Annotated in this window: 55 protein-coding genes and 3 tRNA genes (1 of these 58 running past the window's edge); 19 read left to right on the top strand and 39 right to left on the bottom strand. The window is 46.3% G+C overall.

The genetic code is table 11. The features are described from left to right. A protein-coding gene (locus tag P0M11_RS12360) for an ABC transporter ATP-binding protein (RefSeq protein WP_275625955.1) crosses the window boundary here: on the bottom strand, positions 1 to 1,733 show its 5' portion. 52 nt of this gene lie to the left of the window's left edge; only the first 1,733 of its 1,785 coding nucleotides appear in the window; it begins with the start codon at positions 1,731 to 1,733; its stop codon lies beyond the left edge, outside the window. Positions 1,734 to 1,851: 118 nt separating this feature from the next. Between P0M11_RS12360 and P0M11_RS12355 the strand changes: the two genes are divergently transcribed. Further along, positions 1,852 to 2,505: a CoA transferase subunit B gene (locus P0M11_RS12355; protein WP_275625954.1), complete on the top strand. Its 654-nt coding sequence runs from the start codon at positions 1,852 to 1,854 to the stop codon at positions 2,503 to 2,505. A 99-nt stretch (positions 2,506 to 2,604) separates the two neighbouring features. Then, positions 2,605 to 2,976, top strand: a complete 372-nt coding sequence (locus tag P0M11_RS12350) for a cupin domain-containing protein (protein WP_158064432.1) — start codon at positions 2,605 to 2,607, stop codon at positions 2,974 to 2,976. On the opposite strand, the gene P0M11_RS12345 is transcribed toward P0M11_RS12350, so the two are convergent. Next, complete coding sequence (locus tag P0M11_RS12345) at positions 2,973 to 3,746, bottom strand: exodeoxyribonuclease III (protein WP_275625953.1); 774 nt, start codon at positions 3,744 to 3,746, stop codon at positions 2,973 to 2,975. The two genes, P0M11_RS12350 and P0M11_RS12345, sit on opposite strands and share 4 nt — an antisense overlap. 256 nt (positions 3,747 to 4,002) lie before the next feature. On the opposite strand from P0M11_RS12345, the gene cphA reads away from it, so the two are divergent. The 5 genes from cphA to P0M11_RS12320 all read left to right on the top strand — a co-directional run bounded on the left by cphA (position 4,003) and on the right by P0M11_RS12320 (position 8,951). Beyond that, complete coding sequence (gene cphA / locus P0M11_RS12340; protein WP_275625952.1) at positions 4,003 to 6,261, top strand: cyanophycin synthetase; 2,259 nt, start codon at positions 4,003 to 4,005, stop codon at positions 6,259 to 6,261. A 190-nt stretch (positions 6,262 to 6,451) separates the two neighbouring features. Then, on the top strand, positions 6,452 to 6,769 hold the full coding sequence (locus P0M11_RS12335; RefSeq protein WP_275625951.1) for a Type 1 glutamine amidotransferase-like domain-containing protein: 318 nt from the start codon (positions 6,452 to 6,454) through the stop codon (positions 6,767 to 6,769). A 32-nt stretch (positions 6,770 to 6,801) separates the two neighbouring features. Further along, the gene (locus tag P0M11_RS12330) at positions 6,802 to 7,125 is read left to right on the top strand and encodes a hypothetical protein (RefSeq protein ID WP_275625950.1); all 324 of its coding nucleotides are present in this window, start codon (positions 6,802 to 6,804) and stop codon (positions 7,123 to 7,125) included. 191 nt (positions 7,126 to 7,316) lie between these two features. After that, positions 7,317 to 8,447: a cytochrome c peroxidase gene (locus P0M11_RS12325; protein ID WP_275625949.1), complete on the top strand. Its 1,131-nt coding sequence runs from the start codon at positions 7,317 to 7,319 to the stop codon at positions 8,445 to 8,447. Between the two features lie 15 nt (positions 8,448 to 8,462). Then, positions 8,463 to 8,951 (top strand): DUF4920 domain-containing protein, encoded by a 489-nt coding sequence (locus P0M11_RS12320; protein WP_158064427.1) that lies wholly within the window; start codon positions 8,463 to 8,465, stop codon positions 8,949 to 8,951. Positions 8,952 to 9,127: 176 nt separating this feature from the next. Here P0M11_RS12320 and P0M11_RS12315 read toward each other — a convergent pair whose 3' ends face one another. Then, complete coding sequence (locus tag P0M11_RS12315) at positions 9,128 to 9,904, bottom strand: TSUP family transporter (protein WP_275625948.1); 777 nt, start codon at positions 9,902 to 9,904, stop codon at positions 9,128 to 9,130. A 96-nt stretch (positions 9,905 to 10,000) separates the two neighbouring features. Then, positions 10,001 to 12,157 (bottom strand): outer membrane beta-barrel family protein, encoded by a 2,157-nt coding sequence (locus tag P0M11_RS12310; RefSeq protein ID WP_275625947.1) that lies wholly within the window; start codon positions 12,155 to 12,157, stop codon positions 10,001 to 10,003. A gap of 207 nt (positions 12,158 to 12,364) precedes the next feature. Here P0M11_RS12310 and P0M11_RS12305 point away from each other — a divergent pair, with 207 nt between their 5' ends. Then, positions 12,365 to 12,928, top strand: coding sequence for a dihydrofolate reductase family protein (locus tag P0M11_RS12305; RefSeq protein ID WP_275625946.1), 564 nt, complete (start codon positions 12,365 to 12,367; stop codon positions 12,926 to 12,928). Here P0M11_RS12305 and pncA read toward each other — a convergent pair. After that, the gene (gene pncA, locus P0M11_RS12300; protein ID WP_275625945.1) at positions 12,912 to 13,517 is read right to left on the bottom strand and encodes a bifunctional nicotinamidase/pyrazinamidase; all 606 of its coding nucleotides are present in this window, start codon (positions 13,515 to 13,517) and stop codon (positions 12,912 to 12,914) included. The genes P0M11_RS12305 and pncA overlap by 17 nt on opposite strands. A gap of 122 nt (positions 13,518 to 13,639) precedes the next feature. On the opposite strand from pncA, the gene P0M11_RS12295 reads away from it, so the two are divergent. The 4 genes from P0M11_RS12295 (at position 13,640) to P0M11_RS12280 (ending at position 15,123) form a co-directional block, all read left to right on the top strand. Beyond that, complete coding sequence (locus tag P0M11_RS12295; RefSeq protein ID WP_275625944.1) at positions 13,640 to 14,176, top strand: YfiT family bacillithiol transferase; 537 nt, start codon at positions 13,640 to 13,642, stop codon at positions 14,174 to 14,176. Further along, positions 14,176 to 14,634, top strand: coding sequence for a DUF1569 domain-containing protein (locus P0M11_RS12290; protein ID WP_275625943.1), 459 nt, complete (start codon positions 14,176 to 14,178; stop codon positions 14,632 to 14,634). Before P0M11_RS12295 ends, P0M11_RS12290 begins: the two co-directional genes overlap by 1 nt. Further along, positions 14,631 to 15,011: a bacillithiol system redox-active protein YtxJ gene (ytxJ, locus tag P0M11_RS12285; RefSeq protein ID WP_275625942.1), complete on the top strand. Its 381-nt coding sequence runs from the start codon at positions 14,631 to 14,633 to the stop codon at positions 15,009 to 15,011. Before P0M11_RS12290 ends, ytxJ begins: the two co-directional genes overlap by 4 nt. A 38-nt stretch (positions 15,012 to 15,049) precedes the next feature. Continuing rightward, positions 15,050 to 15,123, top strand: a tRNA-Ala gene (locus P0M11_RS12280). A gap of 316 nt (positions 15,124 to 15,439) precedes the next feature. Here the strand turns inward: P0M11_RS12280 and P0M11_RS12275 are convergent. From P0M11_RS12275 to P0M11_RS12265, 3 genes are all read right to left on the bottom strand, one after another. Then, positions 15,440 to 15,521, bottom strand: a tRNA-Leu gene (locus P0M11_RS12275). A gap of 190 nt (positions 15,522 to 15,711) precedes the next feature. After that, the gene (locus P0M11_RS12270) at positions 15,712 to 16,212 is read right to left on the bottom strand and encodes a peptidylprolyl isomerase (RefSeq protein ID WP_275625941.1); all 501 of its coding nucleotides are present in this window, start codon (positions 16,210 to 16,212) and stop codon (positions 15,712 to 15,714) included. A gap of 181 nt (positions 16,213 to 16,393) precedes the next feature. Further along, positions 16,394 to 18,517, bottom strand: a complete 2,124-nt coding sequence (locus tag P0M11_RS12265) for a type IA DNA topoisomerase (RefSeq protein WP_275625940.1) — start codon at positions 18,515 to 18,517, stop codon at positions 16,394 to 16,396. 217 nt (positions 18,518 to 18,734) lie between these two features. Between P0M11_RS12265 and katG the strand changes: the two genes are divergently transcribed. From katG to P0M11_RS12245, 4 genes are all read left to right on the top strand, one after another. Beyond that, entirely contained in the window at positions 18,735 to 21,062 is a 2,328-nt protein-coding gene (katG, locus tag P0M11_RS12260; RefSeq protein ID WP_275625939.1) for a catalase/peroxidase HPI, read from the top strand. Between the two features lie 176 nt (positions 21,063 to 21,238). Next, positions 21,239 to 21,871 (top strand): NAD(P)H-dependent oxidoreductase, encoded by a 633-nt coding sequence (locus P0M11_RS12255; protein WP_275625938.1) that lies wholly within the window; start codon positions 21,239 to 21,241, stop codon positions 21,869 to 21,871. 15 nt (positions 21,872 to 21,886) lie between these two features. Beyond that, complete coding sequence (locus P0M11_RS12250; RefSeq protein ID WP_275625937.1) at positions 21,887 to 22,327, top strand: MarR family transcriptional regulator; 441 nt, start codon at positions 21,887 to 21,889, stop codon at positions 22,325 to 22,327. Next, positions 22,324 to 22,749, top strand: a complete 426-nt coding sequence (locus tag P0M11_RS12245; protein WP_275625936.1) for an organic hydroperoxide resistance protein — start codon at positions 22,324 to 22,326, stop codon at positions 22,747 to 22,749. Before P0M11_RS12250 ends, P0M11_RS12245 begins: the two co-directional genes overlap by 4 nt. A gap of 272 nt (positions 22,750 to 23,021) precedes the next feature. Here the strand turns inward: P0M11_RS12245 and P0M11_RS12240 are convergent, their stop codons facing one another. The 12 genes from P0M11_RS12240 to P0M11_RS12185 all read right to left on the bottom strand — a co-directional run bounded on the left by P0M11_RS12240 (position 23,022) and on the right by P0M11_RS12185 (position 33,727). Further along, complete coding sequence (locus tag P0M11_RS12240) at positions 23,022 to 24,551, bottom strand: SulP family inorganic anion transporter (RefSeq protein ID WP_275625935.1); 1,530 nt, start codon at positions 24,549 to 24,551, stop codon at positions 23,022 to 23,024. A 76-nt stretch (positions 24,552 to 24,627) separates the two neighbouring features. Beyond that, complete coding sequence (locus tag P0M11_RS12235; protein ID WP_275625934.1) at positions 24,628 to 25,230, bottom strand: TlpA disulfide reductase family protein; 603 nt, start codon at positions 25,228 to 25,230, stop codon at positions 24,628 to 24,630. Between the two features lie 63 nt (positions 25,231 to 25,293). Further along, complete coding sequence (gene trxA / locus P0M11_RS12230) at positions 25,294 to 25,590, bottom strand: thioredoxin (protein ID WP_158064411.1); 297 nt, start codon at positions 25,588 to 25,590, stop codon at positions 25,294 to 25,296. 16 nt (positions 25,591 to 25,606) lie between these two features. Beyond that, positions 25,607 to 25,843 (bottom strand): hypothetical protein, encoded by a 237-nt coding sequence (locus P0M11_RS12225; RefSeq protein ID WP_275625933.1) that lies wholly within the window; start codon positions 25,841 to 25,843, stop codon positions 25,607 to 25,609. A 5-nt stretch (positions 25,844 to 25,848) separates the two neighbouring features. Further along, a complete protein-coding gene (locus P0M11_RS12220; RefSeq protein ID WP_275625932.1) occupies positions 25,849 to 27,240 on the bottom strand; it encodes an MBL fold metallo-hydrolase in 1,392 nt (463 codons plus the stop codon). A gap of 131 nt (positions 27,241 to 27,371) precedes the next feature. Then, positions 27,372 to 28,253, bottom strand: coding sequence for a helix-turn-helix domain-containing protein (locus P0M11_RS12215; protein WP_275625931.1), 882 nt, complete (start codon positions 28,251 to 28,253; stop codon positions 27,372 to 27,374). Positions 28,254 to 28,314: 61 nt separating this feature from the next. Further along, positions 28,315 to 29,445, bottom strand: coding sequence for an alanine racemase (locus P0M11_RS12210; protein WP_275625930.1), 1,131 nt, complete (start codon positions 29,443 to 29,445; stop codon positions 28,315 to 28,317). Further along, positions 29,445 to 29,888: a GNAT family N-acetyltransferase gene (locus P0M11_RS12205; RefSeq protein ID WP_275625929.1), complete on the bottom strand. Its 444-nt coding sequence runs from the start codon at positions 29,886 to 29,888 to the stop codon at positions 29,445 to 29,447. The genes P0M11_RS12210 and P0M11_RS12205 overlap by 1 nt, the downstream gene beginning before the upstream one ends. Before the next feature lie 9 nt (positions 29,889 to 29,897). Beyond that, complete coding sequence (locus P0M11_RS12200) at positions 29,898 to 30,800, bottom strand: universal stress protein (RefSeq protein ID WP_275625928.1); 903 nt, start codon at positions 30,798 to 30,800, stop codon at positions 29,898 to 29,900. Positions 30,801 to 30,976: 176 nt separating this feature from the next. Further along, positions 30,977 to 31,828: a GLPGLI family protein gene (locus P0M11_RS12195; RefSeq protein ID WP_275625927.1), complete on the bottom strand. Its 852-nt coding sequence runs from the start codon at positions 31,826 to 31,828 to the stop codon at positions 30,977 to 30,979. A gap of 83 nt (positions 31,829 to 31,911) precedes the next feature. Next, positions 31,912 to 32,565, bottom strand: a complete 654-nt coding sequence (locus P0M11_RS12190; RefSeq protein WP_275625926.1) for a DNA alkylation repair protein — start codon at positions 32,563 to 32,565, stop codon at positions 31,912 to 31,914. A 103-nt stretch (positions 32,566 to 32,668) separates the two neighbouring features. Further along, positions 32,669 to 33,727, bottom strand: a complete 1,059-nt coding sequence (locus tag P0M11_RS12185) for a hypothetical protein (RefSeq protein WP_275625925.1) — start codon at positions 33,725 to 33,727, stop codon at positions 32,669 to 32,671. An 839-nt stretch (positions 33,728 to 34,566) separates the two neighbouring features. Here P0M11_RS12185 and P0M11_RS12180 point away from each other — a divergent pair. Next, on the top strand, positions 34,567 to 36,651 hold the full coding sequence (locus P0M11_RS12180) for a T9SS type B sorting domain-containing protein (RefSeq protein WP_275625924.1): 2,085 nt from the start codon (positions 34,567 to 34,569) through the stop codon (positions 36,649 to 36,651). A gap of 321 nt (positions 36,652 to 36,972) precedes the next feature. On the opposite strand, the gene P0M11_RS12175 is transcribed toward P0M11_RS12180, so the two are convergent. From P0M11_RS12175 to P0M11_RS12150, 6 genes are all read right to left on the bottom strand, one after another. Continuing rightward, positions 36,973 to 37,734, bottom strand: coding sequence for an META domain-containing protein (locus P0M11_RS12175; RefSeq protein ID WP_275625923.1), 762 nt, complete (start codon positions 37,732 to 37,734; stop codon positions 36,973 to 36,975). 71 nt (positions 37,735 to 37,805) lie between these two features. Continuing rightward, positions 37,806 to 38,195: a hydroxyisourate hydrolase gene (uraH, locus tag P0M11_RS12170; protein ID WP_275625996.1), complete on the bottom strand. Its 390-nt coding sequence runs from the start codon at positions 38,193 to 38,195 to the stop codon at positions 37,806 to 37,808. 25 nt (positions 38,196 to 38,220) lie between these two features. Then, on the bottom strand, positions 38,221 to 38,742 hold the full coding sequence (locus P0M11_RS12165; protein WP_275625922.1) for a heme-binding protein: 522 nt from the start codon (positions 38,740 to 38,742) through the stop codon (positions 38,221 to 38,223). 65 nt (positions 38,743 to 38,807) lie between these two features. After that, positions 38,808 to 39,377 carry a Crp/Fnr family transcriptional regulator gene (locus P0M11_RS12160; protein WP_275625921.1) on the bottom strand — a complete coding sequence of 190 codons (570 nt, stop codon included), beginning with the start codon at positions 39,375 to 39,377 and terminating at the stop codon, positions 38,808 to 38,810. Between the two features lie 73 nt (positions 39,378 to 39,450). Next, on the bottom strand, positions 39,451 to 41,763 hold the full coding sequence (locus P0M11_RS12155) for a DUF2357 domain-containing protein (RefSeq protein WP_275625920.1): 2,313 nt from the start codon (positions 41,761 to 41,763) through the stop codon (positions 39,451 to 39,453). Positions 41,764 to 41,766: 3 nt separating this feature from the next. After that, positions 41,767 to 43,608, bottom strand: coding sequence for a DUF3578 domain-containing protein (locus P0M11_RS12150; protein WP_275625995.1), 1,842 nt, complete (start codon positions 43,606 to 43,608; stop codon positions 41,767 to 41,769). 202 nt (positions 43,609 to 43,810) lie between these two features. Here P0M11_RS12150 and P0M11_RS12145 point away from each other — a divergent pair, with 202 nt between their 5' ends. Next, positions 43,811 to 44,581 (top strand): glycosyltransferase, encoded by a 771-nt coding sequence (locus tag P0M11_RS12145; RefSeq protein ID WP_275625919.1) that lies wholly within the window; start codon positions 43,811 to 43,813, stop codon positions 44,579 to 44,581. A 27-nt stretch (positions 44,582 to 44,608) separates the two neighbouring features. On the opposite strand, the gene P0M11_RS12140 is transcribed toward P0M11_RS12145, so the two are convergent. The 13 genes from P0M11_RS12140 to P0M11_RS12080 form a co-directional block, all read right to left on the bottom strand. Then, positions 44,609 to 45,349 (bottom strand): DUF4184 family protein, encoded by a 741-nt coding sequence (locus P0M11_RS12140; RefSeq protein ID WP_275625918.1) that lies wholly within the window; start codon positions 45,347 to 45,349, stop codon positions 44,609 to 44,611. 74 nt (positions 45,350 to 45,423) lie between these two features. Next, entirely contained in the window at positions 45,424 to 45,651 is a 228-nt protein-coding gene (locus tag P0M11_RS12135) for a helix-turn-helix transcriptional regulator (RefSeq protein ID WP_275625917.1), read from the bottom strand. Between the two features lie 3 nt (positions 45,652 to 45,654). Continuing rightward, positions 45,655 to 46,191 (bottom strand): DUF2975 domain-containing protein, encoded by a 537-nt coding sequence (locus P0M11_RS12130; protein ID WP_275625916.1) that lies wholly within the window; start codon positions 46,189 to 46,191, stop codon positions 45,655 to 45,657. Positions 46,192 to 46,378: 187 nt separating this feature from the next. Continuing rightward, complete coding sequence (locus P0M11_RS12125; RefSeq protein WP_275625915.1) at positions 46,379 to 46,579, bottom strand: hypothetical protein; 201 nt, start codon at positions 46,577 to 46,579, stop codon at positions 46,379 to 46,381. 36 nt (positions 46,580 to 46,615) lie between these two features. Further along, the gene (locus P0M11_RS12120) at positions 46,616 to 46,978 is read right to left on the bottom strand and encodes a response regulator (protein ID WP_158064351.1); all 363 of its coding nucleotides are present in this window, start codon (positions 46,976 to 46,978) and stop codon (positions 46,616 to 46,618) included. A gap of 12 nt (positions 46,979 to 46,990) precedes the next feature. Further along, positions 46,991 to 47,557, bottom strand: coding sequence for a chemotaxis protein CheB (locus P0M11_RS12115; protein ID WP_275625914.1), 567 nt, complete (start codon positions 47,555 to 47,557; stop codon positions 46,991 to 46,993). After that, positions 47,544 to 48,377 carry a protein-glutamate O-methyltransferase CheR gene (locus tag P0M11_RS12110; RefSeq protein WP_275625913.1) on the bottom strand — a complete coding sequence of 278 codons (834 nt, stop codon included), beginning with the start codon at positions 48,375 to 48,377 and terminating at the stop codon, positions 47,544 to 47,546. The genes P0M11_RS12115 and P0M11_RS12110 overlap by 14 nt, the downstream gene beginning before the upstream one ends. After that, a complete protein-coding gene (locus tag P0M11_RS12105; RefSeq protein ID WP_158064348.1) occupies positions 48,378 to 48,752 on the bottom strand; it encodes a response regulator in 375 nt (124 codons plus the stop codon). Positions 48,753 to 48,761: 9 nt separating this feature from the next. Next, a complete protein-coding gene (locus tag P0M11_RS12100; RefSeq protein ID WP_275625912.1) occupies positions 48,762 to 52,340 on the bottom strand; it encodes a response regulator in 3,579 nt (1,192 codons plus the stop codon). Next, on the bottom strand, positions 52,330 to 53,475 hold the full coding sequence (locus tag P0M11_RS12095; protein ID WP_275625911.1) for a hybrid sensor histidine kinase/response regulator: 1,146 nt from the start codon (positions 53,473 to 53,475) through the stop codon (positions 52,330 to 52,332). The genes P0M11_RS12100 and P0M11_RS12095 overlap by 11 nt, the downstream gene beginning before the upstream one ends. A 151-nt stretch (positions 53,476 to 53,626) precedes the next feature. Next, a complete protein-coding gene (gene prmC, locus P0M11_RS12090) occupies positions 53,627 to 54,514 on the bottom strand; it encodes a peptide chain release factor N(5)-glutamine methyltransferase (protein WP_275625910.1) in 888 nt (295 codons plus the stop codon). Continuing rightward, a complete protein-coding gene (gene yaaA, locus P0M11_RS12085) occupies positions 54,514 to 55,272 on the bottom strand; it encodes a peroxide stress protein YaaA (RefSeq protein ID WP_275625909.1) in 759 nt (252 codons plus the stop codon). Before yaaA ends, prmC begins: the two co-directional genes overlap by 1 nt. Positions 55,273 to 55,293: 21 nt before the next feature. Further along, the gene (locus tag P0M11_RS12080) at positions 55,294 to 55,905 is read right to left on the bottom strand and encodes an L-threonylcarbamoyladenylate synthase (protein ID WP_158064343.1); all 612 of its coding nucleotides are present in this window, start codon (positions 55,903 to 55,905) and stop codon (positions 55,294 to 55,296) included. An 87-nt stretch (positions 55,906 to 55,992) separates the two neighbouring features. Between P0M11_RS12080 and P0M11_RS12075 the strand changes: the two genes are divergently transcribed. Then, a tRNA-Met gene (locus tag P0M11_RS12075) sits at positions 55,993 to 56,065 on the top strand. Positions 56,066 to 56,630 lie beyond the last annotated feature (565 nt).

Raw genomic sequence — 56,630 nt, 5'->3', positions numbered from 1 at the left:
TCGGATATGAGGTCCAGGTGTGAGCCGGTCTCGATCACATTACCGCGTTCCAGCACATAGATCCGGTCGGCATGCATAATGGTACTTAACCGGTGGGCAATAAGGACCGTAATCTGGTCTTTTTCACGCGAAATATCTCTGATGGTGGCTGTAATTTCCTCTTCGGTAATGCTGTCCAGGGCAGAAGTGGCTTCATCAAAAATAAGTAGATGAGGTTTCCTCAATAATGCTCGGGCAATGGCAATCCGTTGTTTCTCGCCGCCACTAAGTTTCAATCCCCCTTCGCCAATTACGGTTTCAATCCCGTTTTCTGCACGCTGCAGAAGTCCGGTACAGCTTGCCTTCTTCAATGCCAGGTTCAGATCTTCCTCTGTAGCTTCGGGATTCACAAACAATAAGTTTTCGCGGATGGTGCCTGCAAAAAGCTGCGTGTCCTGGGTTACGAAACCAATCTGATTCCGCAGTTCATCGAAGTCAAAGGCTTTGCCGTCTATCCGGTTGTACAGGATATTGCCTTCTTTCGGGCGGTAAAGGCCGACAAGGAGTTTTACCAGTGTGCTCTTTCCCGAACCACTGGGACCCACAAATGCAATGGTTTCGCCGCTTTTAACCCGAAATGAGATCCCGTTCAGTGCCTTATAATGTGCAGTCTGATGCTGAAATGAGACACTCTGGAATTCAAGATCCTCAATTGCCCCTATATGCTCCGGATGCAGTGGTTTTTCTTCCGCAGGTTTCTCCATGAGTCTGTCGAAGTTGTGGAGTGAAGCCTGGGCTTCGCGGTAGGAGATGATGATATTGCCGATTTCCTGCATAGGTCCGAAAATAAAAAAGCCGTAGAACATCAGTGAGAGGTATTGTCCCGGTGTCACAATGTCGCGGAAAATCAGGAACAGCAGCGTGAAAGTGATCATTTGCTGCAGGAAGTTCACCATGGTTCCCTGAATGAAACTTAAGGAGCGTATCCTTTTTACTTTTTTCAGTTCAAGTCCGAGTATCTTATACGTATTGCTGTTCAGACGCTTCACTTCCTGTCCTGTAAGACCCAGACTTTTAACGATTTCAATATTCCGCAGGCTTTCTGTGGTACTGCCCGCCAAACTCGTGGTTTCGCCCACAATTGTTTTCTGGATATTCTTAATCCTTTTGCTGAGCAGATTGGTGACAAATGCAATCAGGAAAATCCCCACCGTATACACCGGCATAATGGACCAGTGCAGCTGTATGGCGTAAATGGAAACGAAAATGATGCTTACCAGAATCCCGAAAAATACATTGATGAAACTGGTGATGAATTTTACTGTGTCCTCCCGTACTTTGGTCAGGATGGATAAGGTTTCACCGCTCCGCTGGTCTTCGAATTCCTGATAGGGCAGTGCCATGGAATGCTGCAGACCGTCAGTGAAAATCTTCGCTCCATATTTTTGGGTGATCACGCTTACCGTATAATCCTGCAGTGCTTTGGCGATCCGGCTCACCATTGCTGTGCCGATAAGCAGGCCCAGGAAGTAAAATACACCGTTATACACCGCACTTCCGTACAGATACTCGTTCAGTGTTCTGGGTAGGGTGCCTTCCGCATCGAAAGTATGCGGATGGGTAACAAGTTCATCCAGGATATTACCGGTGATGGCCGGCGCGAACAGGGAAAAGACCTGGTTTACGGTAGTTAGCAGCAGCGACAGCGCAATAAGCCATTTATGAGGTTTGAGATAATGGAAGAGGGTTTTCATTCAGGATAATCGTATCTGCAAAAATACTCATAAATCTGCTGAATATATCACCAACTAAATCTGCCGGAATTTCCGTATTATTTCCAAATTGAGTAAATTGCCCTGAAAAAGTAGAAGCATGCTCACAAAAGAACAAATCGCGCAGAGAATATCAAAAGAAGTTAAAGACGGTTATTATGTAAACCTGGGAATCGGGATTCCGACACTGGTGGCTAATTATGTACCTGAAGATATTTCTGTGGAGTTTCAGAGTGAGAACGGTGTTCTCGGGATGGGCCCCTTTCCGTTTGAGGGTGAGGAAGATGCGGACCTTATCAATGCAGGAAAGCAAACGATTACTACGCTGCCGGGTGCATCCTTCTTTGATTCCGCATTCAGTTTCGGTATGATTCGCAGCCAAAAAGTAGACCTTACCATTCTGGGCGCAATGGAAGTGGCCGAGAACGGAGATATTGCCAACTGGAAGATACCGGGTAAAATGGTAAAGGGTATGGGCGGTGCCATGGATTTGGTGGCTTCGGCCGAAAATATCATTGTAGCCATGATGCATGTAAATAAAGCAGGTGAGAGCAAAATTTTGAAAAAATGTACACTTCCTTTAACCGGCGTGGGCTGTGTGAAGAAGGTGGTAACGGAACTGGCGGTCATGGACATTACACCAAACGGATTCAAACTGCTGGAGTGTGCTCCGGGCGTGAGTGTGGAAGATATTGTGAAAGCAACCGAAGCAGATCTGATTATTGAAGGAGAAATTCCTGAAATGCAGTTTTAAGTCCACACTGATCATACAGGAAGATCCTTTTCATTATTTGAGAAGGATTTTTTTGTTAAATTTGGTTGTGCTGGTAATTAAGCCTGCTATGCTGTTAAAATGAAAAAATATACTATTCAGAAGTCCCCATTTGTAGTTCCCACTACAGACGGTAAACTCATAGAAGAGATTTGGGGTCACTCTACCGGCCACCCGGAAATCTCCATTGCCCATATGCTGGCACCGCCACACTGGAGTGAGCCACACCAGACACCGGATTTTGATGAATATACTTACATTATAAAAGGAAAGAAGCAGTTTGAAATCAATGGGGAAATTCTTGTTCTGGAAGCCGGACAAAGCATCCGGATAGAGAAGGGTGCCCGTATACGCTACAGCAATCCATTTGATGACGAATGCGAATACCTGGCCGTCTGTCTTCCTGCTTTTTCAATGGATTTGGTGAATAGGGAAGAAAACGAGGCAAACTAGTTTTGCCCTGCGTTTAATTCCACCATCACCGGACAATGATCGGAATGTCTTACTTCTTTTAAAATTACTGCACGGGTAAGTCTTTCCTTCATACCGTAGGTAACGAAATTGTAGTCCAAACGCCAGCCTTTGTTACGCTCGCGGGAATTCTGCCTGTAGCTCCACCACGAATAATTATCAGGCTGGTCATTAAAGAACCGGAAACTGTCGATGAGTTCGCATTCATCAATAAAGCGTGTTAACCATTCCCGCTCGACAGGCAGAAACCCCGAAACGTTCTTAAGGCCCGTAGGATTATGGATATCAATTTCCTTATGACAGATATTGAAGTCGCCGGAAATAATAAGATTTGGAATTGATTTCTTAAGTTCCTTTATATATTCCAGAAAATCATCACAGAATTCCAGTTTAAAACCCAAACGGTCTGCATTGGATGCCGACGGCACATAGACGGAGATAACGGAAAAATCTTCAAAATCAGCACGGATAATCCGACCCTCATTATCGTAGTGTTCAATTCCACAGCCATATTCCACGTGCATAGGTTTCACTTTGGATGCAATGCCCACACCGGAATATCCTTTTCGCTGCGCACAGTGCCAATAGCTGTGATAACCCAGTTTTTCCAGACTTTCAATATCAATCTGGTCATTGCCGGCTTTGCTTTCCTGGATGCAGATAATATCCGGATCAGCAACTTTAAGCCAGCCCAGAAAATCTTTTGTAAAAGCCGCACGGATCCCGTTTACATTGTAAGAGATAATTTTCATGCCTGCAAAAATACTGAAGAATAGCCATTCCAACTATATAAATTCAAGTTGTAAAGTAAGGATTAACCAATTTTTTATAAACCTCGGCTGGCACTTCATTTGATGCGTTTCAGCCATACTTACGAACTTTTCCAAGTTAAGGGACTGCGTTAATGCTGCGATCCTTAGTAAATTATGATCCTACGGCATATTCGCAGTTTTTTGTATACCCGGCAATTTTTTCTGGGGGTCCGTTTAACCTACATATCCTGGTCTAATGAATATTACTAGAAATTCTTTACCTGAGAATACTGAAGATCTTTCATCCGGTGTCTATCGGTCTACTGCAAATTCGGAACTTAATCATTATCAGCCGGGAAGCACATTGGCACGCCTGCGAAACACTGACGGTCTCGGACCCAGTACCCTCTCTATAATCATGGAGGCTGAAAAACGTGGAATTCCGTGGAGACGGATGGATGGCTGTTCAAAGATAATGTTGGGTTATGGCAAGAATCAGCAAATCATCCGGGCCACAATCACCGGAAAGACTTCCTGTATTGGTGTGGAACTCGCCGATAATAAGCAGGAAACAAAAAACGTGCTTAAGCAGGCCGGAATACCGGTACCGGAAGGATATGTTTGCAGTGAAGAGGGAGAACTTCTTAATGCTCTTTCGGAGCTCCAGTTTCCTCTGGTTATTAAACCGCTGATTGCCAATCATGGCAGAGGGGTATCTGTAAATATTACGAACGAAGTAAATGCGCTACAGGCATTTAGAAATGCGCTGAAAATATGCTCCAGGGTTATTGTGGAACGATACATCAGAGGACATGACCACCGGCTTCTTCTGGTGAACGGAAAACTGGTTGCAGCAGCACACCGGATTCCGGCTCATATTGTGGGCGATGGAAAGTCGACTGTACATCAACTTTTAACTAAATTGAACGGCAATCCTGAACGAGGCGAGGGTCACGAGGCGGTGTTGACCAAAGTCAGCGTCAATTGTGATACTGAAAATCTTTTGAAGCAACAGGGTTATGGTTTTGATGCAGTAGTTCCGGGGGGGCAGACTGTTTTCCTGAAATCAACAGCCAATCTGAGTACTGGCGGCATAGCGGCCGACGTAACCGATGAGGTACATGCTGAAAACCGGTTCCTGGCCGAGCGTGTAGCAGCACTTATGAACCTTGATATCTGCGGAATTGACGTGATTGCGCCCAGCCTTGCTGTTCCACTTTCAAAAAACGGCGGTGCGGTAATTGAGGTTAATGCGGCGCCGGGTTTCCGTATGCATCTCGCGCCATCAATTGGCGAGCCCCGCAATGTAGCTGCCGCGGCGGTTGATATGCTTTTCCCGCCCGGTTCAGAAAGTCGGATTCCCATTCTTGCGGTTACCGGAACCAACGGTAAAACAACTACTGCAAGGCTGCTGGCACATATCGCGCAGAACGCTGGATATAATCCTGGCTTTACTACAACTGACGGCGTTTACATTTCCGGTTTTAAAATTATAAGCGGCGACTGTTCCGGTCCGTCCAGTGCCTCCACCGTACTCGCTGATCCTTTGGTGGATTTTGCAGTACTGGAGACTGCACGCGGTGGCATCCTGCGCTCAGGACTCGCCTTTGAGTCCTGTGATGTTGCCGTACTGACCAATATCGCGGCCGACCACCTTGGGCTGAAAAACATCAACACATTGGAAGAACTTGCTGAGGTAAAGGCATCCTTATTACGAAGCGTCAAAAAGTCGGGTTGGGCAGTTTTGAATGCTGATGATGAGCATTGTATTCGCATTGCGGCAACGCTGGACTGTAATATTGCCTATTTTGCGATGGACAATTCCGGCGAAATCCTGCAAAATCATATCTCAGAAGGTGGTTTGGCCATTACAGTAGTAGATCACAACGTTATAATCTATCACAATTGTCAGGCAGAAACTCTACTGAATTTAGATCATATTCCTCTTACAATGCAGGGAAAGGTACGCTGTATGACCGCGAATGTACTGGCTGCCGTGGCTGCAGCTTTTGCCTACGGCATTTCATCGGAACATCTCCGTGCTTCACTCAAATCCTTCCGGCCGGGTCCTGAACTTACTCCGGGGCGTATGAACCTCTTTGAACTGAATAGATTTAAAGTACTTGTTGATTATGCACATAATCCTCACGGAATGACGGAGCTACAACATTATCTTAGTCAGGTTTCTGCCCGACAGAAGGTGGGAATTATCGCAGGAGTGGGGGACCGGCGCGACTGTGACATCATTGAACTGGCAGGTATTGCTGCCCACTGTTTTGACCATATCATTATCCGTCAGGACGATAATCTGCGCGGGCGGACCTTAGACGAAATGAACAGGCTCATGATTCAGGGAATTACTGAATCCGGTGCTGAAGTCTCCTATGAACTAATCCGCGATGAGAAGGAAGCTATCCGGCAGGCCATGGCCAGGGCACAAAAAGATGATTTTATTGTGGCTTTGTGCGATGATTATCCTGGAGTTACAGAAATCATCAAGGCTCATCAAAACTGATTTTATGTTTTTAAATAATCTTCAAAAATAATGAAAGCTAAAGTATTGGTTATTGGAGGTGCTGAAGACCAAAGCGGAAAAAAAGACCGTTTTTAAGATATTTCCATTATGGAACGATTCGTCAGCGAAACACGGGTGAAAAAACGGTCGAATCGAGATTTTAACATCGGCCTCATCTGTACCGGAAGAAATGGGCCGCGATTATATAAAAGCCTTTTATAAATTAGGTGCTGATAACTGTGGTTTTCTGAATGTGGAAAACAGGTCGCAGGCTGCTGACGCTGCCATACTTAAACGGCTTAAGGATTGTGATGCCTTATTTGCGACAGGCGGTGACCAGCTGGCGCTTACATCTACAATAGGAGGCACTGCCTTTTACTTTTTGCTTAAAGAAAAATTAGAAGATTCGGATTTTATTTATGCCGGAACCTCCGCCGGCGCTGCCGCATCATCAGAAATTATGATTATCGAGGGGGAAGTACGGAAGCCACGTATAAAGGGGAGGTGATCGCAACGACTGGTCTTCGCCTTGTCAATAATATGGTTTTTGACACACATTTTATTGAACGCGTGCGTATTGCAAGGCTTTTTGAGGTGGTCGTCAGTAATCCGGCTGTGCTGGGTGTGGGACTGGAAGAAAATACAGCACTCCTGATTCACCGCGACAGGATGGAAGCCATGGGCCCCGGAATGGCCATTATCCTGGATGGCCGTACTATCTCTCAAAGCAATATACTTGAAATTGTAACTGGTGCACCTTCGTCTATAGAGAATATGACCCTCCATCTGATGAGCCAGCATGATATTTTTAATTTAAAGAAAATGCAGCTGGAAATTAACAACCCACCAAAGGCAGAGGTATAGATGCGTGAAGCAGGCTGTTAACTTTTAAAACAGAACTTAGAATGAGAATAGACCTGGATTCATCAATGTTTTTTTCAGTTGTTTTAACCCGATTTTACCCTCAGGATTTTTTCTAACTTTGCAGTCCGTTTAATAAAACACAAATTTCAGTTGTTTATCTGAAGTTAGCGTTATATTTATTAAGGACAAGTATGAAGTATGTATTAGTCATTTTTGCCACACTTGGAATTCTTTACTCTTTTTCCGGAACGGAAAAGATAGACCGTACCTACTCCGCTATTGATCTTCGCGAACTTTACGGCAGTGGTGACCCGGGCCGGTGGCCGCAGGCTCATCTTTTTGATGAGGCCATTGAAGGGTTTCAGGATATTGGACCGCTTCCCAAGCCGGCCTTCCCGAAAGATAATCCATATTCCAAAGAAAAGGAAGAACTGGGCAAGATGCTGTTTTTTGATCCGCGCCTTTCAGGCTCCGGACAAATCTCGTGCACGAACTGTCACGATCCTGAAATGATGTGGGCCGATGGCCGCCGTGTGTCATTCGGACACGACAAACAAACCGGAACCCGTAATGCTCCCACAGTGCTTAATATTGTGTATGCTACACAGCTGTTCTGGGACGGACGGGCAAAAGACCTGGAAGCACAGGCCAAATTTCCTATAGAGAATCCGCTGGAAATGAATATTCACAGCCGGCTGGCGGTGCGCAGGATTGCAAAAATTGAGGGTTATAAAGATCTTTTTAAAGCAGCTTTTGGTGATTCTAAGGTTAATGAAGACCGTATTGTAAAAGCTATTGCCACTTTCGAGCGCTCGCTGGTGAGTCCGCCAAGCCGTTTCGATAAGTTTGTCAGCGGACAGAAAAATGCACTGAGCGATTCAGAAGTTCGCGGTTTGCACCTTTTCCGCACCAAGGCCAACTGCATCAACTGTCATAATACTCCTTATTTTTCCGATCAGAAATTCCATAATTTAGGTCTTACCTATTTCGGACGGGAATATCAGGACCTGGGACTTTATGAAATAACGAAGAAAAAGGAAGATGTAGGCAAATTTAAGACACCAACCTTACGGGAAGTGAGCAATACTGCACCCTATATGCATAACGGACTCTTCCCCAATATCCGTGGGGTGCTTAATATGTACAATGCCGGTATGCCCGATGAGAAAGGGAATAAAGAGGATCCTCTTTTTCCGAAAAAATCCGGAATGCTCACCACTCTAAATCTTTCTGAAGAAGATTTTGTAGATATTGAAAACTTCTTAACTTCGCTGCACAGTTATAAGTATAAAATGAGGGCTCCGGTCCTCCCCACCAAATAATTTAAATTTAAATTCATGAAAAAGTTATTATTGGCCGCCATGGTCGCTGTAATGGGAGTTACCGCCAGTGCGCAGCAGAAATTGAATATTCCGGAAGCCGTAAAAGGCCAGCAGTACGGATCGGGTGTCAGCGAAGAGCAAACCTTTGATGTGTACAGCACCGGTAGGATAAAAAAAGCTTTGCAGAAAGCGGATAAACTGGACAATATCATCATCCAGGCAAAGGTGAGTGAAGTTTGTGAAAAGAAGGGCTGTTGGTTAACGCTCGTAGATAATGACACTCGATTTATGGTAAAAATGAAAGACTATGCCTTCTTTTTGCCCCAGTCTATGGTAGGGAAAACGGTACTTTTGCACGCAAACGCCGAAAAGAAGACTACACCTGTAAAAGAACTGCAGCATTATGCTGAAGATTCTGGTGCAAGCAAGGAAGATATTGCCAAAATCACTGAACCTCAAACCGAAATACGAATCCTGGCGCAGGGAATAAAGGTGGTGGACTAACCGACATCTGATCTGATGAAATTAAGCGTCTCCTTTGGGAGACGTTTTTATTTTTGCGCCAAAGTCAACGGGATGAAAACCCTTTTAACTCAAACAGTTCCGGCGTTCAGATGAGATGCAACCTTCGAGCAATTTCAAACTATCAAACCTCTGAACAATGTGAACCATTAGAACCTTTAAAAATCCACAACCAGCACCTCATATCCAAACCGTCCAATGGACAGGATCAGGATAAAGATAAACAGGTACCGGATGAATTTATTGCCTTTCCTTATGGCCAACTGTGCGCCTACAAGTCCTCCTGCAGCATTACAAATGGCCATCGGCAGCGCAATTGCCCAGATAATCTGACCTTTTATAAGAAACAGGCAGATGGAACCGGCATTGGTGGCCAGGTTAATAAGCTTCGCATTGGCATTGGCCTTCAGGAAATCCATACCCAGTAGGGTTACGAATGCCAGAATGAAGAAAGTCCCCGTAGCCGGTCCTATGAAACCGTCATAGAATCCGACAGCAATACTCGCGATGCAGCCATTGATAATGGCGGTGTGGTACGGCATCCTCTTCTCTTTAGCATTCCCGAAATCCTTTTTAAAGATGGTGTAAATGGCCAGGACTATCAGCACAAAGAGTAATACCGGTTTCATAAATTCATTGCTGACTACGGTAAGCAGCCGGGAACCCAGGAAGGCTGAAATAAAAGCCAGCAGAGCCATGAAAATAAGCAGTTTCCAGTCTATTTTCACTTTCCGGAGGTATTGCGATGTTGCCAGAGCTGTCCCACTGAAGGCCGGCACCTTCAGCGAACCTATAACCGTTGCTACTGGGATATTTGGAAGAAAGGCTAAAGCCAGTGGCGTCTGTATCAGTCCGCCGCCACCAACCACGGCGTCAATAAAGCCCGCACCAAAGGCAGCGAGGCAAAGGTAAATCAGGATTTCAGTTTCGGGCACAACAGCAAATTTAGCCTGCAAAGTTAAGGCTTAATAAGCTGTCACCATCCTTATTCGGGAGCGTCATGCTGCAAATCAACTGTTGCCCGATTCTGATCAGCCTTTACCGCCACCGTTCTCCTTTTCCACATTGGTTTTGCTGCTTTCCTTAACCTTTTGGTTGCCGAACCTTTTAACAAAAGTAAGGTGCGCTCCGTACCAGTCCCATTTATTTACACTTCGGAAAGTTCCGATGGGAGAGTAGGTAACGATGTCATTTCCGGGTCGGCGGAAGATGTTGTTAAAACGGATACCGGCTTCCATCTGTGTGGCAGGGAAAAGTTTGGTGGCTCCAAAGCTGTGGAAGAAGTTCATTTTATTGCCCATGGAGTTGCCCCAGTTCTGGGAGTGCAGGCCCATCCATCCGTTGATGTTGATGTTTTTGCTGAAAAGATTGGTATACGAAAAATTTGTAGAGCCGCTGAAGTTGGTAATGTAATCCTGCAGACCCACAAAGTTATTGCGCTGTCTGAAATCACTATTGTCCACATAGGTAAGTCCAAGGTTCAGATTAATATTCAGCCTGTTTTTCAGGAAGTTTTGATTTGTATTGGCGTACAGCGAATAGTTGTTTACACGGCCGTAAAAGGTGGCCGGCATCATGATGGTCTTTCCGTCTTCCACAACGTAGGACGTCCAGTAATCCTGATTGGTGGTATTGTAATTGACCGAGAGGAAATATTTCTTGTAAAGTCCAAGTTTCAGCCCGAAACGGTCGTTGGGGTTTGGCTCCAGTTCCATATTTCCGCGCTGGTAAATCCCGTTGTCCATAGGCATCAGGAAAGGATTGAATTCCGTAAACCAGGGCCGCCACAAACTGTGCTTGTAAGTTGCGGTAAGATTGTAGTTTTCGTTAAAGGAGTATTTTAGAAGTAGATCCGGCAACAGGGCTCCGTAGGAATCAGTTCTTTCTATGCCGCCCACATCCTGTTTTACCGTGAAGTTAATATGCTCATACCGTAATCCGATCCGTGTTTCAAGTTTTTTAAAGAAGGTCTTACTGAAGTTGGCGTAAAGGGAGTTCAGATTTTCAACATAGCCAAAGGTGTTGGTTCTGTCGGGATCCAAAAGCCAGGAATTGCCCAGCTGATTAAAATAATCAAAAGGCATTATATTGTTCCGGAAATTCATTTTTCCGCCAAATTCCAGCAGATTGCCATCCTTGTCTACAGGCTGCGAATAGTCCACTTTAATATAGTATTCGCGGTTTTGGTTTTCGGAAGTTGTCTTTATACCTTCAAATGCTGCCGGATCCCAGAGTGTTGTCTGTATTCTAGTATTATCATTTGCAGAATAGTTGAAGCCTGTGTTCACATCCAGAATCCGGTTTTTTACCTTGTCGTAAAACTTGTAAAAGAGATTGCTGCCCGCAAAAAGGTTGCTGCCGTGTGCATTTATATGATTGGTATACGAATTCTGAAGTACACTGTTCAGGAAATACTGACCGTCCGCCACAGCGTCATAGCTGTTTGTAGATCCGTAATACTGCACCACAAGTCCCAGATTGTTCTTTTCATCCAGTTCAAACTCAGTTGCAGACGTTAAAGATGGTGCTTTACCGGTGCTGTTGCTTTCGCTGCCGACCCGCCTGAGTGAATTGTCCGCGTAAATGAGGTTTTCATTAAATGATTCGTTTACACTGTTGGTATTGTTGAAACTTCCGTTAAGTGACTGGGTGAAACCTTTACGGTGATAGTTAAGGTTGCCACTGGTCGCTTGAGAATTCTTGAAACTCTGCGAGTTTCCGAGCGAAACGCTGCCCTTCATCCCTTCATTTTCATTCCTCTTCAGCACAATATTGATTACCGCACCGCCTGTTTCATATTTGGCGGAGGGTGTGGTAATGACTTCAATCTTCATAAGATTGTCGGCGGCAATAGTCTTCAGGTATTCCTTCAGCTCTTTGCCCGTGAATACCGATTTCCGGTCGTTAATGTAAACGGTTACTGCGTTTCCTTCAGCCTGAACATTGTCATTATTGTCTATGTTCACCAGTGGTGTCATGCGCAGTACATCCCAGGTACTGTTGCCGGTCAGGATAGCACTGTTGGCCACATTAAACACGGTGCGGTCCGCTTTGCTTTCAATCGTTGGCTTCCGTGCAGTTACTACAATTTCATCTATACTCTTCGTTTTTAAAGTATCAGCCGTGGCATTCTGCGCATGGGTAAAGATCCCGCAAAGCAGGATAGGGGCAATCAGATTTTTTTTCATTGGTTACAGTTACCGCAATTAGACACAAAAGAAGGAATTGTGTTACAGCCAAACAGTATTTTATTCTTCAGATTACCGTTCCTCAATAGGTTGTAACCTGTAAATATTTATTTTTAACTCAGAAAATGTATGCAGTTTCAGTAGAATATTTTAATTTCATATTCCCCAAATTTGGCGGTCTGACAACAATTACTGAACTAATCCTGCATGAGAAAAACAGTTGCGGTTATTAACTTTACCCTCGATGGTGTCGGTGATCATTCCGCCGGCCTTGCGGACAGTGAACTTCATGAGCATTATACCCAACTCCTGCGTGAATCAGACGTTATACTCTATGGCCATACTACTTACAGGCTGATGGAATATTGGCGTGAAGTGCTGCAAAATCCCGTTTCGGACCCTAGCATGAACAGTTTTGCTCAGGCGATTGACCAGATTCCAAAAGTGGTGTTTTCGCGAACTGTTAAAGAATTTGCTGACAGGTGGACTTCTGCCCGGATCTCATCGCAGAAACTGGAAGATGAAGTTAAATTTTTGAAGCAGTCTGCCGGCAAAAGTATTCTGGTTGGCAGTCCGGATCTTATTATCCAGCTTTTAAATCTCAATCTCATTGATGAATGCCAGTTTTGCATTCACCCGGTTTTGACGGCCGGCGGCACAAGGCTTTTCGACGGTATTCGCCAAAGAATCCGGATGAATTTACTGCGTACAAAAACATTTAAAAACGGTGCTGTTATCCTGTATTATGAACCCGTTAACCAAGCACGGTGACACCGCTTTCCAGCATCTCATAAATTGCGTCGCGGCCGTTCTCGGGTTTAACATTTACCGCTTTCGTGCCGTGGAAATGAAGGCAGGTTATAAATCCGGCCTGCACGGCGTCCAGACATGTGGCCTTTACGCAGTAATCTAAAGCCAGACCTGCAATTTCAACAAGCTGAATATCGTGGTATTTCAGGAAATCTTCCAACCCGGTTTTCATAAAGTGGTTATTGTCCTGAAACGCACTGTAACTGTCGAATTCAGGATTCTTGCCTTTCTGGATAATATGGGTTACTTTGGTCCGGTCCAGGTCCGGGTGGAAATCTGCACCATGTGTGTCCTGCACACAGTGATCAGGCCACATAAACTGCGGGATTCCGTTAAGACTGATTTTTTCGCCTACCTTACGGTTATTGGTGGAGGCAAAACTTTTATGGTTGGCAGGATGCCAGTCCTGGGTCAGGACCACCTGTTCATATTGATTGTCTTTCAGCAGTAAGTTAATATAGGGGATGATCTGAGCGGCACCCGGAACGGCCAGCGCACCGCCTTCACAAAAATCATTCTGTACATCTACAATTATCAGGGCTTTTTTCATTCGGTTAAAGTATAAATTATTTCGTTTATCTTGTAAGCAGCATCTGCCGCTTCTCTGACTAAATTTACGCGTTAAACGCAAAAGCCCAGCCAAAGAGCTGCTGATGCCAAAACGTCCTGTTTATGAATGATATGGAAGATTACCGATTTCCCTTGGGAAAATATGAACCGGCAGTTGAGATCAGCGATGCTGATATAGACGATTATATACGCGTTCTCAAGGATTTTCCCGGACGCCTGAAGAATGTAGTGGACTCCTGGACAGACGATATGCTGGATACACCCTACCGTCCCGGGGGCTGGACCGTTCGCCAGCTCATCAATCATTTGTCAGACAGTCATATGAACAGTTATATCCGGTTCAAACTTGCCCTTACCGAGGATAATCCTGTAATCAAACCTTATAATGAAGCCAAATGGGCCGAGCTGCAGGACAGTTTTACGATAGACATTAAGCCTGCGCTCCGCATCCTTAAGGGCCTGCACCAGCGGTGGGTCTACGAGTTGAAGGCATTAACCAACCGTGAATTTCAGCGCACCTTTGTCCATCCGGAACAGCAGCGAAGCATTACCCTGCGCGAAAGTCTGGCATTCTTTGCCTGGCACTGCAGCCATCATCTTGCCCACATAGAGAACCTGAAAAAAAGGATGAACTGGTAATGCTGAACAGTCTGCACCGGCTTTGTGATCAGGATGAAGTTAAACAGCGGTTATCCGCACTTGCAGAAGATGCTGAAGCCCGCTGGGGACGGATGAACGCTACACAGATGCTGAAGCACTGCCGGCTGGTGCTGGAGATTCCACTGGGGAAGATTTCAGTGCCGGAGCCACCGCGTATTATTCTTTATGTCGGAATCGTAACCAAAATGGAGATGAAGATTTTTAAAAACGGAATTCCGCGAAATATGCCCACCTTTGCAGAACTCCGGGCTGAAGAATGCACTGACTATAAAACCGAAATGGTAGACCTTTTGCATACGCTGGACGGGTACTGTGCGCTTGCAGATGCAGGAAAACTCCCGGACACGCATCCGCTGTTCGGCAAAATGCAGCCTAAGGATTGGGGTTTCCTGGAGTACAAACATCTGGATCACCATTTAAAACAATTTGGGTTATGAATTTACTGAACAGACTTTTTGGAAGTAATGAGGGACGGAACAGCGAAGCAGAGCGGGGTTTCTGGAAAATACTGACCTCGGAGCAGATGCTGGAAGACGCCGTGCAGAAATCACATGAAAAAAAGGTGGTTTTGTTTAAGCACTCCACCAGATGCTTTATCAGTCAGACTGTACTGAAGAATTTTGAAAGGGAAGTGGAATCTTCTGATAAGGACGCGGAGTATTATTTTCTGGACCTCCTGGCTTTCCGCAGCCTCTCGAACAGGATTGCGGAACTCTTTGATATTGAGCACCAAAGTCCGCAAATGATTGTGCTGGAAAAAGGCAAGGCCATAAAAAATGCATCTCATAACAGTATTTCTGTTAATTTAGTTTAAATATTTAAAAAAAATAACTAATATTGCACAACCAAAACGGGGGATTAGCTCATCTGGCTAGAGCGTTAGACTGGCAGTCTAAAGGTGGTCGGTTCGATCCCGATATCCTCCACTCGAAATAAAGCACTTACGGGCAACTGTAAGTGTTTTTTTTGTTTATTAAGCGATTAGGTAGTTTGGGGGGGTAGAAGTTTAGAATGTTCACCACTTCTGCAAATACAAACTTTCTGATCCTGCTGCAACCTTTGTACTCGTTGAGGTTAGTGGAGCCGGGAGTCAAGATCTCAGATGTTAATCTCAGATTTCAGACGTCAGACAGTTAAATTAGTTGGGACGTAGGTAGTTAAGTGGATGGAAAGGTTTATAAGAAATGACAGCGGGAATAACATAGCTAAAAAAAGCCCTCATTAAAAATGAGAGCTTCAATGTGCCCGGAACAGGACTCGAACCTGCAAGCTTGTGGGCACCCGCACCTGAAACGAGCGTGTCTACCAATTTCACCATCCGGGCATCGGATTTTGTGAGGCACAAAAGTACACAAATTTTGTCGATATCCTATTTAATTGTTCAAAAAATATAACACGGCACTAAAGTTTTCTCACACGGATTATTAACCTCTATTAAAGTGGACCAAAAACCTGTTCATTGAAACAGAAAAGCTCCGATATTCGTCGGAGCCTTAACTGATAATAAAATATTTTTAGTGTCCGGAATGTCCGTCTGCACCATGTGCATGACCATGAGAAAGTTCTTCCTCGGTTGCCGGACGGGTAAGTACAACTTCAACGTCAAAATTCAGGGTCTTTCCTGCCATAGGATGATTAAGGTCTACGGTAACTGCATCATCAGCTACTTCCATTACAACAGCGCTAAGATGATTGCCATCCTGGTCCTGTAACGGCAGAATTGCGCCTACCGGTGGCATTCCGGACTGTGCGAACATGTCTGCAGGAAGCTGCGTTGTTGCGTTTTCCACTCTTTCGCCATAACCTTCCTGAGGGCTAAGTGTGAACGACTTCTTATCGCCGGCTGTCAGTCCTTCAATTTCCTGTTCAAATTTAGGCAGCATCATTCCCACACCGTAAAGAAAGGTGAAAGGGTTCTCAGCATCCGTTTTTTCAATGAAGGTTTGCGCTCCATTTTCTTCAATCGCATTCAAAGTGTACTGAAGTGCAACTACGTGGTTTTTTTCTATTGTCATGAGGGTAAAGTTTGCAAAGGGATTGTATCCCTTTCATTATAAAAATATGACGGCCTGCCGGCCGCGAAGCTGCAAAGGTAATATTTTTAAATAATTACGAATTTTACAGGAAGCGAAGGGTGAAGTGCCGATAAAGAATAGTGTAATCAACGGAAAATTTTTATTGCTGAAGTTGAAGCACTTATCCGGCGAGTAGCTCAACACCGCCATCTTCTCTTAATATCAGCAAGCCCTCAGTAATGCCTTGAGGATGTTCTTTAAATCCTTTCAGTTTTCCTGATTTGCCTTTAGCGACAATGTCATGAATCTGTTTCATTGTAAGCTTTTTTCCGAAGCAGACAAAGGGTATTTTGAAGCCGCACTCCCTGTGTCTTACGCATCCTATGGCCGTCTTGCCTTTAATCAGGTGGTTCTCCTTACATTTAGGGCATTTTATTTCAGTCCATTCTGGTACCGGATTCTTGCGGACAGTCTTTTCTTTTTTTTGTGCGGCAGGAGCTTCCTCAAACGAAATGCTTCGGGTTTTTTCACTAATTACCTTTCGGGTAAGGTTGGTCACCATAGTCACCAGCTCTTCCCGGAAAACATTGGCTTCATATTCACCGCTTTCAATCTTTCTGAGTTTATATTCCCATTCGCCTGTGAGTTCCGGACTCATCAGGACTTCATCATCTATGGTGTCTATAAGGTCCATGCCCGTGCGGGTGGCAAAAATGTTCTTCTTTTTCCTTTCAATATATTGCCTTTTGAAAAGCGTCTCAATGATGTTGGCTCTTGTAGAAGGTCTTCCGATACCGTTGGCCTTAAGCATGTCCCTCAGCTCTTCGTCCTCTACCTGCTTTCCGGCCGTTTCCATGGCGCGAAGCAGGGTAGCCTCAGTATAAGGTTTCGGCGGGCTTGTTTTTCCCTGATGCACCAGCGGATAATGCGGACCTGTCTCACCCGCTTTGAATTCCGGGATCTCCTGCTCTTCGACCTTTGCCTCTGCTCCGGATTTTTCTGAGACTTCTGCTTTATCTTTTGCGTACACCGAACGCCAGCCGGGTTCCAGCACCTGCCGGCCACTTGTCCTGCAAGGTATGGTACCCACTTTACCCTCTACCAGAGTGTTTGAAATCTTACATTCCGGATAGAATACGGCGATAAACCGCTTTGCCACCAGATCGTAAATAAGTTTCTCCTCACGGGGCAGCGTGGTTCCCGGTGTGATTTCAGTAGGAATGACAGCGTGATGGTCGGTCACTTTGGAATCATCGAAGACCGCCTTGGTCTTGGGGAGTTCTCCGGCCAGCAGGGGTGCCGTAAACTCACTGTAAAAAGTCATTGACTTCAGGATTCCGGAAATTTTCGGATAAAGGCTGTCGGGTAGGTAAGTGGTGTCAACACGCGGATAGGTTGTATGTTTTTTCTCGTAAAGACTCTGGATGTACTTTAAAGTGTTCTCGGCCGAGAAGCCGTATTTGCGGTTGGCTTCCACCTGCAGCGCCGTAAGGTCGAACAGGCGGGGATTTTTTTCTTTACCCTCTTTTATTTCAAAGGAAACTATTTCAAACTGGTGCTGCTTCAGATATTCCAGTCCTTTCTCTGCCTTTTCTTTGGTTTTTAGACGGTCAATGGCCGCCGTAAACTGGACTTCCCGGTAAACTGTTTTCAGTTCCCAATATTCTTCAGAAGTAAATGCATCAATCTCCTTCTGCCTCTGAACCAGCATTGCGAGTGTCGGTGTCTGCACCCTGCCAACAGACAGTACGCCGCGGTTAGCGCCAAATTTCCTTGTAAAAAGCCTGGTGGCGTTTATGCCCAGAAGCCAGTCGCCCACCGCCCTTGCGTTTCCTGCCAGATATAGGTTGTGGTAGTCCTCAGCGGGTTTCAGATTGGCAAATCCTTCCAAAATAGCCTCTTCAGTCAGTGAAGAAATCCAGAGGCGCTGCACGGGTTTTTTGCACCGGGCCTTCTGCAGCACCCAGCGCTGTATCAGTTCGCCTTCCTGACCGGCATCCCCGCAGTTTATTACCTCCGTGCACTGTTCCACCAGTTCCTCTATTACACGGAACTGTTTTTCCACTCCAGGATTGGGAATGAGTTTGATGCCGAAATTTTTTGGAATGATGGGCAGGAAGATCAGGTCCCAGGATTTATAATGCGGACTGTAATCATGAGGTTCTTTGAGGGTGCAAAGATGCCCGAAAGTCCATGTCACAAGATAACCGTTTCCCTCCATATAACCCGCACGGGCCTGGTGCGCGCCCAGCACTTTGGCAATATCGCGGGCCACACTGGGTTTCTCAGCAATACATAACTTCATTTTCGGCAGCATTAAGAATGTCCGCAAATTTCAGCAATTTTTATTAATCTGCAGAATGCCGCAACTTTGATTACGGTGCTTTTGCTGTATGTAATAGACGATTTATATTAATTTGATTGTTTTTATTCACGGTATCTATGATAAGAATGATGATTAACTATGAATTTGATGACTGCACAGCTACGAATTAATCCTAACTTTGGTAAAAACAAGCAAAATGACAAACTCAGACGGAAAGTGCCCTCACCATGAAGGGCAGAAAGCTCAGGAGGCCATGGAGCAGGCCAATCAACCGGTGGAGAACAACCCTCAGCAGGGCGAAACCATCCACAGTCAGAACGAAGAGAATCCAATTCCGGTGGCCGGTGCGAGTCTGGGCAGTGGAAAATGCCCTGTTATTCATGGTTCCAATACAGAAGACAGTAAGAATGTGATGAGCTGGTGGCCCAAGTCGCTGAACCTTGATATCCTCTCACAACACGACCGAAAGACCAATCCGTTCGGCGAAGAATTTAATTATGCCGACGAATTTAAAAAGCTGGACCTGGAAGCGGTGAAATCCGACCTGAAGTCGCTGATGACCGACAGCAAAGAATGGTGGCCGGCAGACTGGGGCCACTATGGCGGTCTCATGATCCGTATGGCCTGGCACTCGGCCGGAACGTACAGAACTGCAGACGGTCGTGGCGGCAGTAACACGGGCAGTCAGCGCTTTGCGCCGCTCAATGCCTGGCCGGACAATGTGAACCTGGACAAAGCAAGACGGCTTCTATGGCCCATCAAGAAAAAATACGGCAATAAACTTTCCTGGGCCGACCTGATTATTTTAGCCGGAAACATGGCCTATGAATCCATGGGGTTTAAAACCTTTGGCTTTGCAGGCGGGCGCGAAGATGTATGGCATCCTGAGAAAGATATTTACTGGGGAGCCGAGAAGGACTGGCTGGCGCCAACAGGCAGTGAGGGCAGCCGCTATACCGGCGACCGCGAACTCGAAAATCCCCTGGCTTCTGTTATGATGGGTCTGATTTATGTAAACCCCGAGGGGGTAGACGGTAATCCGGATCCCCTGAAGACGGCGGCAGACTTAAGGGTGACCTTCAGCCGTATGGCAATGAATGATGAAGAAACGGCTGCGCTTACCGTAGGCGGTCATACCGTAGGTAAATGCCACGGTAACGGTGATGCTTCCGTTTTGGGCGGCGATCCCGAAGAAGAAGGTCTGCATGCCCAGGGTCTTGGCTGGCTGAATCCCAAAGGCAAAGGACACAGCGAAGATACCGTCACCTCCGGACTGGAGGGTGCCTGGACCACTCATCCCACAAAATGGGATAATGGATATCTGGACCTTCTGCTCAACCATGAATGGAGGCTGACCAAGAGCCCGGCCGGTGCCAATCAGTATGAACCGGTGAATCTTCCGGAAGAACTTAAACCTGTGGATGCCCACAATCCCGATGTTCGCAGGAATCCCATGATGACTGATGCCGATATGGCGATGAAAGTAGATCCCGGTTACCGCAAGATTGTGGAACGCTTCCACAAGGATTTTGATTATTTCTCGGATACTTTTGCCCGCGCCTGGTTCAAGCTGACCCACCGCGACCTGGGTCCTAAATCGCGATATCTCGGTCCTGATGTGCCTGCCGAAGACCTTATCTGGCAGGATCCAATACCGATTCCTGATTATACACTGAGCAATGATCAGATTGATGAACTGAAACAAAAACTATTGAACAGTGGACTCACCCGTACAGAATTGATTACCACAGCCTGGGACAGCGCCCGGACTTACCGTGGTTCCGATTACCGGGGAGGCGCAAACGGTGCGCGTATTCGTTTGGAACCGCAGCGAAACTGGGCGGGCAATGAACCTGAAAGGCTGGCCAGAGTTCTGCGTGTGCTGGAAGGTATTCAGCAGAATTACAGTGTGAAGGTGAGCATGGCAGACCTTATTGTGCTGGGGGGAACGGCCGCCGTGGAACAGGCGGTCCGTGAGGCGGGTTATGAACTGGAGGTGCCGTTTTCGCCCGGCAGAGGTGATGCCACCCAGGAAATGACAGACGCCGGATCCTTTGACGAGATGGAAACGGTACACGACGGTTACCGTAACTGGCTGAAAGCCGATTATGTGGTCTCCGCAGAGGAACTGATGCTGGACCGTACCCAACTGATGGGTCTTACCGCACCTGAGATGACGGTTCTTGTCGGAGGTATGCGTGTCCTGGATACCAATTATGGCGGAAACAGGGAGGGTGTCTTCACAGACAGACCCGGCACACTGTCCAATGATTTCTTCATCAACCTTACTGATATGAACTTTAAGTGGGTACCTGTAACCGATAACCTTTATCATATCACCGACCGGAAATCCGGCCAGGTGAAATGGACAGCCAGCCGTGTGGACCTTGTTTTCGGCTCGAATTCCATTCTGAGGTCTTATGCTGAATTCTATGCACAGGACGATAACCGAGAACGTTTCGTAAAAGACTTCATTAAAGCCTGGACTAAGGTTATGAATGCCGACCGATATGATTTGGCTTAAATATCTTCCCCTCATTTTTGAGGGGATTTTTTTTGAATTGACTTGCTATCCTGATAGAATCTGTCTACTATACATTTGCTACAATTAAATTGTGCACAATATAATTAAGCTGTACCTTTGTACCGTTCAATGAATATGCTGGACACAGGAAGTAACAATCAACAAAATTCAAATAAATGTCATTAATAGAAGATTTAAACTGGAGACATGCTGTTAAAGCGTACGATCCAAACAGAAAAGTTTCAGAACAGGATTTAACCCGCATCCTTGAGGCAGCGCGTCTGGCTCCCACATCCTCCGGGCTGCAGCCTTTCCGCGTGATCGTGGTGGAGAATCAGGAACTGAAAGAGAAGATGGTTAAGGGTGCACTGAATCCGGAGGTAATGAGCGACTGTTCGCATGTTTTGGTATTTGCTGCCTGGGACGAATATTCCGCAGAGAAAATAGACGCCGTGTACGATTACCATACTGATGTACGGGAATTGCCGCGCGGCCGTTTTGGAAGTTATACAGACCTGCTGAAGCAGCTTTACGGCGCACAGACACCGGCTGAGCATTTTGCTCATACCGCCAGACAGACATATATTGCTCTTGGACTAGCTATGGCACAGGCGGCAGAACTTAAGATAGACAGTACGCCCGCCGAGGGTTTCAGCAATGATGTTGTTGATGATATCCTGGGGCTTCCGGAACTTGGACTGAAGAGTGTGACACTGCTTTACCTGGGTTACCGCGATGCTGAAAAAGACTGGCTTTCGTCCATGAAAAAGGTAAGGTTGCCGATGGAGGAATTCATCATCAGAAAATAACATAAAGATAAAGATATGGGCACCACTGATTCCCTGCTGCTGAACGAGCAGTTGTGTTTTCCCCTGTATGCTCTTTCCCGGGAGATTACCGGCCTTTACCGCCCGCTGCTGGAGGAGCTGGATTTAACCTACCCCCAGTATCTGGTGATGCTGGTTCTGTGGGAGCAGGACGGCCTTGCAGTCTGCGACCTGGGCAGCCGCCTCCTTCTGGACAGCGGCACGCTGACCCCTCTGCTGAAACGGCTTGAGTTAAAGGGTTTTGTGACACGTACGCGCTGTACTGATGACGAAAGGGTGGTGCATCTGTTTCTTACCGACATCGGTAGGTCGCTTCGTGAGCAAGCCCTGGACATCCCGGCTAAAATGCTGAAAAATATAGATGTGGAGGTGGAAGAACTTAACGCCCTGAAAATCACCCTTAACAAAATCATTAATCAAATACAAAAACAGTTATGAAAACATTATATACCACAAATGTCACTGCCACAGGAGGCCGCGACGGCCATGTAAAAAGTGATAACGGACTGATCGACATGGAGGTCCGCATGCCTAAGGCTCTGGGCGGCGCCAATGATGATTATGCTAATCCTGAGATGCTGTTTGCCGCAGGTTATTCGGCCTGTTTTGACAGCGCGCTGAAACAGGTAAGCAGACTTGCAAAGGTAAGAACCGGTGAAACTTCTGTAACCGCAAAAGTCAGCATTGGCCAGATTGACAATGGTGGTTTCGGTCTGGCGGCTGAACTTGAGGTCAACGTTCCCGGAGTATCCCTGGAGGAAGCGCAGTCACTGGTGGAGAAAGCGCATGAAGTTTGTCCTTATTCCAATGCCACGCGAAATAATATGGATGTAAAACTGACCGTGTCCAACAGGGGATAAATTCGTAAACGCTTTAACTTAAACCTTTCGGAAGAAATTCTGAAAGGTTTTTGTTTTTGAAGCATTTGTTTCCCTTATGAACAGTCACCACCATGAGTTGCTGCAACGCTATATTTCGGCGCACTTTCCCGAATGCAAAGAACGGTCTTCTTTAGCTTTGTTTACAAAGTTTCCTAAGTTGAATCACGCAGCAGGAGTCCGCGCAGACCGCCTGGAAACTGATAACTTAACTCAAAATTAAAAAGTGAAGTTATTTCTTAATCAGTGCCTGTCTATACCGGAATCCTGTAAGTAGGGTCTTCCACTACATTTACTTCAATGATGGCTTCGGCATTTTTCAGCAGCTGGCGGCAATCCGGGCTCAGGTGCTGCAAACGCACGGTTTTGCCAAGCTGATGATACCTTTTCGTAAGGCTGCTCAGTACCTCTATGGCCGACATATCCACTACGCGGCTCTCGGCAAAATCAATGATCACTTGCTGAGGGTCATTCTGCGGGTCAAATTTCTCGGCAAATCCGGCCACCGAACCGAAGAATAAAGGTCCGTAAATATCATAGTGCTTCACTCCGTCATCGTCCACATGTTTGCGCGCCCGGATGCGTTTGGCATTATCCCAGGCAAAGACCAATGCTGAAATGATGACGCCTATAAGTACCGCTAAAGCCAGATTATGCAATATAACGGTGATGCCTGTAACCACGATCATCACAAAAATATCGGAACGCGGCATGCGGCGCAGGATCCTGAGGCTGGCCCACTCGAATGTACCTACAGCCACCATTATCATTACGCCCACAAGTGCGGCAACAGGTAGTTTACCAATAACCGGGGCACCCACCAGAATAATAATCAGGATAGTTAAAGCCGCTACAATTCCGGAAAGTCTGGCTCGGGAGCCGGCCGAAAGGTTTACCAGCGTTTGGGCTATCATTGGACAGCCGCCCATTCCGTAGAAAAATCCGTTCAGGATATTGGCACCGCCCTGCGCCACGCATTCCCGGTTGCTGTTTCCTTTGGTTCCGGTAATTTCATCAACCAAATTAAGCGTCAGTAAACCCTCGGTAAGTCCTACAGCGGCCATAATTGCTGCGTAGGGAAAGATAATCTGCAGCGTTTCCAGCGTAAACGGTATCTGCGGAATATGAAAGGGCGGCAGGCTGCCGCTTACCGAGGCGATATCCTGCACCTGTTTGGTGTCAATGTTAAAGCCGATCACCAGCAGAAAAACAACCGCAATGGCCGCCAGCGAGGAAGGTATTTTTTTTGTGATTCTGGGAAACACAAGGACTACTGCAACTGTCAATGCCACCAAAGCAGACATGATGTAGAGGGGAGTTCCGCGAAGCCAGGTAATTTCTCCGTTCACCACAGTACGGAACTGCTCAAACTGAGACATGAAGATAATGATGGCCAGACCGTTTACAAAACCAAACATCACAGGTTGAGGGACCAGCCGCACAAATTTTCCGAGTTTCAGCAATCCCACAGCAATCTGCACTACACCGGCCAGTGCCACAGCCCCAAAAACATATTCCAGACCGTGAGATTTCATAAGGGCGATGAGTACGATCACCGTGGCGCCGGCACCCCCGGAAATCAAACCGGGCCGGCCACCGAATACCGCTGTCACCACACCCATAATAAAGGCGCCGTACAGTCCCACAAGCGGCGGAAAACCCGCCAGTATGGCAAATGAAAGGGATTCCGGGATCATAGTCATGGCTACGGTAAGGCCTGCCAGGATTTCCGTACGGTAATTTACTTTTTGGCTAAAATCGAACAGGTTCAGTACGCTTTTCATCTTTCAGGAACAATCCTGCAAAAGTAAGGGTTTTAATGATGTTTGAGCACCGCAGGAATGTGGCTTTTCATCAGCCTCACTCTGCCAGCATCTTATCAATTTTTTTGTAAAATGAGTCCTTGCTGTAATCGGCCATGCCGGTGTGGTGCAGCCGTATAGCACCTTTTTTATCCAGAACAACGGTGGTCGGAAGCGAACCTGTGTAATAAGCCGCCGGAATGGCGGACGCCGGAACCAATAATGGTAGGGTATACTTTTGCTTATCCAGATAATTCCTGCCGGCGTCGGGCTGATCGTCCAGGTTTACTGTAAGGAAGACCACATCCTTATCATCTTTATAACGGTCGTAGAATTTCTGTATGGATGGAAATTCTGCCCGGCAGGGCGGACACCAGGATGCCCAGAAATTCATAAAGACCACTTTGCCCTTTAAGTCCTGTGTACTTACCAAGCGGCCATCCTCGTCCTGAACTCTGAAGTCCGCAATTTCGCCTATAGTTTTGCCCTTAGATTCTTTAATCTGGTCCTGCAGGGTGAGATTCATTACACCAGTTGAAATTACCTGCCGCATAAACCAGGTTTTTGCGTCAGGACTGATGAGTATAACGGCCAGGAAAGCTGTGAGTAAGGCGGTGCTCCAGTTTTTTTTAAACCATTCTTTTGTTTTTTCCTTGTTCATAATGTAAAAGAGAAACTGCAGAAGAGTTAAGATCTCCGCTGCAGCTCCTGATATTGGTGTATATTAATAATTTTCGCTGATGAGACGCTCCAGTTCGTTGGCAGGAAATACACCGGACTGTTTCCAGCGGATCTCGCCTTTCCTGAAAATAATCAGTGTAGGAACACTCCTTATCCCAAACTGAGCCGCAACTGCCGGGTTTTTGTCTACATCAACTTTAATGATGGTTGCCCGGTCTCCGATTTTCTTTTTCAGTTCCTCCAGAATGGGAGCCTGCATTTTACAGGGTCCGCACCACTCAGCGAAAAAGTCTACAAGTACAGGCTTGTCCTGAGCGATCACTTCATTGAATTTTGACATTTTTTTATTTTTTTAGTTAAATAACTTCTTCATAATCTGTCTCCTTCTGCGGTTTTGCAGTTACTTTATCTGCCTGTATTCCGCAACCTCCGTTGTTGCAGCAGCCTATATTCAGCAAAGGCATGATGATAACTACCGCGGCTGCGGCTGTCATAAACCAGTTCTGCGACCGCAGAGCTTCGACCATAAGCAGCAGCCCTACGCCCAGGCGTACTGCCCGGAGAAGCGTCCAGTTTTGAATGATCCTTATCATGCTGCCTACGAGACTATGGGATTGCCTTTTTCCTTCCATTCCTTCATTCCGCCGGAATAGTTTTTTACATTTCTAAATCCATTTTTTCGCAAAACAGAATAGGCTACAGAAGAACGGTCACCTGCCTGGCAGTGAATCACCACCTGCTTATTGCGGTCTATTTTATCCAGATTTTGCGGCAGAGTACCTACAAAATTATTTTCGGCACCCTTTACATGGCCTGCTTCAAATTCTGTTTTTCCGCGTACGTCCACAATCTGAACATCAGGTTGTCCGATATAGGATTTGAATTCTTCAATATCAATCACATCAGCTTTCTCGAGTTCAAGTTCAGAAAGTTTGGCCACGGGGAAATATCCCTGTATAGTATCCAGTCCAATGCGCATCAGTTTGCGGGTCAGTTCCTCCATGTCACCTTCTTCAGCAATTAAAATGAAAGGTTTTTCATAGTCAAGAAGCCATCCTGCCCACGTGCTCAGACTGTTGTTATTCTGAATGTTAAGGCTGCCCGGAAGAAATCCTTCTGCAAAATCCGCTTTGTTGCGCGTATCAACAACTGTAATTCCTTTTTGCATAGCCGCTGTAAGTTCTTCGCTGCTGAGTTCTTTATGTTTGGGAACTTCAGTAAGCAGGGGACGGTCCACTTTGTTCAGCTTCTTCATCATCGCAAAATACTTTGGAGGTTCAGGCTGACCTTCAAGCAGATATTCTACGAAACCATCCTCATCATTTTCATATTGGAAGGCCCAGTTACGTTTTTTCTCGTAGCCCACCGTAGAGCTTGGAACCGCTCCCAATGCTTTGCCGCAGGCCGATCCCGCGCCATGTCCAGGCCACACCTGAAGAAAGGCAGGCAACTGTGCAAAATCCTTCACCGAAGCGTACATCTCATGAGCACCTTTCTCCTGTGTCCCCGCATATCCGGCTGCTTTCTCCAGTAAATCCGGCCGGCCCACATCGCCTACAAACACGAAGTCGCCTGTAAAGATCATCACCGGTTCATCAGTAGCAGGATGGTCCGTTAACAGGAAACTGATGCTTTCCGGAGTGTGCCCCGGGGTGTGAAGAACTTCCAGGGTAAGATTTCCCACTTTTATCTGATCGCCGTGCTTCAGTCCCTTATGCGGAAATTCATAGTGCCATTCCGGGCCGCCTTCATCAGAAAGATACATCTGCGCGCCGGTAAGCGCCGCCAGTTCTCTGGAACCGGCCAGGAAATCGGCGTGAATATGTGTTTCGGTAATATGGGTAATCTTAAGGTTGTTTTCCTTTGCAATCTGCAGGTAGGTATCCACATCGCGCTTGGCATCAATAACAATTGATTCACCGGTGGCCTGACAGCCGATCAGGTAACTTGCCTGTGCTAAACTTTTGTCGTAAATGTGTTTAAAGAACATAGTTGTATATTTTTGAATTTTTTAATACTTACTCCTTTTCAGTGATGCAAAATTAAGCAATGACTCAGGCCTGCACCGTAACATATGTTACTTTCAGGTGACGGATGCCGAATGAGTTAAGCACAATGCACCTACTGTCCGTTCACGAATTTGTGACGGAAGCGGTTGGGACTGTGGCCGGTAGCTTTACGGAAATATTTTCCGAAATGGGATTTATCAGAGAAACCTAAATCGAAGGAAATTTCGGTAACAGAAAGACTGGTGTTCAGCAGCAGACGTTCCGCCTCCAGGATAACCCGGTTACGGATGTACTGCTCAGCAGTAAGGTCCAGGCGGTCTTTTACAATGGAGTTAAGGTAGTTTGGTGTGATATTCAGCTTTTCTGCGTATTCGGAAGTACGCTTCAGCTGTCGGAAATTCTGGTTCACAAGTGTTTCAAAAGCTTCCACATAAGCCAGGGTCCGGTTGGTTTTGAAACCGATATAATTGTCGCCACCACTGGCGCGTATGAACTTCAGCATGGTCACTTTCAGCAGCAGGCACACCGTTTCCCGGTTCAGCGCCTGCTGTTTTGACGCCTCAGTGGTGAAATCCGACACCGTAGCCAAAAAATCAGCAAAATCTCCCCGCCGGAAGTCGGCGAAAGCAGGAAGACCCGAGAAAGCGGTGTCATTCTTAATTTTACGGTTGCCGGTATAGATCAGGTTGTAGAAAGACCGGGTAAATACAATAAGTTTGCCCGTAAAGGAAGCCGCCGGCAAGAATCGGAGTACCTGACTGTAATTGATGAAAAACACACGCCCACGCCGCATTTCTAGGCTATTGCCGTCCAGTATGAGTTCGCCGGTACCCGCCAGCGGGATCAGAAGGGCATAGAATTTTGTCTTCACCGATGTTGAAAGCACATCAGGCACCGGGGTTGCATCCAACGGCAGGATCCCAAAGTCACCCCCAAAAGAGACGGGACACTTCAGTGTACTGATGTTCAGGGTGGGGATAGTGGATTCGGGCATAATGATCAGTCAATGTCAGGGTACTTCATTTCCTGATGAAGCATCCGCCAACTTTAATTGACTAAATATAGGAAAAACCACCGGATTTCGTGATGTCATCGAGGTCCGGAGCCGCCGAACGAGGAATCACGGTCTTATCAACGTAATCTGAATTCATAGCACGCAGTACGGCCATGTAATTCATGCTGAATTCCAGCGTGTCACCCACTTTTATGCCGCCCGGGTTATCATTCAGGTCCAGGATCAGCATATCTGAACTGGCACCTATAATGCTGATTCCAGGCTGCGTGGGTATAATATTATTGTAATCGGTGTCCAGTAAACCTACATCTACAATGGCCCTTACGGAGCTTCGGTTCCTGTCCTCCTCACTGAATTCGGGAGTTTCGCCCGTCAGATTGGTGCCCGCTGTACCGGTGGGGAGGAGCGGTTTTTCTGAAAGTTCTATGACTTCGGCATGCAGCGTGAAGACATCCTGATGCATTCCCGGGATCAGCTTGTCCGCATACACATCGGTACCGAAGAAAAGTGTTTCCCCGATGCGGAAATGGTTGATGGCTGTGGGAACTTCGTCCCTGATCAGCAACGGCAGCGTAACCGATGATCCGCCGGAAATATAGGGTATTTTATGACCGAACTGATCCTCCAGGATATTTCTGCACCACGCCAGCGTCTTCAGCTTGTCTTCATCCGGCAGGATACCGTTCAGGCAGCAGAGATTGGTTCCAAGACCTACGATTTCAATATTGGGAAGCTCCAGCACCCGGGCATAGAAATCCATCAGGTCTTTAAGCATAATGCCTTCGCGTAGCTCACCCATCTCCAGCATCAGTACAACACGGTGTGTTTTTTCCTGAATTACCGCCTGTTCTGAAAGCGCTTTCAGCGTCTGCAGTTCTGTATTGAAACTTACATCCGCAAATCTTACAATGCTGCGCGCCAGTCTCTTGGCTGGCGGTTTTATATAGATGGTATTGGTTTCGGGAGAAATTTTCTTGATGGTCTTCAGGTTGCTAAGACGTGAATCGCAGATTTCCTTATCGGTCATATCCAGCAGCACCTTCAGGAAGGTTGCGTTTCCGCAAAGCAGTTTCCCGACAATTGCCCAGTCAATCTGATGTTGACTGAACAATGCGTCAAGAAAATTAAAATTATGAAAAAGTTTATCGCTGTTTAATGAAATATAAGACATTAGTGTTTTTTTAACCTCATCTCGAGGTATTTGGATGTGAAACCTAATTTATGGTACAGGTGCTTGGCCGGGTTTTCCGGTTCACAGTGCAGGGCAATATCACCATCACTGTACTCAATGGCCTGCTGCATCAGTTTTTTTCCCAGTCCGGTACCGCGGGTATCACGGTCTATGGCAATATATACCAGGATGTTTTCCGGAATATAACCTTCCATACCGGTTTTATTGACAACCACCGCGCCCTTCAGACCCCCGGCATTTTCAGCGGTAATCACTAGGCCACCCGGTTTTCCGTTATGTCCCATCGCGTAAAGGATGGATTTCTCAATATCTGCTTTTTCATCGCCGTACTGATCCAGATGGTCATGCAGGAAGTCAACGATCTGCTCAATCTGCCGGTCAGTGGCTTTTTCTGTTTCGGTATATTTTTTAAATTCAGTCATAATAAGTATTTATCCCGGAATGGGAAGTGTGATGTCGTAGGAATTGATATCCACAGGAATTGGTTCCGGATTCCGAGGTTTTACAAAAAGCAGTGCGGTATCGGTATCATTAATGATTTTCTTGAAGAAATTTTCGGAAAAAAGTGATTTCCATTTCATCTCGTCTTCGAAGTTCAGTATCACCAGGTCACTGCTTTCGGATTCTGTTGTTTGGCTGATCATTTCAGCATTGTCTGCAGTTAGCACCAGTTTCGAATTAAAATACTCAGCATTGTGCTGTAGCTGCTCCTTCATTTGCAGGAAGGCATCGCGTACCGCGGGCATATTATCCATATTGCCCACACCCATCAGGCTGATTTCGCTTTCATTTCTGTTGGCAATGGCCAGCGCAAATTCCATCTTGAGCGCTAAATGATCTACGGCCCGCACCGGAAAAAGGATTTTTTTGAATTCGTACTGCGTGCGGGATTCCGGCATAAGCATCACCGAACATACAGCACGGTTAAGCACAGAATAGGAGTGGGAGCCCAGCAGCGCCTGTCTGAATTTCTGCACGCCGGAAGTTCCCATGATGATGAGGTCGGCACCCAGTTCCAGAGCCAGTTCATTCAGTGAGTCGCATACCTCGCCTGTAGTAACACGGGTTTCCAGTGTGAGCGCAGGATACTCCGCAGTCAGGGCTTCATAAAGGGTACGAAGATCGCGCACCGCAGTTTCTACGTTCTGGCTAACACGCTCGCCGCCGATCAGTTGTCTTCCCGTATGGTCTATGATGAAATTGGCAGGTACGGTATGGGTAATCAGCATTCGCGCTTCATGCCGAAGTGCAACCTGAACGGCCAGGTTGACGGCGTTTCGGGATTTATCGGTAAAGTCTGTCGGTACCAACAGTGTTTGTACAGGTGTATTCATCTTCATCAATATTTGCGTCTGCTTATCAGTAGACAAATATAACCTTAAAACAGGCCAGATAGATGTACAAAACCCACGCTTTCGTGGTATGAATTACTTATACAATAGCTTTGTTTGTTTCTATTGAAAGTTGGGCGGCAAAAATAAAAGAGTTAAAACCGTTCTTCTGATAACAACTACCTGTATAGAGTCAGGTCAATAAAATTATTATTCTTCTGCAATTTTTCCTTCAGCCTGATTTCATTGTTGCGAATCATTTCTGCCTGAGGAATAATGCGGCCGGAACCATCGCTCATCGTAATCTTAACATCGGGGTCCGCCAATATCATACGTGTAGATTTTGCTGGATCCTTAACATATATTTTCCATAGTTCGTTAAACTTTTTTTCCGAGACAGGAATACCTTTCTCGTTCTCCTGCAGCCGCAAGTCTTTATGTTTACGGTTTCCTGCAAATGTAAATACGTGATCTCCTTTTGAATCGTTGATCTCAAGGATGAGGCCTGGGAGTCCGGCGAATCTGTAAGGGCCGTCCTGCAAGGGAATTTCAGAAGTATACCATGCAGTCCACCGGCGGCCGGCAAGTGAACATGTAGCTTTCTGAGCCTTCAAACCTTTAATGGTCCTGGTTTCTTTCGAAATCGACCATTCCATTTTAGCTTCGTACAGGACAGCCAAATCATCTGACCCGATGGTTGTATGCAGGGTAGTTTGGTAGTCTGGATATTTTTTGGTTACGCGGCTGCGGACTTTTGAACGATCACGGATATGCGTAAAATCTATATGCGTTGCTTTTGTCTGCATAGCCTTTTTTATTTCCGACTCCCTGACAGAGTCATACTGTGCTCTCTCAAAACTGTAAAAACGTGAGCCTTCCTTTCCAATGTCCAGTACCATCAGTTCTTTTTCAGATTTACTGCGGTCCAGGGAGTCTATTTTAAAGGTATATTCGTAGAGAAAGCGGTGGCTCTGTGCATTGTAGGATAACGCGAGAAGGATGCATAGCAGGGAGAATACAGTTTTTTTCATCAGAATTAATTATTAGGTACAGTAAACAAGCCATTCGTTGTTAAAAAGAAAATTCTATAATACAATTGCCGCTAAGATGTTGGCTATTTTTTCGTCTTACGCTTTGCCAGCTCCGATTCAATGAAGGCCGGCAGATAATCCGGCGCACAGTTTCGGGCTACCGGCATGTCTTTATAAAGGCCGGTTCTTTCGCCAATTTCAATACATCTTTGCCGGTAGGACTCATCAAATATACCAATCCAGCCAGCCGTGAAGTTCATCGCCCACTGTACTTCGGCTTCTTCGGTAGCCATCCTTTCATCCAAAGCTTCCAGAAGTGCCGCAGTATTGGCCGGCGGTTGCTGTCCTACCCAACGCAACCTGCCCTGATGGTACCAGAACAGCCGGCGGTGTAGCGGTGAAGGATGGTGCTCCCAGGAATTCAGCATGGAAAGCCCTTTTTTATCTTTTGTAAGCTGGTTGGCCATCAGCCAGTCGGCGAGTTGGGTACGGTCTGTACCGGTGTGGCTGTCCATATCATATATAAGTTGTTGGACCACCGTTTCCGTGAGTTCTTTCTTATCCATAATCAGAATCGCTAACAGCCGCGGATACAGTTCCGCGGTGGACCATAATTCCAGTGCCAGGGGATGATCGGTTCTGATGTTTTTAGCAATTTGGCGCAGGTCACCGAGTTTGGTATCCGTGCCTTTGATCTGATCATAAATTTCGGCTGCCGTACCGGATAGTTGAGTCATAGGCTTTGGTTTTAAAGCTTCAGGAAAATCAAATATACAGAATTAAAGACTTACCATAGGAGGAATACTGAAATTTCGTACCTGACCATGGCGAGTGCGGGGCTCAGGAGTCCGGGAAATGGGCATCCAGCCGGCGGAGTCTGGCGAAATGCCGGCGGCACCCTTTCATTGTCTTCCAGCCTTTTTTGAAGCTGTCGTATTTGGCGCCACGGCGGTAATTGCTGCGAGCGACTCGGTACAGAATGTTCCAGTGCTGCGCCAAAATCAGGCACGCCTGGGCAAAAGTGTTGCCGTTGCCATACACATGGTGCGGTTCGGCGCCACAACCGTTGTATTCTATGATAGAAAAGTTCCTGCCGGCCTTCAGGTCTTCAATGGAGGCACATTTAATGTCGTAGCGGCCATAAAACAGGGTGTCGGAATAGGAGCTGATTTCATCGAAGACCTTCAGCAGCCTTTCATCTTTCTCATTTTCCAGGCTCACCAGTGAACAGCCGCGGCTGAGGTTCAGTGCATGGCTCAGGCAAAAGGTTTCGCCTTTCTGCAGCACCAGATCCAGCTTATCGGCATGCTTGGCGCGCATCTCTTCCAGGCGGAAACAGACGCGCGGACTGGCGGCCATAAGTTCGTCCATGGTGGAGTGACCGTCGCCGGTAATTTCCAGAAATTCCTTGCGTATAAATCCGGTGATGGTACCGTTTTTATCCTCCGGCAAACGGTAGTAGAAAACGCTTACTTCCAGGGGGAATTCAATGAGGTCCTGTATGATATAATCCACAGGCATCAGTTCATGATAGGCCCTTAGGTCTTCCGGCTTGCGGATGATGCGGAACATAAAGCCCATTCGGCCCACATTGGGTTTCACAACGAAAGGGTAGGTGTAACGCTCTGCCACCAGCCGCTCTACATTTGCGAAATCCTGTCCGGCCTTAATCAGCCTGCTTTTCGGATAGCTTCCGGGTGGCAGGTGTTCATAGATGGACATCTTGGTAACGCCTTCAAAACCGCCGAAGGCGAGTTTAGGATTGGAGGGTGTGAAAAACCAGAACGACCCTGCACGTGCGCAGTTCCAGGCCCATACCGGGACGATTGGGATGTATTTGATTCGCCAGTCCCAGCTTTCCCAGTGGCTTATTTTGTAGAGGATGTTGTTCAGTTGCATAAATTATTCGGGAATCCCGACGTCCAGCCTATAAGTAAAGCTAAGGTTAGGAGGTAGGGCTGGCTAATTTATGATTTTTGCTGAGATCTGTGGGGTGAATTTTAAATATATCCTGGCGACAGCGTGGTTAATTAGGGTTAGAAGGTTAGAGAGTGAGGTGGATATGTAGCAGGGTGTTTGAGTATTTGAGATTTTGAGGCAGGATGTTAGATATCAGATATCAGATATTAGATATCAGATGTCAGATTCCAGAAGGTTGGTAGGTTATAAGGAGACCAATCAAAATAATTCAGAATCTAAAATTCAAATTCAACATCCATAATCGCCGTGACCTCTGTGCATTCGCTGTGTTTCTGTGGTTAATTAGAAGAAAGAGCAAAGAGCAAAGAGTAAAGATTTCAGATGTAAGACTCCTGAAGGTTAGAAGGTTAGAAGGTTAGAAAGTTATAAAGAAACCATTCAAAATAATTCAGAATCTAAAATTCAAAATTCAATATCCATAATCGCCGTGACCTCTGTGCATTCGCTGTGTCTCTGTGGTAAATTAGAAGAAAGAGCAAAGAGCAAAGAGTAAAGATTTCAGATGTAAGACTCCAGAAGGTTAGAAGGTTAGAAGGTTAGAAAGTTATGAAGAAACCATTCAAAATAATTCAGAATCTAAAATTCAAAATTCAACATCCATAATCGCCGTGACCTCTGTGCATTCTCTGTGTCTCTGTGGTTAAACCGAATGACTTGTCATTTTATTTTTTAATTATGAAAATCGTATAATAATTTAAGTATTAATAATAAATAATTCTATATTTGATAGATACTAAACCATAAAACCCAAATTTGATATGAAAAAAACTTTACTCCTCGTTATTTTCCTTATCTCGCAAACTTTTTTTTCCCAGGAAGATTGCTCTACCGCATTAACCGTCTGTGGAAACTCTAGTATTACCTACAGTCCTTCCGGTATTGGCTTGGTCAATGAACCTTTGGGAGGATGTCTGAGTACCGGTGAACATAATTCCATCTGGTATAAGATAACGATTGCTACAAGCGGAACATTAACCTTCGATCTTGTTCCTACTGATCCGGCAGCAGATTATGATTGGGCCATTTATGGTCCGAATGTCGCCTGCGGAAACCTGGGTTCGCCAATCCGCTGTAATGCCGCCACGGTTATCGGCGTTGGCGCTTCTACAGGTCTCAATATGACAAGTACGGTGATCAGTGCTGCCGGAGGGTCCACCACTCCATACTGTCAGTACCTAAATGTTACGGCAGGTCAGACTTATTATTTATACATCGATAACTGGGTGGGAGCGGGAAGTACGACTACCGCACCGTTTTCACTGACCTGGGGAGGAACGGCAACCATGGCGTCTCCTTACAATAACCCGGCAATCAGTCCCAACCCTTTTATTGCCCCGGGTCCCAATCAGGACGGGATCATTACCCTCTGTACAAATCCGGGCGTATTTGACTTCAGCACGCTCTCTGCGGGAATTGTCAATGGAAATCCCAACTTCACCGTAACTTACCACAATAACACCAATGATCTTTTAACCAACAGTAATCCTCTGGGTACGGTTACAGTGAATACTGCCAATACGTATTATTATGCACTTCACTATACGGATCCTACCAATCCGCTTAATCCAATAAATAAGTGTTTGGAAATAGGAACTGTCAACTTTGTGCAGGGTGCCATCACGGTTAGCGATGCAACAGTTAAAGCCTGTAACAATAACAACGAAGGTACCGCCATCTTCGATCTTACATCAGTTTCAACCGCCATGTTTGCAGATCCTACGGCCACACGGGTATATTACCGCACAATAAGTGACATGAATAATGGCGTAAATCCCATTACCAATCCTGCTGCATTTTTCACGGCAGCTCCTACTGCGGTTTATATGCATGTTACCACCGCTCACGGCTGTACGGACTACGGCACCATTTCCCTGGAGTTTTATCCTACCGTTGTGATGAATGATGCTTCGCTTACCACCTGCTTCATTGAAACAAACCCAGCTACAGGACTGTTTGATCTCAACAGTGCTGCAGTTGGCGGGGGAACAGTCACAAAAACCTACTATCCTTCCTATACTGATGCGGCCAACGGAACCAACGCCATCGCTAATCCCTCCGCTTTTATTTCGCCAACTACCGTGGTTTACGTAAAAGGTACAAGCCCGAACGGCTGTACCGGGATCTCCGAAATCACCCTTAATGTAACTCCTCCCAATCATTCGGCGGTCTTAAAGGATAAAATCATTTGCCCCGAAGATACCACCACACTTGATGCCGGTCCGGGATTCAGCAGTTACCTGTGGAGTACCGGAGCAACTACTCCCGCTATTTCAAATATAAGTGTGGGCAGCTACTGGGTGAAACTTACCCTGGGTGAATGTGTTACCACGCAGACAGTAACCGTTTCACCAGCTCCCATTCCTGTTGTTTCAGCAATCGATATTTCAAACAACACCATCACCGTGAATGTAATGGGGGGCACCCCGCCTTACCAGTTTTCTATGGACAATGTGATATGGCAGGATTCCAATGTCTTTACCAATGTTCCAAGGGGTAAAAACATGATTTATGTTAAGGATTCTTTCAACTGTGAGCCTGCTGTTATAGAGGTAACGGTGCCGAATCTGATTAACGCGATTACGCCGAATAACGATGGGGTAAACGATGCCATTGATTATTCTTCATTGGGTTACAAAAAGAATCTGGTGATAAAGATATTCGACCGTTACGGTATTAATGTGTACCAAGCCGACAGATCAAATGGCTATAAATGGGATGGCAGACGTAATGACAGAAATATTTCAACCGGCACCTACTGGTACACGGTAACCTGGAACGAGCCTGATGCTGCCGGGACACCGGTGAAATACTCAGGATGGATTCTTGTTAAAAACGTAGAATAGCATACTTTAATTTATAAAGAAATCCGACTCACCACTGAGCCGGATTTCTTTTTTTTATTCACTCATCATCTCCTGATTGTACAGGTCCACCAACGGTCACTCTGTCATCCCGCAGCGATCCCCGGGACGCTCGGAAGCCTCATCCCGCAAGGATCTCCTCCGACTGCATCGAAGCCTATTTCATCCCGTAGGGATCTCCTCAGAATCCATTGACGGCCACACGTCACTTTTTCTTTTGCCCTGCCTCTGACTCCTTAGTATCCCGGTATCAGGCAGTATACCTGTGTAATTTCATATAAGCTTCATTCACAACTTCCCCGCTCAGAAATAAACCGCCTCAAAGACCGCCAGGGTAGTGCTGCCTTTTTTCAGGGACAGCTTGTCGCCGTTCAGCAGGTAACTGTCCGCGTTATAAAATACATTCAGGAAAGCGCGCTCGTCCAGCTTTAGTTCCGGGCAGGCCCGCATGGTCACGGCCATATTCTCATCAAAGTCAACGCGGTTGCTGTCCTTCAGTTCATAGGAACCGCTGAAACTGTTGCAGCCGCCAAATCCGCTTAGGCTGCCGTCGCTCTTCAGGATAAAATGCGCCTCGCGCTCCTGGGCAGCTTCCATTGTCACCGGCTTGCCGTCCAGCACGGTCAGTTTCCAGTATTTATTCACCACGTCTGGATGGTCGATCTTTTTGAATTGGGCCATGGTTGTACGGTTTTCCGACTGTAAGTTAAGGATTCCGTCTTCCAGTACAAAATATGCAGTTTTGCGCAGGGCTCCGGTCACATCATTTTCCACCTGCTGGTCCGGGCAGGTCATGCGCGTGCTGGCCAGGCCCTCCAGACTTAGCCGGTTGTTTGTAAGGTCTGCGGTGTAGTTTCCGCGTACGGTATTACAGCCCGTGAATCCCGTTAGTTTCCTGTCCGCTGCCAGTTCAATATAGACCGGTTTCCCGGTGGTGCGTTTCTGGCCCTGAAGTTCCTGCATTTCCCAGGTGCCGTTTAATGCCGGTGTCTCTGCGGACGCTTTGCCGGCGTTGCAGCCTGTGGCAAGTGCCGCTGCAAAGAGTAAGTGGATCAGCTTGTTCATGTTTTTTCAGTTAATAGGTTAATGATGTTACGCTGAGGGTGCCAATTTGATACCATCCTACTTTGCCGCCTCTAATTTCCTCTGTAAGTGGAGTAGCCATAGGCCGAGAGCGTAATTGGAACATGATAGTGCTGCCCGTCGCGGATCTGGAAAACCACCTCAATAAATGGGTAAAAGCTTTCTGTATTGTTCTTTTTGAAGTAATCGCTAACCAGATAAGTCAGTTTAAAGATGCCGTTGGATGTATTTCCCGGCAGGAAATCGGTAATCCGGCCGTTGGCATCGGTGGTCTTTTCATCCACAAAAGTCCAGGAGCCGGCCACCTGCTTTTCCAGGCGGATCTTTACGTCGCTGGCGGGCGTTCCGCGCGACACATCCAGGATATGACTCGATAACTGGTGGCTGTGCGTCTGGCCGAAAGCAATAACCGACAGGACTGCAAAGACAGCAGTAAAAAACATTTTTTTCATATTGATTATTTTCAGATTATTTGGATGTTAAGATTCCTTTCTCCGGAATAGCGGCCGCACGGGCGATCGCGTCGTCATTTTCGGGGCTGCCGCCACCTGCCACACCTAGGCTGCCTATTACATTACCGCGGTACCAAATGGGTACACCGCCACTCAGGAGCAGGAGCTCGGGCAGGGTGTTCAGGTTATGGGTATCGGCGTTGGCTGCGGCGTTCCTCAGGAGCGTACGCGTATTTGTTTTGGTGGATACCGCCGTGTAGGCCTTGCGCCGGGCGGCCTCAGTATTGTGAATACCCACACCGTCGCCGCGCATAAGCAGGATAACGTTGCCGGACCCGTCCAGCACCGCTAGGGAGACTTGCTTATCCAGTTGCGCGGCCTTTTCAGTACTGTTCTTTGCAAGTTCCAGCGCAGCCTCCAAAGTCAGATGATCCGCCGGCTTTACCAAAGTGGCAAGCGGTTTCGGGGTATACTCCGGGCTTGTTTGTGCCAAAACCAGTGTGGACAGCAGCATCAGGAAGGGTAGGTACATTTTCATACTTAAATTTCAGCAAAGGTAATTTGCCGTGACGAAGAAAATGTTGCTCCAGGTCAACGTTTTCCTTAAAGCCTGGATTTAATCCGGCTGAGCGTAGAGGGTGAAAGTCCCAGATAGGTTGCCGCCATTTTGTTGGAGAGGCGCTGCAGCAGCAACGGCTGGTGACGGATCACCCATTTTACCTTTTCTTCGGCGTCAAAGCTCTGGAAACCGTAGATTCTTTTCTGTGCGTTTATAAATCCCAGTTCCAGGATTTCAGTATAAATAGCTGCAAATGCGGGTTCGGTAGCCACCAAGCGGTAAAAATCCTCGCGGCTAATGCGCAGCAGAACCGAGGGCTCAATACTCTGCAGGTATTCATCCGCAGGCAGCTGGTCTATAAAGCTGGGCAGCGCGGTAATGAAACTGCCTTCGAAGGCGAAGTAACGCGAACTCTCATTCCCCTCCTGATCTGTGGTAAAGATGCGCATAGAGCCCGAATTAATAAAATAATAATGCCGGCACACTTGGTTCCGGTCCAGCAAAATCTCGCGCCGACCTGCCTTCACCGCACTGAAGCACGCACAAATACGCTGCAGCGCGTCATCATCCGTTGGTTGTCGCGTGAGGATAAAGTCTTTCAATAATTCATACATGAAGGGCAGGAGTTGGGGGCATTGGCAAAGGTCAATTTCCGGACCATTGAGGTGCTGATGGGAATACGTTTTACTATTTGGTTTTCGCCCTCATCAGTTCAGTAAGTGATACAGTAAACGGAAGGCCTGCCTTAGAGTAGGGGTTTTGCTCTTCACGTTGAATCCTTTGGTAAGCCTCCAACCGTTTGAAATCCCAGCGTACATTTTTAAATTCGTTATCTGTTACAGGTTCGATCTGAATTACCAGATAATTGTCCTGAGATGGTGTAGGATAGCCTTTTCTGATTAAGTCGTCTTTTGAAAATACTTTAAGACCTTTGCTTACAATCCTCCATAAATTACTGGAGTCAGTATCGCCTGAAGTGTGAAGTAATAAGTATTTTGAACTAACTGTTTCTTTGTCGAGTACAAGTGAACCTGTACCTGATCCCATTCTAAAATTGTAAAGTCCGGTTCGTCTAATCCAGTTGTATTGTTCCTCTGAGTTGTAATAACCCACCAGAACGAAGGTGTCGTCAGGAATTAAGTTTCTATTGGTATTGTATGGTTCCGGCATAGCTTCCTTGATCATATCGTCGGATGCAGGCGGATTTTTGTAAATGTCAAATGTTCTGAAAGCAATTTTTTCCCGTTGCGAAGCACGGTTTATAAAGTGTTCAATTATTTCAAGAATAAATGCTTTCAATTCTCCGATTCCGCTGTCTGTTTTTGATGGTTTTACAGGAAAAGCTCCCAATCCCGGAATAATTTCGTGAAAACCTTTCTGGTTAATGGATTTGTCGCCGGGGTATAAAACATACGCACCTCCTGTTCTTCTGATCGCATCTTTGTATGCGTGCATCTTCAGAAGGTCTGCATTTTTATATATACCTTTTTTGTTTTCTACTTTTTCTTCGTCATGGTTTTTTTCGGTGGTCTGTTCCAGGAAATCTGCTAGGTTGGCAACTTTGTATTTTGCATCAAAATGAACATGAACGATAAGTTCCTGCTTCTCTGCTTCAGCTTCTGAAATGCCGAAAGGCCAGAACGATAGGGTATAATCAGGGCGTAATGTGGTTGTCCAGCTTCCTGAATCGGGATAGGTTTTCCTTCCACCGAAAGAACGGTTGTAATTAAAGCGAATATTCAGTTTTCTGCTGCCGGAATCATAAACTCCCCGCAGTGCTGTGTATTTGCCTTGCCTAATCTGAAGATTTAATCCGTCAGGCGTTTCTTTGATTAATTCTGAAATGTCTTTGGGTTCAATGTCGAAAATGGATTGAAATAAGTCGAGCAGTTTAAAGAAAAGCCAGTATTCATAAAGGGTGGCAATGTCTTTTTTTCCTCCGCTATAAATATCATCACCGCCTTTCCAAATAAGTTTAGCGGCAAGGTCAAACATAAGCCAAACACGGAGAACTTCCCGGTAACCTTCTTTTCGCTGCAACACCGGACTGTTTAGCTTTAATGTTGTTGGTCTTAAAATGTCTTTGAAAAGAGTATGATGCAATTGTCCTTCAAGTTCACGAATCAGTAATTCTGACTCGTTTTCCATTTTTTTGTGTCCGAACTCTTGGGCTTTGTTGTTTATATCTGTGCAGAATTTCAGGAAGTTTTCAAGCGCATGTTTAATAAAACGATTTTCAGGCGTATCAACGGAATCTGTTTTTCTGATGGTTGTAATTCGTTCCGGCAAGGTACCAATCCCATAGCTTCTCAAATAATGCGTCTCGGGTAATTTAGTTCGTCTGCCGCCTTTCAGTATTTCCTTAATATTGGCATTTGAAAATCGCCTGGCGTTGCGAATGTCCTTTTCTTCAGTGGTCTCTGTCCATTTTGTTACTGGTGCAGTCACAATCCGGTGGACAGCTTCGGCAAACTCGTCAGTTCCAATTACTGACTTAATGAATGCAAATTTCTGATACAGCGTCTGGCTGTCTTTGGTATAATCAATTTCAAAATGTTGCGAAACGGGTGAATTTGCCTGCAACAAAAGGTCCGTGCATTTTTCGGTAATCAGTTCCAACATATCGCGGTAATCGTCACGATAACCGGATTTTATCGACTGCACCTCTAATTCGACTTTGCAGTGTTCCTGAAAGGATTCTTTTTCCAGTAAAGGAATTGCAAGCGTTCCAACAAAAATATTAGGAGCAATTGTTCCCAGATTTTTGGTTCGCCTGTGCTGTTGTATTATGTTTTCGCCAACATCACCCAAAACAAAATCAGGATCGCTTATTTGAAAATCATACAAGCATCCTTCAACCAATTGAAACCGGGCTTCATTATGCTCACTTGCGTTTTCTTCCGCATCAAACAATGAGTCAGTCCTGCGGGCATCTATCCAAAGCCGCAAACCTTCCTTAACGGAATCAAGGTTTATTTCTATGTTTGATACTGATTTCATCTTTTACGCTTCGGCAAAACTTGCAAATCCGTTATCGATGGCTCCGCGGTACATGCGGGAAATTTTTTCGAGTGAAAGCGAATAAAGCACATTTGTACCATTGAAATCAAAGTCGACATTTTCAAAAACATCTTTAATGATTTTGATGTCACCGGTTATACAGAACGAACCCAACGTTTCCAATACCGGACACAACTTTCTGCGTGAACCGTGCAGTTTGGGAAGCAGTTTCTGCATGATGGCAATGTCAATCTTTTGATGCGCTGTAAGCGTATAGTCCAAAACAGTAAGCTGATGAATCAGGCGAAGGATTTCAATTGCAGTGCGGTAACCAAATTCTGCTCCCGTTTTCTTAAGTTCCCCAAAGAACTGAAGCAGAGCCTCATTGATTTCGGTAATACCAGCAGTTGCAAATTCTTTACTGGCAGCCAGTTCCAGAAAACTTTTAGCCATTCCGGCTCCGTTGCCTGTTAAGGTGCCCATATTAATGTCTTTGATATTACCTAGGAAGTTTTTCATTTCATCCTGTGTAACTCTGAACTCAATGGTGTTGGCTCTGTCGAGTACCTTGGGGCTGAACATGTTGGTGGTTTCGTCAATGTTTACGGTACCTATAATGAACAGATTGGAGGGCAGCTTCAGTCTGGCAGGAATTCCGTTTTGTACGGTTCCTTCAGCATATAGCGGAATTTCTTCCTTCGATTCCATGACACTCAGAAAGTCTGCGAAATACCGTTCTACATGGCTCAGGTTCATTTCGTCCAGAATCAGGAAATGCGGCAAGTCGGGCTGATTATTGGCCTGAATAATTAAATCAAGCACACCACTGTCAGGCTTCACATATTCTTCAGGCTTCAGGGCATTGGGATATCCCAGCAAAGGCTCACGGTTGGTCCAATCGGCACCCACGGGAATAATTCGGTATTGGCTCTCATCCTGACAAATCCACTGCACAAAGGCCTGTGCCAGTTTGGTTTTCCCTGAACCGGAAAGACCGGTGAGGATGACGAAGGGTTTTGTGAGGAGGGAGGCAACGAATCGTTGAGTTAAGGTTTCGGAAAATTTTAGATTTACATTTATTAAATCCTTCTTCAAAATTAGCAAATCAAAATTATTTGGCTTAGGATCCCGAAGTGAAGTGTCGTCCAGTTCTAATGATTTGTAAAATTCTAAAAGCGAAATCAAATCCTCATCAATCGTCCTTTGATCAGGCATATTGTTAGCGTCGTACACTTTGTAAATATAAGATCTACCATATCTAAAAGGCTTGCCTAAATTATTTTGTCCAAAGTATTCCTCGATGGTTTGATGTTGTTTTATGGGCCAATGGAATTTTGAGTCATTAGTTTCACTAATTCCATACGCTAAAATTAATATCCCCTCTTTTTTGTAGTACAGATAAACCGGGTAAATTCCGTTGCTAGTGGTAACCTCTTTTCTCAAAAAAGAGATCCAAGGTATTTTCGCAGGAGCACCTTTGCCGAAACTAACGTTAGCAGATAGATCTAAAAACGACTTTTGATATTGTGATGTTTTTTGGTCAGCTGTCCGGGCTTGTTGTAGAAATTTTATAAGCTCATTATAATAAGACTGGATCTTTCTAATTATTTCAAAACCATGGTCTTTGAGGATTCTAAAAGGGACATCAACTTTTTTGTCAAAATCATCTAGAAATATTTCTTTTCCATTTTTCAATTGATTCGCAATTGACAGCACGAGTATAGGAGGATACGTTTTACCTTCGAAAAAAAGATCATAAGTTGAGGAACTTCTTTTATTTCTAAGTGCGGGATTTTCATCTATTATATTAATAGCTTCAAGTAGATCATTTCTGCTAAATTCCATCATTTGAACGTCAGTGTATTTTATTAGCGAATTCCAAATATATTATTAAAATTAGCGATATCAGCACTCTTTAAATAATTTATTGTGTCTTAAAAATTTCTATGAATACAATGTTGGAGTTACAAAATGAACTACAAGCTTTGAACAAATTATTTAGGTTCAATCTTTGCTGAAACTCTGCCACCCATCCAAAATCTACCACATGATTCCCAAAAAAATACATTACTGCTGGTTTGGCGGACAGCCTAAGCATGACCTGGCCGAACACTGCATTGCTTCATGGAAGCGTATTCATCCTGATTTTGAGATTACAGAATGGAATGACAGCAACTCGCCGCTTGACGATAACCCGTATGTGCGCGAGGCGTATGCCCAGGGAAAATGGGCTTTTACCTCAGATTATGTGCGGTCTAAAGTGATGTATGAACACGGCGGCATCTATATGGATACCGATATGGAACTTAAACTGCCGCTGGATGAGTTCCTGAATGAAAAAGCCGTCTGCGGTTTCGAGGTGAAAGGTGTGCCATACTCCGCTTTCTGGATGGCCGAGCCGAAACATCAGCTCTCCAAGGATTTTATGGACTGGTACACCCGGCAGGAAGGTTTTTTTGAACGCATCAATACCGATATCTTCTCAGAAATGCTTGAAAAGGAATACGGTGCCAACCGCGACAGTGACACCATTCAGGAGCTTAAACACGGCGTGAAACTGTATCCGTCGGTGTATTTCTCGCAGGACCTGCCCCGGAATTATGTGAGTCACCATTTCAACGGTTCCTGGTTTGGCGGCGATGCTGAGAACACGCATAAAAAGATGGTCAACGTTTACGGTCTTCTGGAACGTCTGGTGAATTATCCTGATGCGGCTAAAGCGGTAAGGAGCATCATTGACGAACATAAGATCATCGACATCAGTAAAGTGCTGGATTTAATTCCGAAAGAAAAGATCAGGGATTATCTGAACCGTTAAATTCTGTGTTAAGTAATGAAAGCTTCGTTAATTAGAAGCAGACTGTTTTGCTGTTCGGGTGAATATGGGGGTTATCGTTAGTGAAATCAGAACGGCAGCAATCGCGCTCACAATCATATTTCCGTAGAGTTGATAATTGAGGCCACTGAAGATCCGCGCTGCAATGATAATACAGGTTAAAATAATTACGGTCAGCCAGTAATTTAGGTTTATTTTACGTTTGACCGGCACGACAGGTTTAATACTAAAAACCGTCACAGCAATCGCGATGGCACCGATTAAGGTACTCAGGTGCTGTAATATTTTCAGTATCGGAACTTCTTTTCCTAAAAGGTTAATCGTACTTAGTAACGCCGGAATTGCCTGGACAAAGTAGCCGCTGTCATGGGTAAAACCATCCCATAGAAGATGCGATGCCGCACCAATCAACACCGACAGAGCCACCACAGACCAATTGGCTTTAAAATAACGGTTCCAGATAAAGCCATTGAACCTCGCAAATCTTGTATGCAGCCCTTCGGGCAGGTTGGCAAAAAGCTCCCGGCGTATAAGGTTGTGGAAAATAAAAGCCAGTAAAATCCCCAGCGGTAAATCGAACCAGAATAACCCGGCTGCGGTATGGCTGTAATTACTTTGCAGTCTCATGCGGATAAAATATTCAAAGTCAGGTGTTACACTGCCCGCCACAAGTCCTGTGAGAGAAAACCATTTTCGGCGGCAAAGAATGAAAGGCAGCACAACGGCGGGATGAGAAAATGTAAACGGCATTAGTTAAAGGTTACATTAGTTGGCTTTGGATAATGGGATTGGGTAAATGTACGTCGATAAATTCGCAACTGAAATTAGGGTCTAATTAATTTATTCTCCTCACTCACAAACTCCAGTAAATCCCCCGGCTGGCAGTCCAGCGCTTTACAAATGGCCTCCAAAGTTGAAAAACGAACGGCTTTGGCCTTGCCGGTTTTCAGGATGGAGAGGTTGGAAAGGGTGAGGTCTACTTTTTCGGAGAGCTCATTCAGCGACATCTTGCGTTTGGCCATCATGACGTCCAGGTTTACAATGATCGGCATGGCTTAAACGGTTAAGTCGTGTTCGTCCTGAAGTTCAACGCCTCTTTTGAAGATAGCCGCAATGATGTAAATGACCGCGGCCATCAGCACAAATGCCTGACTGTCGTTCCAGTACAGATCAAGGACGGAAGTATTGAAACCACCGCGCTCTACCTGTTTTGCAAACTGTCTGCCCATAAAACTTAAGAGCCCGATGCACAAAGTAAAGTAACTGATCCTGGCAATCTGCCTGGCCACCGTCTGTGTGAAGGGATGATCCAGTTTCAGCGTCCAGGTCAGTTTGATAACCTCATAGAAAAGGACGGCTTTCAGCACCGCAATGACCAGGATAAAACTGTAAAGTCCGTAGAAGGAAGTGCTGTCTCGGCTGAAGACTCCGGTGAGATCCAGTTTGTTGTAGAGCCTGGGCAGCATATCCGGACTGAAGATGCTGAATACGAAATTAACAATAAGCCCGCCAGCTTCTATGCTGAGACCTACAAAGATAATCCAGGCGAATACCTGAAGTATAATAAACAGGGTGTAATCGGTTTTTGACATGACTTAGGCTTTTAAGTTTAGTCAAAATTAATAAATATTTATTGAAAAATAATAAATAAAATGCTTTTAACAATAAATACGTTGTTTTACGTAGTGCTGTAATCGGCCAGGTACTGAGCTCCTCCTGGCAGCTGATAAAAAAAAGCAGTCTGAAAACAGACTGCTTGTATTAAGAAGTGACCGCAACCTACGCGCGGCGTAATTTCCTTAACAGAAACCCCGCCGAAAACCATATCACCGAAATCATGAGGTAAATGATCGCCAGCATTCCCGCGAATTCTGCAAATCTCACACCCATATCCTGCTCCTTAGCATCACCATCCATAAGGTAGGCAATGGTGGTAAACAGAAATGCTGCGCAAAATAATTTTAAGAAAGTGTTTTTCATCTTGAATTTTGGTCAGTTTGAATGCCCGGTCTGCAATTATGCTTCTGCGTATTTCAGTACCTTCTCTTCAAACAGTTCAATGTCGAAAGGCTTGGCAATATAATCATCGGCGCCTGCCAGCGCGGCCAGTTCGCTGATATTGCTGTTGGCCGAGAAATAGATGACCGGAATGTGGCTGAGTTCTGAATTTGCTTTAATGCGTTTTGTAGCTTCTATGCCGCTGATGTCGGGAAGCCAGTTGTCCATAAAGATCAGGTCGGGCATAAATTCCAGTACCTGCTCTTCCACCTCATTGGTTGTGGGCGAAGTCTTCACCTCGAAGCCCAGATCCTCCAGGATCTCCATGCAAAGCTCCAGGATCTCCACATTGTCATCAAAAATAAATACTTTTTTATCCATATATATTGTCTGTCAGTTTTTTAATGAGTTGATGTAAGCAGGCATAAGGTCCGGCGTGAGTACTGCATTTGTGGCAACCTGTTCCAGGGCATGCGCCGGCATATAACTTACCACAGCGGTATGTGGTTCCTGAACCAAAACCTTACCGCCTTTTTTGGCAATGGTTTTTAATCCGGCTGTGCCGTCGCTGTTGGCTCCCGACAGCAATAATCCGGCCAACTTTTTGCCGAACACATCCGCAGCACTTTCAAAACTGACATCAAGCGAGGGTCGCGAAAAATTCACTTTTTCTGAGGCGTCCAGTGAGAAGGTGCGGTTGCGCTCAAAAAGCAGGTGGTAATTGGGCGGAGCAATATAGATGGTGCCGGGTTTCATCTTTTCCTTTTCGTCCACTTCCTTTACATGAAGCAGGGTTCTGGCAGCCAGCAGACTGGTCAGGATACTGTCTTTACCGGGCATGCGGTGCAGGACGATGATCAAGGGGAAGGGCAGTGCAGGATCCAGTTCCGGCAGTATTTTCAGCAATACTTCCAGGCTTCCGGCCGAGCCTCCTATGATCAGTGCTTCACATCTTTCCATTTTCGGAGATTTTGCGCCAGATTTTTTCGCCTTTCAGCCTTTCAAAGTTTTTGGCAGTAGGCGAGAAGTCCAGGGATTCCTTGGTGCCCAGAGCCAGGTAACCGAATTTCTCCAGGCTGTTGTCGAAAAGGCGGAACACCTTGTTCTGCAGTGGCCGGTCAAAGTAGATAATTACGTTGCGGCAAAGGATCAGCTGGAACTCGTTAAAAGAATTGTCCGTCACCAGGTTATGGCTGGAGAAAATGATTTTGGACCGGAGTTCGTCTTTAAGCTTGCCAAGGCTGTAATTCGCTGAGTAATAGTCGGAAAAGTTGTTACTTCCGCCCGCAGCGATATAGTTTTCCGTGTACAGCTGGATTTTGCTCATCGGGATCATGGCCTGGGAAGCGTTATCCAGAACGGCATTGTTGATGTCTGTGGCATAGATCAGCGATTTCTGGAGCAGGTTAAGTTCCTTCAGGAAAATCGCCACCGAATAGGCTTCTTCGCCGGTGCTGCAGCCGGCAATCCAAATGCGGATAAAGGGATAGGTGCCCAGGCGCGGCAGGATTTCGGTGCGAAGCGTCCTGTAAAAGTCTGGATCGCGGAACATCTCGGTCACATTAATGGTTACTTGCTCCAGAAAGCGCTTAAAGTAAACTGCGTCAGTGCGGATCTTATAGCGGTATTCGGCGAAGCTGACGAACCTGTCCAGTTCGTAAAGGCGGACAATCCGGCGCTTCAGTGAAGCGCGGGAATAGCCTGTGAAGTCGTAACCGTAGATTTCAAGAACATCGGAAAGGAGGATTTCCAGATATTCATCAGCATGTTCAGAAGTCACTTAGTTCAGTATTTCATTCAGTAACTGCAAAAGTTCGTCCACATTCACCGGTTTCGAAATATATCCGTCGGCACCGGCCTCCAGACACTTTTCGCGGTCGCCTGTCATGGCCTGCGCCGTAACGGCGATCACCGGGATGTCTTTCAGCTGGTCATCAGATTTCATCAGGCTTATGGCCTCATAACCATCCATCTCGGGCATCATCATGTCCATAAGTACCACACCGATATTGGGGTTGTGAACCATGAGTGACAGTCCTTCCTTTGCGCTGAGTGCCGACAGGCAGCCGTATTTTCTGGCCTTCAGTACCGCGCTGAGAGCAAAGATATTCTTGCTGTCATCGTCAATAATCAGGATTTCTTTATTTTCGTTCATCAGGAATGGTTAAATTTTGTCATACAGCCAGACACGCAGAAGCGATATCAGCTGGTCGATGTCTACAGGCTTTGAAATATAATCTGAGGCGCCTACAGCGATACATTTTTCGCGGTCGCCCATCATGGCTTTGGAAGTAACCGCCAGTACAGGCAGGTTTTTGTACTCGGGCGTGGCGCGGATCTCACGGATGCTCTCGTAACCGTCCATTTCCGGCATCATCATATCCATGAGTACCACATCGATATCCGGGTTGTTTTGCAGCGCTGTAAGCGCTTCCTTACCGTCCATGGCCGGGATGACCTTCATGCCGTGTACTTCCAGTGCTTTGGTCAGCGAGAAAATATTCCTCACATCATCATCTGCAATAAGAACGGTTTTGTCCTTCAGTATATTTCTGAGTTCACCGGAATTCTCAAAATTACTGCTTCCGTCCACTTTCTTTCTGTTCTTTTCCTCCACAAGGTGCAGGAAGAGTCCGGCTTCATCCAGGATGCGCTGATAGGAATAGGCGGTCTTTACAACTATGGAATCAGCGTATTTCTTGATCCGTGTTTCCTCGCCCTGCGACAGGTTCTTACCGGTAAATACGATGATGGGCAGTTGTTCCAGTCCTTCGCTCTGCTTGATGGTTTCAAGTGTTTCGTATGCATTATGGTGCGGCACCCCCATATCCAGGATCACGCAGTCGATCTCTCGGTTTTGAAGGGAATTTATGCTTTCCGTCACATTGGAAGCGATGTCTGTCGTGATATTATTGGCTGAAAGGAAATAGCTGAGTGCCTTGGCGTGCTGTTCATTTTCCTCCACGATCAGTACCTTGCGCGGACCCTTGTTCAGTGCATGTTCCAGTTTGCTGAAGATGTCCTGCATCTGTTCCAGCGCGAAAGGTTTGTTGATGAAATCCACCGCGCCGCGCAGCAGACTTTCCTGCCTGAATTTCATGGACGACATGATGTGCACCGGTATTGGTTTGGTTTCCGGATTGGCTTTAAGCGCCTCCATTACCTGCCAGCCGTCCATTACAGGCAACTGTATGTCCAGCAGGATGGCCAGGGGTTTGTAAAGCTGCGCCATTTCAAGGCCGGCATCTCCGCGGACCGCCGCGATGCCTTTGTAACCTTTACTGCGTGCATAATCAAGCAGGATCTTGGCGAATGGCGTATCATCTTCGATGATCAGTATAATCTTGTCACCCGCTTTGATGTCATCACGGTCATCTTCTATAGGCTGCGGAATATGGGAGGCGATGTATCTTTCCGGCTGTTCGGAATCGGTTTCTTCCGTTACCTCTTCCACTTTGTCTGTAATTTCAGTAGCCGCCAGTGTCGCTTTGGTAGCATCAACCGGCAGGATCAGTGTAAATTCACTTCCTTCACCTTCGGTGCTTTCGAGTGTGATTTCGCCACCCAAAAGACGGGCAAGTTCACGGCTGATGGAAAGTCCCAGACCGGTGCCGCCGTATTTACGCTGTGTAGAACCGTCGGCCTGCTGGAAGGCTTCAAAAACAAGCCTCATCTTGTCACGCGCAATCCCGATACCTGTGTCTTTGACCTTAAAACTGATCCTGTGTCCCGAAGCATCGCCCAGCACGCGAAGTGTGATGCTGCCTTCAGAGGTGAATTTGATGGCATTGGACAGGAGGTTCTTCAATATTTGCTCCAGACGCAGTTTGTCCGTATGCAGTGTTTCTGCGGCGCTTTCCGCTGTTTCGAAGATCAGCTCCAGATTTTTCTCCTTAGCCAGCGGCGAAAAGAGCATCTTCATATCATAGGTGATGTCGGCTAACGGTACTTCCTCTATTTCCAGCGTCATTTTGCCCGATTCTATCTTGGACAGATCCAGGATTTCGTCAATGAGGGTTAGCAGGCCCTGTCCGGAGCTTTGCATAACCTCCGCATACTCCACATACTGCCCGTCCAGGTCGTCACTTTCAGTCATCAGTTTTGAAAGCAGCAGGATGGAGTTCAGTGGTGTGCGCAGTTCATGCGACATATTGGCCAGGAATTCCGACTTATATTTTGTACTCTGTTCCAGCTCAATTGATTTTTGCTGAATGTCGATGTTACGCTGCTCGATAAGCAAGTTCTTCTCTTCCAGAAGTGCGGTCCTTTCTTCCAGTTCCTGATTGCTCTGCAGCAATTCCTCCTGCTGTACGCGCAGTTCCTCTTCCGAGGCCAGAAGTTTCTGGGACTGTGCTTCCAGTTCCGCGTTGATGTTTTCGAGTTCGGAATGCTGGGACTGGAGTTCCTCAGACTGTGCCTGTGTTTCCTCCAGCAGTTCCTGAAGTTTGATGCGGCTTTGAGCGCCGTAGAAAGCCAGACCTACGTTACCGGCCACGGCTTCCAGGAATTCCAGCTGTCGTGGGGTATAGGCCTGGGTACTGCCGAGTTCAAGTACGCCCAAAGGAATCTGATAACGTGTGATTGGCAGTGCGACAATATTGGTGGGTTTCGCGGCACCGCTTGCATAGCTTATGGTCAGCGCGTCATCTTCAATCTCTTTAACCATGATAAGTTTCGATGAACGGAAAGCTTCACCGGAGATTCCTTCGCCCATCTGTACCGTTCTGCGCAGGTCTGTCTGCGAAAGTGCGAAACTTCCGGCCAGGTGTAACTGGTTGTTATCATGCAGATAGATGGCTGCCACGCTGCTTTCTGTGAGATCTGTAAGCGTATCCAGGATGTCGGCGGCCAGCGTTTCCAGGCTTTTTTCGCCCATCATGCGGGTATTCAGTTTGGCTGCGGCACTGCTCAGCCACTCCTTTTCTTCCAGTGAATTAAAGGAATCCTGTAAGGAAGCGGCCATACTGTTCAGCGGGCCGGCCACATTGCCCAGGTTTTTCTGCGCATTTACGTCACTCAGGATGTCGTAGTCGCCGTTTGAGATCTGTGATGTCACCTTTTCAATGGCTTTCAGACGGTTCTCTGTTTCCTCGTTCTTTTCCTCTAGCTCCTGCGTAAGTCTGGATTTTTCCATGAAATCCTGATTCACCTTGCGGAAGAAAACAAGGGTGATGGTGATAGCAAGAATAGCTGAAAGAATGATAAGCAGAGGAGTATAGGAGGCAAACTTATTCATGTTATCCGTACGCGATGCCAGTACGTTTTTTTCCGCCGACTGCATAATGGATACCATAGTCCGGATTTCGTCCATATACTTCTTACCTTCCAGCAGCTGTTCGGGCGAAACCGGATTGTTACCGCGTTTGTAGTTAAGATTGCGGTCCAGGATTGCAATTCGTGTATCGATACTGTTGCGCAGCTTTTCCATATTCCGGGTCTGCCCGCCGGTTTTGGTTAGCTGTACCGATAAATCCGTAATCGCATCGTCTATTTTGGCTTTGGCACGGGTGTAGGGTTCCAGGAACCTTACATCACTGGACAGCAGGTATCCGCGCTGTCCCGTTTCTGCGTCTTTTACCAGGGAAAATATATGGTCCAGGTCCTTGATATTCTTATTGGTTGCGCGAACCATTGTGGAACTGTCTATCAGGTTCCTGATGCTGATAAAGGATGCAGCGGAACTTACAAGAAGTAGGAGGAGCGAAAAGCCCAACCCAAAAAGTAGATTTTTTTTAAAACTCATGCTGTAATTGATTGATTTTTTCCCCGGTTGGATGCAGGGGGATGTAATAGAAGAACTCTGACCCTTCGCCTAAAGTGCTTTTTACACCTATGGTTCCATGGTGGCGGTCAATGATTTCCTGACAGATATAAAGGCCGATACCCAGTCCCTGAAACCGCTCTGAAGTTTCTTCGATTCTGTAAAACTTATCGAAAATCTTTTCCTGATGCTCTTCGGACATGCCGATCCCGAAATCACGGACAGAAAAATAAATCCTGTCATCTTCCAGTTTACAATTTACATGTATTTCCTCGGTATCCGGTGCATATTTGATCGCGTTGGAAATGAAATTCACGATTACCTGTTCCAGGCGCATCTCATCACCGTAAATCTCACAGTTTACGCTGCCTTTTTTAAGGATCTTTATTTGCGGATTGGATTGCTGCATAATCTCGACAATATGATCCACCACCTCATTGAAGGCAAAATATCTTTTGTTGAATTTAAGCTTTCCGCTCTCGATTTTAGAGATATCCAGGAGGTCAGCAATCAGCAGATTCAGTTTTTCCACCTGGTTGTGTACTTTTTTGAGTTTCGTCCGGATGGATTCGATATCATGTTTATCCAGACTGCGTTCCAGCAACTGTATATAGCCTTTGATGCTGGTCATCGGGGTTTTAAGCTCATGACTGGCTATACTTATGAATTCGTCTTTCTTACGCTCAGCCTCCTTACGGAATTCAATTTCCTCGCGCAGGGCATCCTGCATTTGGTTCAGCGCACGGCTCTGTTCATAAATACGGTAAAAGGTTTTCACCTTCAGCAGCAGGATATTCATATCCACCGGTTTGCTGATGTAGTCCAGGCCACCGGAGGAATATCCTTTGGTAATAAGATTGACATTGGCGCTGGCGGCCGACAGAAATATAATGGCAGTCTCCCGCGCGCGGCTGTAACCCGATATGGCTTCAGCAACTTCGAAACCGTCCATACCCGGCATCTGAACATCCAGGATTATAAGTACATACGACTTCTTCAGAATTTTCTTTAATGCCTCCTCGCCGGATGATGCCGTGTCCACTTCAAAGTCATTTTTCTCGAGCACCCGCTTTAGGGAAATTATATTTTCAGGTGAATCATCTACGATTAGAATCATTATTCAGTACGCATTTAATGGTAATAAGTGACCAAAGATAATCTTTTTGGAATTAGCTGCCGGAATTTCGGGTGACTGTCTAACTGAAAACCATGAAACGAAAATGCAAGGAAGCCTGTCACAAAACAGGTAACCTTCGGAGCGGCTCTATTCATGAACGCACGCATATGAAACGGTCGTTGCCGGAGAGGTCTTTCAGCAGTTCCGCGCTGGGGAAATTATTATAGAGTGCAAGGGTTTCCGGACCAAGTTTCTGGTTGATTTCCAATAAAACCATGCCCTCTTCTGCAAGATGACACCTTGCATCGGCTGCGATCTTCCGGTAGAAAACCAGTGCATCGTCCACAGGTGAGAACAGGGCCATTTTAGGTTCGAACTCTTTTACCGAGTCCGCAATCTCATCTGCTTCATCCTTTCCGATATAAGGCGGATTGGAGATGATCAGGTCAAACTTACCATCGAGCGGCGAATTAAGGTAATCTGTATGAATAAAGTTGATTGAGGCATTGTGCAGTTCAGCGTTTTTTGCCGCGGTCTCCAGCGCGGCTTCTGAAAAATCGACAGCCCAGACCGTGGCTTCGGGAAAATGCTTTTTTAGGGTAATGGCAATGGCGCCGCTACCGGTTCCGATGTCAATGATCCGTAGGCGATTTCCTGACGCAACAACACCGTATGCTGACCCTTCGGCCCGTCTTTGGGTTAGAGTCCCAAGCTCCGTGATGGCCATCTCCACCAGTTCTTCGGTTTCAGGCCTTGGAATAAGTACAGAACTGTTCACCATGAATTCCAGGCCATAGAACAAAGCCTTATCCAAAACCTGTTGGTAAGGAATTCCGGACTTCAGCTGCTGCAGTGCCACCCTGAATTTCTGAGAAGTTTCGGCGGGAACAGCGTTTGGCAGGGCCAAACGCAGCTCAGAGCGGTTCAGTCCCAGCCATTCTTCACAGAAGATCTCAAAAAGAACCTCGGTTTCTGAGGCGGAATACTGCCGGGAAAGTTCCCGCTGAAATTCCGATTTAATATCTCCAAGCAAAGTCATCAGCGTGTAAAAACCAGTTTCGTAGCGGTCGACAGCGAATCATCCAAACGGTAACCTTCCATATTGAACGCTTTTACATCATTCAGCGTTTTGGCCCGGGTCTCGGCACAAAAGCGGACCATCATGCCGCGTGCATGTTTGGTGTAAACTACTATTGTTTTGAGTTTGCCGTCTTTCAGCTCAAAAAAATCAAAGTCAATAACGGGAGCCTTCAGTTTTTTGCGGTCCAGCGCCTTGAAGTATTCCGAACTGGCCAGATTCAGGATCAGGTCCTTAGACGTCAGTTCGCTGTTCAACTTGTCCGTCAGTTTTCCGCGCCAGAACTCATACAGGTTTTTATACTGTTCAAATTCGAACTTGCGGCCCATTTCCAGGCGGTACAGCATGATTTTATCCGATGGTTTCAAAAGTCCGTACAAGCCGGAGAGTATCCGGTAATTCTTTTGAAGGTATTTCAGTGAATCACTGTCCATTGTTCTTGCATCCAGGCCACGGTATACTTCGCCGGTAAAAGCGAAGATGGCCTGCGCAGATGCCTTTTTGGAAGGTTTGGAACTCCAGTTCTGGTTCCGTTCCCAGTTTTCATCGGCGAGTTTCTGCGAAATCTCCATAAGTTCCGACAGATATTTGGGAGATTTTTCCTTCAGATAAGAATGGATGTATGCGGCATCATCAATGAAAATAGGCACGGTAGGCTTCAGCGGACTGGCCGCCGGCTCCACGGTCATGAGTTTGGCAGGTGAGGTAATGATTTTCATGAATTCTTCTTGAGTGTTGAACTAAAGGTCACCTTTTCCCTGGCGGATGAGTTCCGGTTCGCCGCTGGTGAGATCCACAATTGTGGAGGCTATATTGTCGCCATAACCGCTGTCAATAACCAGGTCGACAAAGCTGTCGTATTTCTCGGCAATGAGTTCGGGGTCCGTGGAATATTCCAGGACTTCATCATCGTCCTTAATAGAGGTCGAGGCAATGGGATGCCCCAGTTTTTCCACAATCAGTTGCGGCACGGCATGGTCCGGCACTCGGATTCCCACGGTCCTGTTGCCTTTATAGGCTAACGGCAGGCTTTTATTGGCTTCCAGGATAAAAGTGAATGGCCCAGGGATTTTGCTTTTCAGGAAGCGGAAAACAGCCGTGTCTATTGGTTTTGTGAAGTTGGAAAGGTGGCTCAGGTCGTTACAGATAATGGAGAAACGAGCCTTCTCCAGCTTGATTTTCTTTAGCTGGGCAAGTTTTTCCATAGCGCGGATGTCAAAAATATTGCAACCAAGAGCATAAACTGTATCGGAAGGGTAGATGATGAGTCCGCCGTTTTTAAGAACGGTAACTACTTCATTAATTACATTTTCCTGAGGATTGTCGGGGTGTATTCGCAGAATTTTTGCCATACACAAAGTTAATGAATTAAGCCGACACTATAAATAATGTCCATTTATTTTGAAAGCCGGAAAAAAGTTGTACATTTGCAGTCATATCGCGGGGTAGAGCAGTAGGTAGCTCGTCGGGCTCATAACCCGGAGGTCGCACGTTCGAGTCGTGTCCCCGCTACTAAACAGAGAGAATCACAAAAGTGGTTCTCTTTTTTTGTAGTCAATGGAGGGCTCCTATTCGCCGCGGCGGACGCACGTTCGAGTCGTGTCCCCGCTACTAGACAGAGAGAATCACAAAAGTGGTTCTCTTTTTTTGTAGCATGTGGAGGGCTCCTATTCGCCGCGGCGAACGCACGTTCGAGTCGTGTCCCCGCTACTAGACAGAGAGAATCACAAAAGTGGTTCTCTTTTTTTGTAGCATGTGGAGGGCTCCTATTCGCCGCGGCGGACGCACGTTCGAGTCGTGTCCCCGCTACTAGACAGAGAGAATCACAAAAGTGGTTCTCTTTTTTTGTAGCATGTGGAGGGCTCCTATTCGCCGCGGCGAACGCACGTTCGAGTCGTGTCCCCGCTACTAGACAGAGAGAATCACAAAAGTGGTTCTCTTTTTTTGTAGCATGTGGAGGGCTCCTATTCGCCGCGGCGGACGCACGTTCGAGTCGTGTCCCCGCTACTAGACAGAGAGAATCACAAAAGTGGTTCTCTTTTTTTGTAGCATGTGGAGGGCTCCTATTCGCCGCGGC

This window comes from Kaistella sp. PBT33-4 (assembly GCF_029194425.1).
Lineage (GTDB): Bacteria > Bacteroidota > Bacteroidia > Flavobacteriales > Weeksellaceae > Marnyiella.
The sequence above is the reverse complement of the archived record's forward strand: the minus strand, read 5'-3'. Positions and strand labels throughout refer to the sequence as shown.

What these genes read in the sequence shown, in the direction of transcription:
- trxA (WP_158064411.1), bottom strand. Translation starts at nt 25,590, where the DNA reads ATGTCAAAATTCAATGAAGTGATCGCTCAGGACAAGCCTGTACTTGTA.
- P0M11_RS12190 (WP_275625926.1), bottom strand. Translation starts at nt 32,565, where the DNA reads ATGACTCAACTATCCGGTACGGCAGCCGAAATTTATGATCAGATCAAA.
- P0M11_RS12215 (WP_275625931.1), bottom strand. Translation starts at nt 28,253, where the DNA reads ATGCCCGAATCCACTATCCCCACCCTGAACATCAGTACACTGAAGTGT.
- P0M11_RS12205 (WP_275625929.1), bottom strand. Translation starts at nt 29,888, where the DNA reads ATGACTGAATTTAAAAAATATACCGAAACAGAAAAAGCCACTGACCGG.
- P0M11_RS12105 (WP_158064348.1), bottom strand. Translation starts at nt 48,752, where the DNA reads ATGAACGAAAATAAAGAAATCCTGATTATTGACGATGACAGCAAGAAT.
- P0M11_RS12115 (WP_275625914.1), bottom strand. Translation starts at nt 47,557, where the DNA reads ATGGAAAGATGTGAAGCACTGATCATAGGAGGCTCGGCCGGAAGCCTG.
- P0M11_RS12235 (WP_275625934.1), bottom strand. Translation starts at nt 25,230, where the DNA reads ATGAACAAGGAAAAAACAAAAGAATGGTTTAAAAAAAACTGGAGCACC.
- uraH (WP_275625996.1), bottom strand. Translation starts at nt 38,195, where the DNA reads ATGTTTTTTACTGCTGTCTTTGCAGTCCTGTCGGTTATTGCTTTCGGC.
- P0M11_RS12335 (WP_275625951.1), top strand. Translation starts at nt 6,452, where the DNA reads ATGGGCCGCGATTATATAAAAGCCTTTTATAAATTAGGTGCTGATAAC.
- P0M11_RS12120 (WP_158064351.1), bottom strand. Translation starts at nt 46,978, where the DNA reads ATGGATAAAAAAGTATTTATTTTTGATGACAATGTGGAGATCCTGGAG.
- P0M11_RS12245 (WP_275625936.1), top strand. Translation starts at nt 22,324, where the DNA reads ATGAAAACATTATATACCACAAATGTCACTGCCACAGGAGGCCGCGAC.
- P0M11_RS12350 (WP_158064432.1), top strand. Translation starts at nt 2,605, where the DNA reads ATGAAAAAATATACTATTCAGAAGTCCCCATTTGTAGTTCCCACTACA.
- P0M11_RS12325 (WP_275625949.1), top strand. Translation starts at nt 7,317, where the DNA reads ATGAAGTATGTATTAGTCATTTTTGCCACACTTGGAATTCTTTACTCT.
- P0M11_RS12100 (WP_275625912.1), bottom strand. Translation starts at nt 52,340, where the DNA reads ATGAGTTTTAAAAAAAATCTACTTTTTGGGTTGGGCTTTTCGCTCCTC.
- P0M11_RS12290 (WP_275625943.1), top strand. Translation starts at nt 14,176, where the DNA reads ATGCTGAACAGTCTGCACCGGCTTTGTGATCAGGATGAAGTTAAACAG.
- P0M11_RS12080 (WP_158064343.1), bottom strand. Translation starts at nt 55,905, where the DNA reads ATGGCAAAAATTCTGCGAATACACCCCGACAATCCTCAGGAAAATGTA.
- pncA (WP_275625945.1), bottom strand. Translation starts at nt 13,517, where the DNA reads ATGAAAAAAGCCCTGATAATTGTAGATGTACAGAATGATTTTTGTGAA.
- P0M11_RS12270 (WP_275625941.1), bottom strand. Translation starts at nt 16,212, where the DNA reads ATGACAATAGAAAAAAACCACGTAGTTGCACTTCAGTACACTTTGAAT.
- P0M11_RS12345 (WP_275625953.1), bottom strand. Translation starts at nt 3,746, where the DNA reads ATGAAAATTATCTCTTACAATGTAAACGGGATCCGTGCGGCTTTTACA.
- P0M11_RS12145 (WP_275625919.1), top strand. Translation starts at nt 43,811, where the DNA reads ATGATTCCCAAAAAAATACATTACTGCTGGTTTGGCGGACAGCCTAAG.
- P0M11_RS12310 (WP_275625947.1), bottom strand. Translation starts at nt 12,157, where the DNA reads ATGAAAAAAAATCTGATTGCCCCTATCCTGCTTTGCGGGATCTTTACC.
- yaaA (WP_275625909.1), bottom strand. Translation starts at nt 55,272, where the DNA reads ATGAAAATCATTACCTCACCTGCCAAACTCATGACCGTGGAGCCGGCG.
- P0M11_RS12165 (WP_275625922.1), bottom strand. Translation starts at nt 38,742, where the DNA reads ATGAAAATGTACCTACCCTTCCTGATGCTGCTGTCCACACTGGTTTTG.
- P0M11_RS12240 (WP_275625935.1), bottom strand. Translation starts at nt 24,551, where the DNA reads ATGAAAAGCGTACTGAACCTGTTCGATTTTAGCCAAAAAGTAAATTAC.
- P0M11_RS12185 (WP_275625925.1), bottom strand. Translation starts at nt 33,727, where the DNA reads ATGCAACTGAACAACATCCTCTACAAAATAAGCCACTGGGAAAGCTGG.
- P0M11_RS12200 (WP_275625928.1), bottom strand. Translation starts at nt 30,800, where the DNA reads ATGAATACACCTGTACAAACACTGTTGGTACCGACAGACTTTACCGAT.
- P0M11_RS12320 (WP_158064427.1), top strand. Translation starts at nt 8,463, where the DNA reads ATGAAAAAGTTATTATTGGCCGCCATGGTCGCTGTAATGGGAGTTACC.
- P0M11_RS12225 (WP_275625933.1), bottom strand. Translation starts at nt 25,843, where the DNA reads ATGATAAGGATCATTCAAAACTGGACGCTTCTCCGGGCAGTACGCCTG.
- P0M11_RS12150 (WP_275625995.1), bottom strand. Translation starts at nt 43,608, where the DNA reads ATGGAATTTAGCAGAAATGATCTACTTGAAGCTATTAATATAATAGAT.
- P0M11_RS12210 (WP_275625930.1), bottom strand. Translation starts at nt 29,445, where the DNA reads ATGTCTTATATTTCATTAAACAGCGATAAACTTTTTCATAATTTTAAT.
- P0M11_RS12180 (WP_275625924.1), top strand. Translation starts at nt 34,567, where the DNA reads ATGAAAAAAACTTTACTCCTCGTTATTTTCCTTATCTCGCAAACTTTT.
- P0M11_RS12140 (WP_275625918.1), bottom strand. Translation starts at nt 45,349, where the DNA reads ATGCCGTTTACATTTTCTCATCCCGCCGTTGTGCTGCCTTTCATTCTT.
- P0M11_RS12095 (WP_275625911.1), bottom strand. Translation starts at nt 53,475, where the DNA reads ATGATTCTAATCGTAGATGATTCACCTGAAAATATAATTTCCCTAAAG.
- P0M11_RS12255 (WP_275625938.1), top strand. Translation starts at nt 21,239, where the DNA reads ATGTCATTAATAGAAGATTTAAACTGGAGACATGCTGTTAAAGCGTAC.
- ytxJ (WP_275625942.1), top strand. Translation starts at nt 14,631, where the DNA reads ATGAATTTACTGAACAGACTTTTTGGAAGTAATGAGGGACGGAACAGC.
- P0M11_RS12295 (WP_275625944.1), top strand. Translation starts at nt 13,640, where the DNA reads ATGAATGATATGGAAGATTACCGATTTCCCTTGGGAAAATATGAACCG.
- P0M11_RS12195 (WP_275625927.1), bottom strand. Translation starts at nt 31,828, where the DNA reads ATGAAAAAAACTGTATTCTCCCTGCTATGCATCCTTCTCGCGTTATCC.
- P0M11_RS12125 (WP_275625915.1), bottom strand. Translation starts at nt 46,579, where the DNA reads ATGAAAAACACTTTCTTAAAATTATTTTGCGCAGCATTTCTGTTTACC.
- cphA (WP_275625952.1), top strand. Translation starts at nt 4,003, where the DNA reads ATGAATATTACTAGAAATTCTTTACCTGAGAATACTGAAGATCTTTCA.
- prmC (WP_275625910.1), bottom strand. Translation starts at nt 54,514, where the DNA reads ATGACTTTGCTTGGAGATATTAAATCGGAATTTCAGCGGGAACTTTCC.
- P0M11_RS12305 (WP_275625946.1), top strand. Translation starts at nt 12,365, where the DNA reads ATGAGAAAAACAGTTGCGGTTATTAACTTTACCCTCGATGGTGTCGGT.
- P0M11_RS12330 (WP_275625950.1), top strand. Translation starts at nt 6,802, where the DNA reads ATGGTTTTTGACACACATTTTATTGAACGCGTGCGTATTGCAAGGCTT.
- P0M11_RS12135 (WP_275625917.1), bottom strand. Translation starts at nt 45,651, where the DNA reads ATGCCGATCATTGTAAACCTGGACGTCATGATGGCCAAACGCAAGATG.
- P0M11_RS12355 (WP_275625954.1), top strand. Translation starts at nt 1,852, where the DNA reads ATGCTCACAAAAGAACAAATCGCGCAGAGAATATCAAAAGAAGTTAAA.
- P0M11_RS12155 (WP_275625920.1), bottom strand. Translation starts at nt 41,763, where the DNA reads ATGAAATCAGTATCAAACATAGAAATAAACCTTGATTCCGTTAAGGAA.
- P0M11_RS12265 (WP_275625940.1), bottom strand. Translation starts at nt 18,517, where the DNA reads ATGAAGTTATGTATTGCTGAGAAACCCAGTGTGGCCCGCGATATTGCC.
- P0M11_RS12250 (WP_275625937.1), top strand. Translation starts at nt 21,887, where the DNA reads ATGGGCACCACTGATTCCCTGCTGCTGAACGAGCAGTTGTGTTTTCCC.
- P0M11_RS12160 (WP_275625921.1), bottom strand. Translation starts at nt 39,377, where the DNA reads ATGTATGAATTATTGAAAGACTTTATCCTCACGCGACAACCAACGGAT.
- P0M11_RS12130 (WP_275625916.1), bottom strand. Translation starts at nt 46,191, where the DNA reads ATGTCAAAAACCGATTACACCCTGTTTATTATACTTCAGGTATTCGCC.
- katG (WP_275625939.1), top strand. Translation starts at nt 18,735, where the DNA reads ATGACAAACTCAGACGGAAAGTGCCCTCACCATGAAGGGCAGAAAGCT.
- P0M11_RS12220 (WP_275625932.1), bottom strand. Translation starts at nt 27,240, where the DNA reads ATGTTCTTTAAACACATTTACGACAAAAGTTTAGCACAGGCAAGTTAC.
- P0M11_RS12175 (WP_275625923.1), bottom strand. Translation starts at nt 37,734, where the DNA reads ATGAACAAGCTGATCCACTTACTCTTTGCAGCGGCACTTGCCACAGGC.